This window comes from Streptomyces sp. NPDC099050, assembly GCF_044759865.1.
Classification (GTDB): Bacteria; Actinomycetota; Actinomycetes; order Streptomycetales; family Streptomycetaceae; genus Streptomyces.
Genome location: NZ_JBIWAE010000005.1, coordinates 279132 through 335647 on the forward strand (window position 1 = coordinate 279132; position 56516 = coordinate 335647).

Consider the following 56516-nt stretch of genomic DNA (forward strand, 5'->3'; position numbering starts at 1 on the left):
ACTGACTCGTTCGCTTCCATGAAAGAAACGTACCATGTTCCTTTCACGTTTGAAATCAGTTGTGCAGGCAACTGTTTGGTTTCGAAGTTGAGATCCAAAATGGGACGTAACTGGTCAGTAGGTCAGGTTTTTACGCCTCAGCGTGCACGCAGCGTTACGGAGGTGACAGTTACGAGGGCCTCCCGTAGGCTCCACTCGAAAACACGTTCGAGCCATCTGGACGCGTGATTCCGTCGCCCGAACGGGTGGAAGGGGGAGCCGGGCTATGCTCATTGCCGGTTCTTGACCTGTCCACCTTTCATGCGCGATACATTTCACGCATGACACAAGATCCCGTCGACCACACACCCGAGACCTTCATCGCTTGGTTCCGGGAGATGTTGGACCGTCGCGGCTATTCCGAGCGAGGCGCGCAAAAGCGTTTCGCCAGGGACGCCGACATGAGCGAGCCGACGGTCTCCAGACTCCTGAACGGGAGCGGAACCCCTGACCCCCGCACCCTTGGAGCGCTCTCCAAAGCGCTCAACGTCCCTTTCCCCGAACTCCTCGTACGCGCCTGCGTCGTGTCCCAGAAAGACCTAGACGCACTGCGCCACGTGGCACCCGAAGCCCTCACCACCGAGCAGGCTGCCGCCGAGCTTGGCATCACCAGCCCTGATGGCATCGCGGCATTCGACCGCACCGTCAGGGGCCTACGAGCCACAGAACCAACCCAGCCGCAGCGCCCGAAGTCGCGCGCCCGCAACAGCGGCTAGCAATCCAGGAAGGCACCACCCCGAATGATGATCACCCGCGAACAGATGGCCACCGCTGCCGCATCTGTAACCCTCGCTGGCGGCCTCGTCGCGTTCGTTGCTAACGCCGCCGGCCCCCGCAATCGGCTCGCGTGCAGCGGCCTGCGACTGGCTCTCAGCGCCGTGCCGCTCGTGATCATCACCCGTGCCCGCCGCTCACAGCAGCAGGTCCAGAACTCCGCCACCTCCCACCACCGAGAGGGTTACTGGCTTGGACTCAACCACGCAGCACGCGGACTCCTGCTTACCCCGCCTCCGGACAGCCACGGCCAGGGCGCCCCCGCACAGGACGCCCCCGTCCACCTGTCCGCAGTCCCCTCGCCGAAGAACGCAGAGGGGCCCATCAACGGGAAGCCGCAGTGACCCTGTCCGACATACCCGCAACATTCCACGGTGCCACGGAAGACGAGGACGGCGAGCCATGGCTCGCGTACATCCGCGTCTCGACGTGGAAAGAGGAGAAGATCAGTCCCGAGCTCCAGCGGGACGCAATCACCCAGTGGGCCAAGCGCAGCGGCCGACGCATCATCGGGTGGGTTGAAGACCTCGACGTTTCCGGCCGCCACTTCAAACGCAAGATCATGGCGTGCATCGAGCGCGTCGAGGCCGGCGAGGCCCGAGGCGTCGCAGTCTGGCGGTACTCCCGTTTCGGCCGCGACCGGACCGGCAACGCCATCAACCTCGCCCGGCTCCAGCAGGCCGGCGGGGACCTGGAATCCGCAACCGAACCCATCGACGCCTCCACCGCCATCGGCCGGTTTCAGCGAGGCATGATCCTTGAGTTCTCCGCGTTCGAGTCGGATCGCGCCGGAGAGCAGTGGCGCGAGACCCACGACCACCGCCGCTACAAGCTCCAGCTACCCGCCCAGGGCCGCAAGCGGTTCGGGTACATATGGCACCGCCGCTACGACCCGACCACGGGCACGCTGCAACAGGAGAAGTACGAGCCAGAACCCGGCATCGGCCCCGTAGTCGCCGAGCTTTACCGCGACTACGTCAAGGGGTACGGGTTCACCAAGCTGTGTGGCCAGCTCAACCAGGACGGACACCGCACCACGCAGGGCGCGTTGTGGAGCACCGAAACTCTCACCCGCTACATGGACAGTGGTTTCCCCGCCGGGCTCCTCACTGTGCACAACCCAGAGTGCCGGTGCCGCAAGACCGACGGGACCTGTAAGAACCACGTCTACATCCAGGGCGCCCAAGAGGAACTGATCGACTTCAACCTCTGGGAGCGGTACCTGATACGCCGGAAGGAGGTGAAAGCGACCGCGCCGCGCTCCCGGGACGGGATCTACGAACTCACAGGCTTGGGCAAGTGCGGCGGATGCCGGGGAGGCACCAGCATGAACACGGCCCGCCGCGAAGGCGTCAACGTTCCCGGCCACGCGTTCCGGTGCAGTAAGCGCGCTAAGGCCGGCGCCCTGGCATGCGAGGGCGTTCTCGTCGAGCGCAAGTTCGTCGAGGGCGAGGTGTTCAAGTGGCTTTCAGAGAAGGCCGCCCAGGGAATCGACACCGCCCCGCAGACCCACGCCACCGACGAGAAGAACAAGGCGAACGAGGAGGCCGCCAAGAGGATCACGGCGCGCGCCAAAGCACAGGCTGAGGTCGACAAGCAGCGGCAGGCACTCGCCCGGCTTCGCGCCGAGCGCGCGGCCAACCCGAACGACTACGGCCCGGGAGAGTACGAGGAGGCCGCCGACCTCATCCGTAAGAAGAGGGCCGACGCACAGCAGCTACTCGACAGCATCCCGGAAGAGGCACCGCTACCGGACCGGGCGGAGTTCGTCCCCCTGATACGCGGCACCCTCGCCGAGTGGGGAAGCCTCGACCCTCGGGGAAGAAACCTGATCTTGCGGAAACTCATACGTCGAGTCGCCCTGATCAGGTACGGGCCAGGGGCCGAGAATCACAGGGTGGAGGTTCACGCCCGGTGGGAGCCTGACCCGTGGTCGAACCCCAAGAAAGCTACCGCGAGGTAGTGACATACCGCATGGTACGTGCGCAGAATCTTCCCACCGTCGCGACGGAGCGACAGCGCCCACCGGGAGGACGCCGCGTGTACAGCACCATGCAAGAGGTACCGCTCAACATCAGCCGGATTCTGGAGCATGGCCGGAGGATCCACGGCAAGTCCACTGTGACGACGTGGACCGGTGAGGCAGAGCCCCACCGCCGGACATTCGCCGAGATCGGCGACCGCGCCGCACAGCTCGCGAACGCGCTACGCGATGAACTGGGCGTGGAGCCCGGGAGTGTTTTGGCAACACTGATGTGGAACAACGCCGAGCACGTCGAGGCGTACTTCGCGATCCCCTCCATGGGCGCGGTCCTGCACACGCTGAACCTGCGGCTCCCTCCCGAGCAGCTGGTCTTCATCGTCAACCACGCGGCCGACAAGGTCGTCCTGGTCAACGGCACCCTGCTGCCGCTGCTCGTCCCGCTCCTGCCGCACCTGCCGACGATCGAGCACGTCGTGGTCGCGGGCATCGGCGACCGCTCCGCCCTCGAGGGCCTCGGCGTGCGCGTGCACGAGTACGAGGAGCTCCTGGCGGGCCGCCCGGACACCTACGACTGGCCCGAACTGGACGAGCGCCAAGCCGCGGCCATGTGCTACACCTCCGGCACCACCGGGGACCCCAAGGGCGTCGTCTACTCCCACCGGTCGATCTACCTGCACTCGATGCAGGTCAACATGGCCGAGTCGATGGGCCTGACCGACAAGGACACCTCCCTCGTCGTCGTCCCGCAGTTCCACGTCAACGCCTGGGGCCTGCCCCACGCCACCTTCATGACCGGCATCAGCATGCTGATGCCGGACCGCTTCCTGCAGCCCGCGCCGCTCGCGGACATGATCGAGCGCGAGAAGCCCACGCACGCCGCGGCCGTCCCCACCCTCTGGCAGGGCCTGCTCGCCGAGGTCACCGCCAACCCGCGCGACCTGACCTCGATGAAGCAGGTCACCATCGGCGGCGCCGCCTGTCCGCCGGCCCTGATGGAGGCCTACGACAAGCTGGGCGTGCGCCTCAACCACGCCTGGGGGATGACCGAGACCTCCCCGCTGGGCACCATGGCCCACCCGCCGGCCGGTCTGACTCCCGAGGAGGAGTGGCCGTACCGCATCACCCAGGGCCGTTTCCCGGCGGGCGTCGAGGCCCGCCTGGTCGGCCCCGGCGGCGACCTCCTGCCATGGGACGGCGAGTCGGCGGGCGAGCTGGAGGTCCGCGGCAGCTGGATCGCGGCCGCCTACTACGGGGGCGCGGCCGGCGAACCCTTCCGCCCCGAGGACAAGTTCAGCGAGGACGGCTGGCTCAAGACCGGCGACGTCGGCGTGATCAGCCCCGACGGCTTCCTGACCCTCACCGACCGCGCCAAGGACGTCATCAAGTCCGGCGGGGAGTGGATCTCCAGCGTGGAGCTGGAGAACGCGCTGATGGCCCACCCCGAGGTCGCCGAGGCGGCGGTGGTCGCCGTACCCGACGACAAGTGGGACGAGCGCCCGCTGGCCACCGTCGTCCTGAAGGAGGGCGCCACCGTGGACTACGCGGGACTGCGCGCCTTCCTCGGCGAGTCGATCGCCAGGTGGCAGCTGCCGGAGCGCTGGGCGATCGTCGAGGCGGTGCCGAAGACGAGCGTCGGCAAGTTCGACAAGAAGGTGATCCGCAAGCAGTACGCGGACGGCGTCCTCGACGTCACCAAGCTCGACTGAGTCACCGGTCCCCGCGGGTCCCCGGCTGCCCCCCCCGCGGCCCCCCGCGGGGCTACTGGCCGCGCGTGAGCCAAGGCCGCAGCAGCTTGCTGATCGCGGGCATGGCCACGTAGGTCATCAGGGTGCTGAAGACGACGGCGAACGCGGCCGTCCGCAGCACGAAGTGCAGGTTCACCAGGTACGGCCCGAGCAGCGCGTTGCCCGCGAGCGAGATCGGGAAGATGGCCAGCCCGGAGCTGATGGCCATCTTCCACCGCGGCGGCGCGGGCCGGGCCGTACCCGGCTTCGCGAACCAGGTCTCCATGCCGTGCAGTTCGCGCCGGGCTATCTCGGTGTGGTGGTGCCCGAGGCAGTTGGAGAACCAGGCGGCGCGCTCGGCGGAGTCCTGCCAGCGCTGGAAGGCCGCCTGGTTGCGGAACCGGTGCACCAGGAACCATGGCCCGCCCTCGACGGCCGGGCGGAACAGGCCGTACCCCAGGTGGTCGGGGAAGGCCGCGGCCGTCTCCAGGATCCCGTGGGCCCAGGCCTCGAAGTTCTCTTCGTGGCCCGGATCAACCTGTCGCGCGATGAGCAGGCTGACCTCCCCGTTGTCGGCGGGGACGGTCTGCTCGCTCGTGTCGATGATGGCCATGCGGCCAGAATGACTAGTTGGTGCCGATCTTGGCCAGCAGGTCCACGATGCGACCCTGCACGTCCGCCGTGGTGGACCGCTCGGCGAGGAACAGCACGCTCTCGCCCGAGGCCAGCCGCGGCAGTTCGGCCGGTTCGATCCCGGTGGCCGTGTAGACGACCAGCGGGGTGTGGTTCAACTGCCCGTTGGCGCGCAGCCAGTCCACGATCCCGGCCCGGCGGCGACGCACCTGCATCAGGTCCATCACCACCAGGTTCGGCCGCATCCGGGTCGCCAGTTCCACGGCGTCCGTATCGGCGTCGGCCCGCGCGACCTGCATGCCGCGCCGCTCCAGGGCGGCGGTCAGCGCGGTCGCGATCTCGTCGTGCTCCTCGATCAGCAGCACCCGGGAGGGATGCTGCTCGCTGTCGCGCGGCGCGAGCGCCTTCAGGAGCACGGCCGGATCGGCGCCGTACGCGGCTTCGCGCGTGGCGTGCCCCAGCCCGGCCGTGACCAGCACGGGCACCTCGGCGGCCACCGCGGCCTGACGCAGCGACTGCAGGGCGGTCCGGGTGATCGGCCCGGTCAGCGGGTCCACGAACAGCGCGGCGGGGAACGCGGCGATCTGCGCGTCTACCTCCTCGCGGGAGTGCACGATCACCGGGCGGTAGCCGCGGTCGCTGAGCGCGGCCTGCGTCTGCGCGTCCGGAGCCGGCCACACCAGGAGCCGGCGCGGGTTGTCCAGCGGCTCGGGCGGCAGTTCGTCGTCCACGGGACGCGGCACGGTCCGGTTGACCACCTCGACGGCGCCACCGGGCCCGTCCAGCGGCTCGGGGCCCTCGGCGGAGCCCTCCTCGGGGGCTCCTATGGCGAAGGCACGGCCCTCGGGCGCGGGCTCCGCGAGCCGGCGCCGCCGGCCGGAGCCGTTGGTGTCGGTGGACCCCCCGTCCTGGCCGAGGCTGCCCAGCGCGCGGACGCTGATCGGCGCCCCGGCGGCCTCCGCGGGGGCGTCCTGCGGCTGCCGGGCTCCGGGTACGGCGATCTGCCCGCTGCTGCCGTCGGAGTCCTCGGGCGCGGTACGGGCCGCCGGAACCGGCCAGGCCGGGGTGGCGGGCAGCGCACGCCGCCGCCCGGTGGGATGCGCCTCGGTACCTACGGGGCCTTGCGCGCTCGCGTCAGGCCGCCCGGCGGCGGCTTCGGCACCCTCGGAGTCGGTGACGGGCGGTGCGCCCAGTACCCGGCGCCCGCGCCGCCCGCCCGCGGCGTCGGCTTCGGCAGCGGCGGCGGCAGCGGAGCCGGCCATGGCGGGGGCCTGCGGCGGCTGCGGAGCCGGCGTCGGCCCGGCGGGCAGCGCGAAGCCGCCCTCGGGGGCGATGGGCCGCGCGGGAGCGGGGGAGGACGGAGCCGCGGGCACCGGAGCCGGCATCGGCGCGGGCGTCGGCCCGAGCCCGGTCGCCGGCACCGGGCCGCCCGGCTGCGCCGCTCCGGCCGCGCCCAGGGCACGCCGCCGCCCGGCGGGGTGCTCCGTCAGCGGAACGGGGAGCCCCGGGAACGGGGGCACGGGCACGGGCGGGAGCGCGGGCACCGCGGTCCCCTGCGGGGGCACGGGCCGCCCGGGGCCGCCCGGGCGGTCGTTGACGCCACCGGAGTCGTTGTTGCCGTTGCCGCCGTTGCCGCCGCTGCCGTCGCCGTTCTGGCCGCGCCGCCGTCCCGTGCCGCTTCCGCCCAGACCCGCCGGGTTCACGGGGGACTGGGCGAGCTCCGCGGGAGCGCCGTCGCCGGGCCGGGCGACGGCCGTGGCCTCGCCGCCCCGGCGCCGCCCGGACGGCAGCGCGAGCGCGCTCCCGCCGTCGGGCGCCTGCCCCGCCTTCGCGAGGCCGGTACCGGAGCCGCGGTCGGCCCCCTTCCCGGTGGCCGCGTCGGGGCCGGTGGCGCCGGCTGCCTCATCGGCGTCGTCGGTGAGGAACGCGTCCACGCCGCGCCGGGCCCGCCGGCCGCCGGAGACCTGCCCCGGGCCGCCCTCGGTCCCGGGCTGGGTCCCGGGTTCGGCCGGGGGGGCCTCCTTCGGCTCGGGCAGGGTGACCGTGCCGGCTCCCGCGCCCAGCGGCAGTTCCAGTACGTACGCCCCGCCGGGCGCGCCGGGTACCTCCACCGTCTGCAGCACACCGCCGTGCGCCTCCACGATGCCCCGCACGATCGGCTCGTGCACCGGGTTGCCGCCCTCGTACGGTCCGCGCACCTCGATCCGTACGACCTCGCCGCGCTGCGCGGCGGCCACCACGATCGTCGAGTCGCTGTACCCGCTGCCCTGGCGGGTCTTGCCGGTGGCGTCCACCCCGGCGACGTCCGCGACGAGGTGCGCGAGGGCGGTCGCGATCCGCTCCGCGTCCACCTCGGCCTCGATGGTCGGGGCGTGCACGGCGAACTGCGCCCGCCCGGGGCCGATCAGCTCGACCGCGCCGTCGACACCGGCCGCGACGACCCCGTCGATCAGCACCTTCTTCTTGTCGAGCTTCTCGCCGCCCGCGTCGAGGCGCTGGAAGGAGAGCACGTTGTCGACCAGCGTGGTCATCCGGGAGTAGCCGGCGGCCAGGTGGTGCAGGAGCTGGTTGGCCTCGGGCCACAGCTGTCCCGCGTCGTCGGCGGCCAGCGTGGCCAGCTCGCCGCGCAGCTCCTCCAGCGGTCCCCGCAGGGAGTCGCCGAGGACGGACAGCAACTGGGCGTGGCGCGCGGCCAGCGCGTCGTAGGAACGCCGGTCAGTGAAGGTCATGACGGCGCCGACGAGCTGCTCCCCGTCCCGTACGGGAGAGGTGGTCAGGTCCACGGCGACGGGCTGCCCGGCCTTGTTCCACAGCACCTGGCCGCGGACCCGGTGCTTGCGTCCGCTGCGCAGGGTGTCGGCGAGCGGGGACTCCTCGAAGGGGAACGGCGATCCGTCGGCGCGCGAGTGCTGGACCAGCCCGTGCAGTTCGCGGTTGCCGAGGTCGGTGGCGCGGTAGCCGAGGATCTGGGCGGCGGCCGGATTGACCAGCACGACCCTGCCGTCGGTGTCCGTGCCGACGACGCCCTCGGCGGCGGCGCGCAGGATCATCTCGGTCTGGCGCTGGGAGCGGGCCAGCTCGGCCTCGGTGTCCACCGTCTGGGAGAGGTCCCGGACGACGAGCATCAGCAGCTCGTCACCGGTGTACGAGGGCTGCGGCTCGCGGTAGGCGTCACGGCCGTCGAGGTGGGCCGCGGTGACCTCGACCGGGAACTCGCTGCCGTCGGTACGGCGGGCGACCATCCGTTTCGGGCGGGCACGGCCGCCCTCGTCCTCGCCGGGCCGGCGCATGGAGCCGGGGATCAGCTTGGAGTCGAACTCGGGCAGGAGGTCGAGCACGCCCCGGCCGACGAGCCCGGTTCCGGGGCTCTCCATGACCTCTAGGGCGATCGAATTGGCGTTGACGACCGTGCCGTTGGCGTTGACGAGCAACAGCGCGTCCGGAAGAGCGTCGAGTATTGCTGCGAGGCGAGCAGCGCCTCGGGATGGCCTGCTGCTCACGACGAGCTTCCTCCCTGACCACAACTACCGGCATGTCACGGGAGGAGTCTAAGCGCACGGGCTCCCGGCGAGGGGGCGGATGTCCGGCGCATACCGCCCGAGCGGCGCATCCTCCCAGGTCAGGAACGCCCACGTGGAAGCACAGGTTCCAAGTCGTTCCACCGGCGGATCTCGCAGCCGTCCGTCCGGCGGAACCCGGAATCCACCCTGTGGCCGTGCCACGTTCCGGTGATCCGGGCGGTGGCCCGGCCGCCGTCCTGCATGGTGCACAGCTGGTTCTTGGGCTCGGGGGCGAAGGGGTCCTTCCCCTCGCGCGCGAGGGCTTCGAGGCGGGCACAGGCGTCCTCGGCCTGCGGGTGGTTCCCGCCGGGCGGGTCGCACTCCAGCCGGTACTCGCCGTCCGCCCGCGGGTTGCCCGTGTCGGCCACCACGATGGTGAGCCGGTCGGGGGCGGGCGCGGGGGCGGCCAGGAGCCGGCTCAGGGGTGGCAGCGGGGGCAGGGGGCCGGCCGGGCCCGCCGCCGCTGCGGCCAGAGCGGAGGTGACGGCGAAAGCGGCGAGACGCAGCATGGGGAACTCCAGGTCGTCCGTACGTCGTACGACAGACCAACGACGAGCGGGCGCCGACGTTCCGCATACGGGGGTGCTTAAGGCTTTGCTCTGCGGGCCGCCCTCCTTGTACCGTGGGAGCGGATTGGTGACGGGCCCCTGGCCTGTGTCATCATCTGCACGCACCTTCGTACGCGGGGGTGTGCTGGAGGCGTCGCCTAGTCCGGTCTATGGCGCCGCACTGCTAATGCGGTTTGGGGCTTACCCCCCATCGAGGGTTCAAATCCCTCCGCCTCCGCACTTCACGAAGCCCCGGTCCTTGCGGACCGGGGCTTCGGTGCGTTCGGGGTTCGGCGCGTTCGGGGGATGGCGGGTTCAGGGAGGCGGGATCTGCCCGCGCGGAGCTGCGCCGAGGACGCCCCGGCAACCAACCGGATGATCTTCTTCTAGGCCGTTTTCGCAGGTCAGAGCGGGTGGACCTAATGGATTTCGCGTCCCGGCGAGGTCCATGTATTGTTGTTCTCGCAAGGCCAACGGGGCGCAAAACCCCGGCCGGCCAAGCACTCGTAGCTTAACGGATAGAGCATCTGACTACGGATCAGAAGGTTGCAGGTTCGAATCCTGCCGAGTGCACAGCCCAAGAGGCCCCCCGGTTCACCGGGGGGCCTCTTGCGTTGTGCTTTCTCTTCTCCCCCTCCCCTCCCCTCCCCCCTCTCCTCCTCCTTGGTGATGAGACCTGGCTCCGGGGGGTTACGGGGGGAGATGGCTCTGCCGGGGGACGCGGGGTGCGGACGGGCGAGGCTACGGTTCTTGGAGATCGACTCGCCAGGGATCGGCTCACCGGAGACGGTTCACCGGGAAAGCAGGGGGAACGCACATGGGACTGTTCGGGAACGCGCATGCAGTGGATCCGGCGTCGGCTCACCGCGAGTACGCGCGACTGCTGGGGCAGGGGGAGCAGGTGCACGCCGCTTACCTGCTGATCCGCGACACGATCCTGTTCACCGACCGGCGGCTCGTGCTCATCGACAAGCAGGGGGTGACGGGCAAGAAGGTCGAGTACCACTCGATCCCGTACCGGAGCATCACGCACTTCTCCGTGGAGACCGCCGGCCACTTCGACCTGGACGCGGAGCTGAAGATATGGCTCTCCGGGAGCTCGGCGCCGATAGCGAAGACCTTCACCAAGGGCGTCGACATCTATGAGGTGCAGGCGATCCTGACGCAGTTCGTCGCCCGCTAACCGGGTCGGGGGAGACCAGGGGGGAAGGGACGGCCGAATGCTGTTCGGCCACAAGGGGTGAATTCGGGATCAGGTAGCGTCGCCGCCAGGGTGTGCAGGGGCGGAGGAGGAGTTCGGTGGACGACATCGACCGGGCGCTGATCCAGTGCTGCCAGGAGGACGCGGGCCAGCCGTACGCGGCGCTGGCGGCCTCCGTGGGGCGCTCCGCGGGCGCCACCCATGAGCGCGTGCGCAAGTTGCGCGAGCGGGGGGTCATCCGGCGGACCACGGTCGAGGTGGATCCGGCGGCCGTCGGCAGCGGGGTCCTGGCCTACGTGATGGTCGGCTCCACGGCCTGGATGGGCGACTCGCGGGCCGCCTTCGACGGCATCGCGGAGATTGAGGAGGCGCACATCATCGCCGGCAGTGCCTCGGTGATGGTCAAGGTCCGCCGCACGGCCACCACCGAGCAGCTGCAGGACGTCCCGCGCCGCGTCTACACCACCGACGGTGTCAGCGGGACGCAGGACACCGTCGTCCTGGAAACCTCCTTCGAGCGACCGCTCCCCCTGTGACCTGGTGGTGCACCGGGCTCCGGTGGAACGACGGCCGGCCCGCCATGGGCTGGTACGGGCCGGGACCGGGACGGGGAGAGCGCACCAGCCCCCTCGGGTACGGGCAGTCGCTCGCCTTCGCCGCCCGGGGGGAGCGCCACTGCCTCGGCATCCGGCGGGCCGGACGGCGGACGCCGTGCCCGACGGGGCGGAGCGTGACCGGCCGGGCCGGGAACGCCCAGTGCCCCGAGTGCGCCGGCCTGGACCGTTCCTTCTCGGTGGCGGCCGACACCAACGCCGGTGATCCGCGTACCTACCGGGTGTACCTCGCCTGGTTCGGGACCGGGCTGGTCAAGGTCGGCATCACGGCCGAGGAGCGCGGGTCCGTCCGGCTGCTGGAGCAGGGCGCGGTGGCCTGGGCCTGGCTGGGGCGCGGGCCGCTGATGGCGACCCGTCGGACGGAGGAGCTGCTGCGGGCCGCGCTGGGCGTGCCCGACCGGATCGCCTATGCCCGTAAGCGGTCCGTGCGGGGAGACGTGCCGCCGGCGCCCGAGCGGGCGGCGGAGGTCGCGGCCCTGCACGCGCGGGCGGCCGCGCTGGAAGGGTGGCCGGAGTCGTTGGAGAGGCTGGAGTGCGAGGTGACTGACCACGCGGGGGTGTTCGGGCTCGACGCGCTGCCCGCCCCGGCCCGGGTGATCACCGAGATGGTGTCTGGCGGGAGCGTCGCCGGCCGGCTCGTCGGCGCGGCCGGGCCCGATCTGCACTTTGCCGACGGGCTGGTCGTGGACACCCGGCTGCTCGCGGGGTGGGAGCTGGTGGCGCCCGGGGAGGGCGGTGCCACCGATGTGCCCGTGGCCCCGATCCCGGCCGTCGGGCGGGAAGCCGCGGCCGCGCAGGACGGGCTGTTCTGATCCGACCGGCAGAGGAGGGGGCAAGGTCAAAACTTGGATCCCTTTGGCGCTCCGAGCCATTTTCCGGTGGACATGCCACGTTCCCGCCACAGAGGGTGGTGGGCATGAGCATCCAGCCCGTGCGGGCCTTCGAACCTCCTTATGTCATGAGCGTGTTCACCAGTGTCCGGACCGCCGAGGACGGCGGATATCCCGAGACGCTCGAGCGGATGGCCGAGCTCGTCAGCGGCAACCCGGGCTTCCTCGGCTACGAGTCCGCGCGCACCCCCGGCGGGCTCGGCATCACCGTCGCCTACTTCCGCGACCACGAGTCCATGGCCCTCTGGCGTGGGGAAATGGAGCACCAGGCGGCGATGAAGCAGGGCCGCACCGACTGGTACGAGAGCTACACCCTGCACGTCGCGACGGTCGAGCGGAGCCACGGCTTTGTCCGCGAAGACGGCTGAGGCCGTCCGGGCGTTCCGGGAACGGCTCGGGGTGCCCGGGCTGGTCGACGTACACACGCACTTCATGCCGGAGCGCGTACTGGACAAGGTGTGGGACTACTTCGACGCGGTGGGCCCGCTGACCGGCGTCGAGTGGCCCATCACCTATCGGCACGAGGAGGAGCAGCGGGTCGTGCTGCTGCGGGAGTTCGGGGTCCGGGCCTTCACCGCCATGCTCTACCCGCACAAGCCCGCCATGGCCGCCTGGCTCAACTCCTGGTCCGCAGATTTCGCCGCGCGCACCCCCGACTGCCTGCACACCGCGACCTTCTTCCCCGAGGACGGGGTGCGGGAGTACGTCGGCCAGGCCGTCACCGCGGGGGCCCGCGTCTTCAAGGCCCACCTCCAGGTGGGCGGGTACGACCCCACCGACGACCGGCTCGACCCGGTCTGGGGGCTCCTCGCCGAGGCCGGGATCCCGACGGTCGTGCACTGCGGCTCGGGGCCCGTCCCGGGGAAGCACACCGGCCCCGGTCCGATCGCCCGGCTGCTGGCCCGCCACCCCCGGCTGCCGCTGATCGTCGCGCACATGGGCATGCCGGAGTACGCCGACTTCCTCGACCTCGCCGACCGGTACGCCGAGGTCCGCCTCGACACCACCATGGCCTTCACCGACTTCTCGGAGCAGTTCAGCGGCTTCCCGCCACAGGACCGCGGCCGGCTCGCCGACCTCGGCGACCGGATCCTGCTGGGCACCGACTTCCCGAACATCCCCTACCCCTACGAGCACCAGCTCGACGCCCTGGAACGCCTCGGCCTCGGCGACGCGTGGCTGCGCGCCGTCTGCCACGACAATGCCGCCCGGCTCTTTCGCCTGGCCTGAGGGGCGGGAGGGGTTTCTCAGGGAATTCACAGCTTCAGGCAAGAGCGCTCTCACGGGCGGCGGCCAGCGTGTACGCATGACTGTGACGACCACATCCCACGCGTCCACGTCCACCGGCAACCACGCGGCCCTCGTCCGGCCCGACGGCGGCCCGTGCCGGGTCCTCGTCGTGGACGACGAGGCCGCCCTCTCCGAACTGCTCTCCATGGCCCTGCGCTACGAGGGCTGCGAGGTCCGCAGCGCGGGCGACGGCGCCGGCGCGGTGCGTGCGGCACGGGAGTTCCGGCCCGATGTCGTCCTGCTCGACATCATGCTCCCCGACATGGACGGGCTGGCCGTCCTGGGCCGCCTGCGGCGGGAGCTCCCGCACGTTCCGGTGCTGTTCCTGACCGCGAAGGACTCGGTCGAGGACCGCATCGCGGGTCTGACGGCGGGCGGCGACGACTACGTCACCAAGCCGTTCAGCCTGGAGGAGGTCGTCGCCCGGCTGCGCGGCCTGGTCCGGCGTTCCGGGGCGGCGCAGGCCGCGCGCGGCGGGTCGGTGCTGGAGGTCGGCGACCTCAGGCTCGACGAGGACAGCCACGAGGTGAACCGGGGCGGTCAGGACGTCCACCTGACCGCGACCGAGTTCGAGCTGCTGCGCTACCTGATGCGCAACCCGCGCCGGGTGCTGAGCAAGGTGCAGATCCTGGACCGCGTGTGGTCGTACGACTTCGGCGGCCAGGCCAACGTCGTCGAGCTCTACATCTCTTACCTGCGGCGCAAGCTGGAGGCCGGTACCGGCCTCCAGCCGATGATCCACACCCGTCGCGGCGCCGGCTACCTGATCAAGCCGGCCGACTAGTGACGGCCGGCGAGCCCCGCCGCCCCCGCCGCCCCCGCCGGCCGGGCCGCCCGGCGCGTCCGCCCGGCCCCCGCCGCCCCCGATGGACCCGGCGGCCCTGGTCGCTGCGGACCCGGCTCGTCGTCTCGGCGGTGGCCCTCATCGCCGTCGTCGGCGCGGCCATCAGCACCGTCACCACCGTCGCACTGCGCTCGTACCTGGTCGACAAGGTCGACGAACAGCTGCGCGCCTCCATCCAGATGGTGAGCCACCCGGGCGCGGCCAAGTTCCCCCGGGAGAACAACCTCGGCGTCGTCATGGGACCGGGATCCCCGCTGGGGGCCGTCGGAGTCCGCCTCGACACCGCGGGCAAGGCAGTCGAGAGCGTCCGCAGCCAGCGCAGTGCCGCCATCGGCGGATCCGGGTACGGAGCAGGGTCCGCCGGCCACCCGCGCCTCACCACGGAGCAGGCCTCCGTCCTCGCCGGGGCCGCCCGCAAGGCCACCGACGGCCGCCCCGGCGACCCGGTCGAACTGAACCTGCCCGGCCTCGGCGCCTACCGGGTGCTCACCTCGCCCGACAGCAGCGGCGGCCGCATCGTGATCGGGTTCCCGCTCACCGAGGTCGACTCCACCGTGCACACCCTGATCGCGGTGGAGGTCTTCGTCACCCTCGCCGGGCTGATCGCGGCCTCCCTCGCCGGACAGGCCCTGGTCGGTGTCGCCCTGCGCCCGCTGCGTCGGGTCGCCGCCACCGCCACGCGGGTCTCCGAGCTCCCCCTGGACAGCGGCGAGCCCGCCCTCCACGAGCGGGTCCCCGACGCCGAGGCCGACCCCCGTACCGAGGTCGGGCAGGTCGGCGCCGCCCTCAACCGGATGCTGGGCCACGTCTCCTCGGCCCTGACCGCACGCCAGCAGAGCGAGACCCGGGTCCGGCAGTTCGTCGCCGACGCCAGCCACGAGCTGCGCACACCGCTGGCCTCGATCCGCGGGTACGCCGAACTGACCCGCCGGGGCCGCGAGGAGCCCGGCCCCGACACCCGGCACGCCCTCGGGCGGATCGAGTCCGAAGCCACCCGGATGACCGGTCTGGTGGAGGACCTGCTGCTGCTGGCCCGGCTCGACGCGGGCCGCCCGCTGTCCACCTGCGACACGGATCTGGCCCCGCTGGTCGTGGACGCCGTCAGCGATGCGCGGGCCGCGGGCCACGACCACCACTGGCGCCTGGAACTACCCGAGGATCCCGCCCTGGTCCACGCCGACCCGGCGCGGATCCAGCAGGTGCTGGTGAACCTGCTGGCCAACGCCCGGACGCACACCCCGCCCGGCACCACCGTCACGGCGCATGTTTCACGTGAAACATGCGCCGTCCGGCTCCGGATCGAGGACGACGGCCCCGGCATCCCGCCCGAACTGCTGCCCCACGTCTTCGAGCGCTTCGCCCGCGGCGACGCCTCCCGCTCCCGCTCGGCGGGCTCCACCGGCCTCGGCCTGGCCATCGTGGCCGCCGTGGTCTCGGCCCACGGCGGCCACGTCGACGTCCGCAGCGCCCCCGGCCACACCTCCTTCGAGGTCCTGCTGCCCCTGGCCGACCCCGCCGCCCCCGCTCCGGCCGCGCAACCGCACTCACAGACGGGCCACAGGGTCAGCACACAGCGGTGACAGCCCGCCCCGGGAGGGTCGGGTCATGCCTACCGACACCTCTCCCGGAGCGCTCCCGGTACGGGCGCCCCTCGCGCCCGTACCGGGTGGGCCCGTCCTCGACGTGGTGATCCCGGTCTACAACGAGGAGACGGACCTCGGCCCCTGCGTGCGCAGGCTGCACGAGCACCTCACCCGGACCTTCCCGTACCCCTTCCGCATCACCATCGCCGACAACGCGAGCACCGACCGCACCCCCGAGGTCGCGGCCGCCCTCGCCGCCTCCGTGGCCGGGGTGCGCAGCACCCGGCTGGAGCAGAAGGGCCGTGGCCGGGCCCTGCGCACCGTGTGGGGGGAGTCGGACGCGCCCGTCCTGGCGTACATGGACGTGGACCTCTCCACCGACCTCAATGCCCTGCTGCCGCTGGTCGCCCCGCTGATCTCCGGCCACTCCGACCTCGCCATCGGCACCCGCCTGGCCCGCTCCTCGCGGGTGGTCCGGGGAGCGAAGCGGGAGTTCATCTCCCGCGCCTACAACCTGCTCCTGCGCTCTTCGCTCTCCGCCCGCTTCAGCGACGCCCAGTGCGGCTTCAAGGCGATCCGCCGCGAGGTCGCGACCCGGCTGCTGCCGCTCGTGGAGGACGCCGGCTGGTTCTTCGATACGGAGCTGCTGGTCCTCGCCGAGCGGGCCGGGCTCCGGATCCACGAGGTCCCGGTGGACTGGGTCGACGACCCCGATTCCACCGTGCACATCGCCCGCACCGCCGCCGAGGACCTCAAGGGGGTCTGGCGGGTGGGCCGGGCGCTGGCCGTCGGCGCGCTCCCGCTGGACCGGCTCGCCCGCCCCTTCGGGGACGACCCGCGCGACCGCACCGCCCTGCCCGGGGTCCCGCGCGGGCTGGCCCGCCAGCTCCTGGGCTTCTGCGCGGTCGGCGCCCTGTCCACCCTCCTGTACCTGCTCCTCTACTCCGCGGCACGGACCGCCGCCGGGCCCCAGCTCGCCAACGCCGCCGCGCTGCTGCTCTCCGCCGTCGCCAACACCGCCGCCAACCGCCGCCTCACCTTCGGCGTCCGCGGCCGGGCCCGAGCCGTGCGCCACCAGGCCCAGGGACTCGTGGTGTTCGCCATCGGACTGGCCCTGACCAGCGGTTCGCTCGCCGCCCTCGGGGCCGCCACCTCCACACCGGGGCACAGCACCGAACTGGCCGTCCTGGTCACCGCCAACCTCGCCGCCACGGTGCTGCGGTTCCTGCTCTTCCGCGCCTGGGTCTTCCCCGAACGGCGCGCCACTCCCGCGAAGGACCACTCCTGATGACCACGGCAGCGCTACCGCTCCACCCGCCCTCCCCGGCCGCCCCGTCCCCCACCACGGCCCGGGCGCACGCCGCACGGCCCGGCTGGGAACGCCCCGCCTTCCTCGGGCTGCTCCTCGCCACCGCCGTCCTGCTGCTGTGGGACCTGGGTGCCTCCGGCTACGCCAACTCCTTCTACTCCGCCGCGGTCCAGGCGGGAGGCGAGAGCTGGAAGGCCTTCTTCTTCGGCTCCTCCGACGCCGGGAACTCCATCACCGTGGACAAGCCCCCGGCCGCGCTGTGGCCCATGATGCTGTCCGTCCGGCTCTTCGGGCTTGGTGCCTGGCAGATCCTCGTCCCGCAGGCCCTGATGGGCGTCGGCACGACCGCCGTGCTCTACGCGGCCGTACGCCGCCAGTTCGGCCCGGCGGCGGCCCTCATCAGCGGAGCCGTCTTCGCGCTCACGCCCGTGGCCGCGCTGATGTTCCGCTTCAACAACCCCGACGCTCTGCTGACCCTCCTGATGACCGTCACCGTGTACTGCGTGCTCCGGGCCCTGGACGGCGCGCACACCAAGTGGCTCGTCTGGGCCGGGGTCGCGGTCGGCTTCGCCTTCCTGACCAAGACCCTCCAGGCCTTCGTCATCCTGCCGCCCCTCGCCCTGCTGTACGCGGTCTGCGCGCCGACCCGGCTGCGCAGGCGCCTGGGACAACTGCTTCTCTCCACCCTCGCCATGGTCGCGGCCGGCGGCTGGTGGGTGGCGGTCGTCGAACTGTGGCCCGCCTCCTCCCGCCCGTACATCGGGGGTTCGCAGAGCAACTCCTTCCTGGAACTGACCCTCGGTTACAACGGCCTCGGCCGGATCAACGGCGAGGAGACCGGCAGCGTCGGCGGCGGAGCCCGTACGGCGGCCACCGAGGGCATGACCGGCACCGGCCCCGGAGCCGGTGGCGGGATGAGCTGGGGAGAGACCGGCATCGACCGGCTGTTCTCCTCGAACATCGGCGGTCAGATCGGCTGGCTGCTGCCCGCCGCGCTGATCATGCTCGTCGTGGGCCTCGTGGTCACCTGGCGGGCCCGCCGGGCCACCGACACCCTGGAGGGCATGGCCCGCGCGGCCTTCCTGGCCTGGGGCGGGGCGCTGCTGATCACCGCGGTGGTCTTCAGCTTCATGCAGGGCATCTTCCACGAGTACTACACCGTCGCGCTGGCCCCCTCCATCGCCGCCCTGGTCGGCATGGGCATCGCCGTCCTCTGGGAGGAGCGGGGCAGCCGGGCCGCCTCCCTCACGCTCGCCGGGACCCTCGCTCTCACGTCGTACTGGGCCTTCGTGTTGCTCGGCCGCTCCGCGGAGTACGTGCCGTGGTTGCGCTGGCCGGTCCTCGCTCTCGGACTCGGCACGGCCCTGCTGCTGCCGTTCACCGCGCGGCTGGGCCGCCGCACCGCACTCGGTGTGGCGGCAGTCGGCCTGGGCGTGGCCCTGGCCGGACCCCTCGCGTACTGCCTGACCACGGTGACCACCCCGCACACGGGCTCGATCGTCACCGCGGGCCCCGCGGTCGCGGGCGGCCGGGGCGGCCCCGGCGGCGGGATGCGCGGCTTCGAGATGCCGGGCGGCGGCGGGATGCCCGGCGGCGGAGCCGCACCGCAGGGCACGCCCCCGGGCGGAACCGCCCCGGGCGGCCAGGCCCCCGGCGGCCGGGCACCCGGAGCCGGCAACCGCCCCACCGACGGCGGCCGGGACACCCGGACCGGCGGCGGACCCGGCGGGGGCGAGGGCGGAGGCGGCATGGGCGGCCTGCTCGGCGGGACGCGGACCAGCGCCGAGGCCACGGCCGCGCTGCGCGCCGACGCGGACCGGTACACGTGGGCGGCGGCCGCCATCGGCTCGCAGAACGCGGCGAGTTACCAGCTCGCTTCGCAGCAGCCGGTGATGGCCCTCGGCGGCTTCAACGGCAGCGACCCCTCTCCGACCCTGGAGCGGTTCAAGGCGTACGTGAGCGCCGGGAGGATCCACTACTTCATCGGCCAGAGCAGTGCGGGAGCCGATGGCGGCGAAGCCGGCGCCGCCGCCGAGACCGGCACCGCGACCCGCGGCGGGGGCGGCCCCGGCGGGGGCGTGAGCAGCTCCATCGAGACGTGGGTCAGGGCCAACTTCAAGGCCTCCACGATCGGCGGAGCCACCTTCTACGACCTCACCGCGCCCACGTCACAGGCGTCCTGAAACCCGCCGGACCGGACCGGGAACGGATCACGGCCGCGGCCGTACGGCTGCTGGACGCCACGGGCCTGCCGTACGCCACCCGTGCCGGGGCCCGGATGGCCGTCTCGCAGCTCCTGCACGGCCGTGGAGGCACGGTCCGGCGGCCCCCCGACGGGGAGTTCTGCCTCGCCCTCGACGTCCTGATCGCCGGGATCGAGGCGCACGCCGGGCCCGCGGCGGGCGTAGCGCCGGCCGCCCCGGCCGCGCCCGCCGCCGCCCCGGCCGCCCCGGCCGCGCCCGCCGCCGCCCCGGCCGCCCCGGCCGCGCCCGCAGCCCCGTAGACCGTCCGGCTACTCGGCCGCGGCGGCCGCCGGCTCGTGGGCCGCCGGCTTCGACCTCAGGGCGACCTCCTTGATGAACACCACCAGCACCAGCGCGAGCAGCGCCGTGGGGGCGGCGTAGAGGAAGACGTCGCCGACGCCGTGCCCGTACGCGGACTCGACGACCGTGCGGAAGGGCTCGGGCAGCTTGGCGAGGTCCGGGATCGCGCCCCCGCCGGTGCCGCCGTGGCCCATGGCGGCGGCCTTGGGGCCGAGCTCGGCGAGGCCGTCCTGGACGTAGTGGGTGACCCGGTTGGCCATGACCGCGCCGAGGGCGGAGACGCCCATCGCGCCACCGAGCGAGCGGAAGAAGGTGACGACCGAGCTCGCGGCGCCCAGGTCCTCGGGGGCCACCTGGTTCTGGGAGGCGAGGACCAGGTTCTGCATCATCATGCCGAGGCCGAGGCCGGTCAGCGCCATGAAGATCGCGATGTGCCAGTACGGGGTGTCGTACCGCAGGGTGCCCAGCAGGCCGAGTCCGGCCGTCAGGAGCACACCGCCGGAGACGAGCCAGGTCTTCCACTTACCGGTCTTGGTGATCACCTGACCGGAAACGGTGGAGGAGACGAAGAGCCCGCCGATCATCGGAATCGTGAGGATTCCGGACATCGTGGGGGACTCGCCGCGGGCCAACTGGAAGAACTGGCTGAAAAACACGGTGCCCGAGAACATCGCGATGCCGACGAAGAGCGAGGCGGCCGAGGCGAGACTGATGGTCTTGTTGCGGAAGAGGCGCAGCGGAATGATCGGGTCGCTCGCCTTGGACTCGACCAGGAGGAAGAGCAGGCCGAGGGCGAGGGCGCCGCCGGTCATCGCCGCGGTCTGCCAGGACATCCAGTCGTACGAGGTGCCGGCCTGGGTCACCCAGATCAGCAGGGCCGAGACGGCGCCGCTGATCAGGAGGGCACCGAGCCAGTCGACCTTGACGTCGCGCCGGACGACGGGCAGGTGCAGGGTGCGCTGGAGCACGACCAGGGCGATGACGGCGAAGGGAATGCCGACGTAGAAGCACCAGCGCCAGCCGAGCCAGCTCGTGTCGGTGATGACCCCGCCGAGCAGCGGGCCGCCGACGGTGGCGACGGCGAAGACCGCGCCGAGGTAGCCGCTGTACCGGCCGCGCTCGCGGGGGGAGATCATCGCGGCCATCACGATCTGGGCGAGGGCGGAGAGGCCGCCGACGCCGATGCCCTGGACCACGCGGCAGGCGATGAGCATGCCGGTGTTCTGGGACATGCCGGCGACCATCGAGCCGAGGACGTAGATCACCAGGGATATCTGGACCAGCAGCTTCTTGCTGAAGAGGTCGGACAGCTTGCCCCAGAGCGGGGTGGACGCCGTCATCGAGAGCAGGGCGGCCGTGACCACCCAGGTGTACGAGGACTGGGTGCCGCCGAGGTCGCCGATGATCTGGGGCAGGGCGTTGGAGACGATCGTGGAGGACAGGATCGCCACGAACATGCCGAGCATCAGCCCGGAGAGCGCCTTCATGATCTGCGGGTGGGTCATGGGCGCGCTGTCGGACGTGGTCTCCGGCCGGCCGCCTTCCCGCACACCGGTGGGTGTGGTCGTAGCCATGTGGTTCCTTCGGTCTAGCTGTCTGGAAGCGTGAAGCCCGACCGGAGCCGGGCCAGCAGGATGTTGAGGTGGTCGACGTCCGCGTCGGACCAGTCGGCCAGGGCCTTCTCCAGCGCGGTGGTGTGGCGGGTGCCGAGCTCGGTGAGGAGCGTGCGGCCGGCCGGGGTCAGGCGCAGGATCCGGCAGCGGGCGTCGCCGGGGTCGGTGTCGCGGGTGATCCAGCCGCGGTCGGCGGTGTGCGCGACATGCCGGCTGGTCACGGAGATGTCGATGGCCAGGTGCTCGGACAGGCGGCCGAGCCGCATCTCACCGTGGCGGTCGAGCACGGTGAGCACGGCCGCCGAACCGGGCGGGCAGTCGGAGGGCAGGAGACGGGCGAGGTCGCGCTTGACGGCGCCGATGCCGGTGAGCTGTCGGGCCAATTCGGCGTAGCGCGTGGCGGGTGTGGGCGGTGCGGGCGCTGTGGGCGCCGCGGGTGTTGCGGTCACCGGGACCCCCCTCCGAATGTCGTTGCTTCGGGCAACCATAGAAGCAGATGGTTGTTACAGGCAAATGAATCGGAGGCCCGGGCGGTAAAGGAATCGGAAAACCGGCTAGGGTCCTGCGCATGGCTGCGAATCACGACTCGAACCACAACTCACAGGCTCCCGAGGGTGACTACGACCCCGCGGGCAGCACCCAGATGTTCCGGGCGTTCGTCGACGAGCCGGTACCGGCCCCCGCCGTCCCCGGTTCGCGCATGCAGAACCGCGCCGCGCGCAAGTCGGGCGCCGGCGCGGGCCTGTGGATCGGCGTCGGCCTCGCCGCGGTGGTCCTGATCGCCGTGGTGGCCTGGCTGGCGCTCTGACACCCGGTCCGCGCGGCGGCGGCCGTCAGTTCCAGGTGGCCGTGACCCTCTGGGTCTCCACGTGCATGCCCAGGGGGACGCGCCAGGCCTCGACGCAGATCCGGTAGGTCTGCTTCTTCGTCGTGCCGCCCGCGATCGGGGCGGGCAGCGGCTGGGTCGAGTGGATGGTGTTCCAGTCGACGCCGAGGGCGCCGATGATGTGCGTCGCGAAGCTGACCGTGCCCGAACGGGCCGCCGTGCCTCCGGTGTTGGTGAAGGACACCGTGACCTGCTCGCACCAGCGTTCCGCCGTCGCGGTACGGGTCGGCGCGCCGATGCTCAGCTTCGCCGGCGTGGCCGGAGGCGGCGCCGGGGCGGACGGCCCGGGCTTCGGCGGCGGGCTGGACGGGCTCCCGGGCTTACCGCCCGGGGCGGTCGGGAGCGTGGTGCCGGGTGCGGTGGCGGGCGGGTTCCCGGGGCCGCCGGGGGGCGTGGCCGTGCCTCCGCCCGAGGCGGAGCCGGCCGGGGGCCGCGATCCCGGGCCGCCGGGCGGCGTACCGCCGGGGATCCCGCCCGAGGCTCCGCCCGCGACTCCGCCCGAGGCGCCACCCGGAGTGCCGCCGGGCGTGGCGCCCGGGACCTCGGCCGGAATGTCCGCCGAGGTGCTCCCCGACGTGCCGTCGCCGGCCGCGGAGGATCCGGGCGACCCCTGCGGGAGCGGCTGGAACTCGACCCGGGCCCTGGGGGCGACGTTCTCCCCGGCGCCCCGCTCCGGGCCGGGGGCGGCCGCGCCGACGGCCACGTAGCCCTCGCGCGCCGGTCCGCCGCAGCCGGTCAGGGCGGCGGCGGAAGCCGTGGCGCAAAGGGCGAGGACGGCGGCCTGCCGGGATACCTTTCGCATCCCGGCAGTTTTACTGACGTGCCGTCAATTGTGAAGCGGCTGCGGCGGATTGTCCGAGCGCCACCGCGCCCGTTGCTTGCCAGTCCCCCAGCCACATCCCGGTGGGCGCGGGGCCGGCTACTCGCCGATCAGGCCGACGCGGAGCTGCGCGAGCGTGCGCGTCAGCAGCCGGGAGACGTGCATCTGGGAGATGCCGACCTCCTCGCCGATCTGCGACTGGGTCATGTTCGCGAAGAACCGCAGCATGATGATCTGCCGTTCCCGGGGCGGGAGCTTGGCCAGCAGGGGCTTGAGCGACTCGCGGTACTCGACGCCCTCCAGCGCGGTGTCCTCGTACCCGAGCCGGTCCGCGAGCGAACCCTCGCCGCCCTCGTCCTCGGGGGAGGGCGAGTCGAGCGAGGAGGCGGTGTACGCGTTGCCCACGGCGAGGCCGTCGACGACGTCCTCCTCCGAGACCCCGAGCACGGCCGCCAGCTCCGGCACGGTCGGCGAGCGGTCGAGCTTCTGGGCGAGCTCGTCGCTGGCCTTGGTGAGGGCGAGTCGCAGCTCCTGGAGTCGGCGCGGGACGCGCACGGACCATGAGGTGTCCCGGAAGAACCGTTTGATCTCACCCACGACCGTCGGCATGGCGAAGGTCGGGAACTCCACCCCGCGTTCGCAGTCGAACCGGTCGATGGCCTTGATCAGCCCGATCGTGCCGACCTGGACGATGTCCTCCATGGGCTCGTTGCGGCTCCGGAAGCGGGCCGCCGCGTAGCGCACGAGGGGGAGGTTCAGCTCGATCAGGGTGTCGCGCACGTACGTCCGCTCGGGACTGTCCGCGTCGAGGCCTGCGAGCCGCTTGAAGAGGGAGCGGGAGAGGGTGCGGGTGTCGATCCGGGTGTCGATGGCTTCCGAGCGGTGGGACACTGCCGGCACTTCACGCTGCTTGACGAGCGTGAGCACCTGTGAGCTGCCCTGGTCTACGGACATGCCACCCCCTTGAGGTCGCGGACGGTTCGCGCTTCATCTGCGCGCCCGTCGGAGGAACGCAGCCTCCACCTGAATACCGGAGGCGGGGCTGCGGCAAACGCGGTTCCAGCAGAATGTCACATGTCGGCAACACGCTGTAGCGCCATGTCGACAAGTATCTCCAGCGACAGAACACGTTAGGCCTGCTCTAGGGCGGGAATCTGCTGGTGTGTCAGGAAAAGTGGAGAATGATCTCCACTCGATCCGGTTAGGCCTCGATCCTGTTTGCGGATCTCAGCCGGGCGAAGCTCCGCGCGAGGAGTCGGGAGACGTGCATCTGGGAGACGCCGAGCTCGGCGCTGATCTGCGACTGGGTCAGATTGTTGTAGTACCGCAGGAGCAGGATCCGCTGCTCGCGCTCGGGCAGCTGTACGAGCAGGTGGCGGACCAGGTCGCGGTGTTCCACGCCGGCCAGCTCGGGGTCCTCGTAGCCGAGCCGGTCGAGCAGGCCGGGGAGCCCGTCGCCCTCCTGGGCGGCCTCCAGGGAGGTCGCGTGGTAACTGCGGCCGGCCTCGATGCAGGAGAGCACCTCGTCCTCGCCGATGCGCAGCCGCTCGGCGATCTCGGGGGTGGTCGGGGTGCGGCCGTGCAGGGTGGTGAGGTCCTCGGTGGCTGCGTTGACCTGCACCCACAGCTCGTGGAGCCGGCGCGGGACGTGGACGGTGCGGACGTTGTCGCGGAAGTACCGCTTGATCTCGCCCACGACGGTCGGCATGGCGAAGGTCGGGAACTGCACCCCGCGCTCGGGGTCGAACCGGTCGATCGCGTTGATCAGCCCGATCGTGCCGACCTGGATCACGTCCTCCATCGGCTCGTTGCGGCTGCGGAAGCGGGCGGCCGCGTACCGGACGAGCGGGATGTTGGCCTCGATGAGGGCCCCGCGGACCCGTGAGTGTTCGCTGGTGCCCGGCTGCAGATCCTTCAGCTGCCCGAACAGGACCTGCGTGAGGGCCCGGGTGTCGGCGCCCCGGCTCTGCGGCCTGGGGGCGACCGGAGGCTCCTCGGGAGCCTCCTGCTGGGGCGGTACGTGGGACTCCTGCGGCTGGGGCTGCGGGGACACCTGTGGCTGGCCCTGCGGGGACACCTGCGGGGACACCTGTGGCTGGCCCTGCGGGGACACCTGCGCGGAGGCCCGGTGCGGGGCGGCCTGTGCGGAGTCCCCGTGGGGTTCGCGGGGCTGCTCCTGCTGGGGCGGCACCTCGGGCGCAGTACTGGCCGGCACGGTCACGCCACCCCTTCACTTCACGTCATCAACTCATCCGTCAAAAGCGGTCATAGCATCACAAGACATGTGCACTGTGTGCAAGCACCGCATATCGCCGTGTTGAGGGTGAGTTGGGCGTAACGGTGCATTTTGCCCCGCGTGTGGGAACGCGAAAAGCCCCCCACCCGTCGGAGTGGGGGGCCGGGAAGTCCGGAAACCGCTTCAGCGTACGGGTTTAGCGCACCAGTTCGGTCATGAACTCGCCGATCGCCGTTGCGGCATCCGAGATTCCCTGGAAGCCTATTTGCACCATATCGGCGGCTTTTTTGGGCTGAGTGATGATGACGAAGAGGGCGAAGACGACAAGGGCGCCCGAGATCAGCTTCTTGGTTTCCACGTGCGCTGTCGGCCTCCCCAACCGGTCCTGCAAGGTCCGGAGAGTCTAGCCCGTCGTGTTCGAACACTCACCCGGCCTTTAGGGACCAATGGCCTGGCGACGCAGGCCCTTTGCCGGTGTGCCGGAGGCCCCGGAAGGCGCAGGATTGGAGACAAGCCCACCGGTTCTGGCAGGAAATCGGTGAGCGAGGGACAGGACCTCACTGCGGGGTCCGAGCCGCAAGCTTCCCCCCTGACTGCGGCTTGGACTGGCAGGTTCCGTCCTCATCGGGGGAAGTGGCTTGTCCCCCCGATGCCACTTCCCCCGTCCCAACCGTTGAAGGTCCCGACTCAGGTCGGGGCCTTCCTCGCGTTCTCGGTCTTCTCGGTCTTCTCGGCGTCCTTGGGGACTCCGCGCGGCTACTCCAGCCCGCCGGCCAGGTCGGCGATCGGCTGGACCGGGGCGATCACGGGCGCGAGCTGGTTCGGCAGCTCCATCAGCTGGTTGAGCTGGTTCAGGCCGCCGCTGACCTGTCCGCCGATCTCCTGCACCGAGGACGGGCTCGCCCCCTCGGGCATGCCCTGCGGCGCCGGCAGGTCAGGAAGGGTGAGCGGGGCGACCGGGGCGGCGGAGGCGGCGGGAGCCGCGAGGCCCGCGGCGGCCCCCGCGAGGGCGATGGCGGCGAGGATGCGCTGGGTCTTGGTCATGCCGTGACAACGGCCCAGGGCGCGGGCGGTCACGCGAATGTCCCTCGGACGCCGAAAGCCCCGCACCCTACGGAAGCCACGCACCCGCCGGAAGCCCCCCGGAAGCCACCCCCGGAAGCCACCCACCCCCGGAAGCCCGGGGAACGCCGAAAGCCCCGACCCTTGCGGGGCGGGGCTTTCGATCAGAGCGGTAGCGGTGGGATTTGAACCCACGGATAGCTTGCACCATCACACGCTTTCGAGGCGTGCTCCTTCGGCCGCTCGGACACGCTACCGAGAGAGAGCTTAGCCCAAGGAGACCCGTGCTCTGAAATCGATACGCGCGAAAGCGCTCAGAGGTCGCGGAAGAAGTCCGTGAGCTGCCGCGCGCACTCCCCCGCTAGCACGCCCGCGATCACCTCGGGTCGGTGGTTGAGCCGGCGGTCCCGTACGAGGTCCCACAGTGATCCGGCGGCGCCCGCCTTCTCGTCGGCCGCCCCGTAGACGACCCGGGCCACCCGCGACTGCACGAGGGCGCCCGCGCACATCACGCACGGCTCCAGGGTCACCACGAGGGTGCACCCCGGGAGCCGCCATTCCCCGAGGGCGGTGGCCGCGCGGCGCAGCGCCAGTACCTCGGCGTGTGCCGTCGGGTCTCCGGTCGCCTCCCGCTCGTTGTGCCCGGTGGCGAGGAGCGTGCCGTCCGGGCCGAGCACCACGGCGCCGACCGGCACGTCGCCGGCCGGCACCGCCCGGGCGGCCTCCCGGAGCGCCAGGCGCATGGAGTCCTGCCACGGGTCCCGTACGGGATCGGGCGTGTACGGGGTGGGCCGCGGGGTGTGGTGGTGCGCGGGGATCACTAGCGGACGGCCTCCAGGACCTCGGTGGCGCCGAGCGAATCGGCGATCTCCGAGAGGGCGTCCCCGTCCAGGGTCATCAGTTGTTTGTGGCTCACCCCGAGGTCGTCGAGCAGCCGGGGGTCGCCGAGCGGGCCGGCGGGTGCCGGTTCGGCGCCGGCCCGTACGTCGTGGCCGTCGTCCGCGTCAGCGTCGTCCTCCTCGTTTCTCTCGGCGGATCCGCCGTCCGAATAAGAGGTGATGACCTCGCCCTCGCCGTCCTCGGTGCCGTCGAGGTCCAGCTCGTCGAGTTCGTCGTCCTCGTCGTCCTTGCCCAGCAGCTCGTCGGTCAGCATCGAGCCGTAGGAGCTGCGGGAGGCGGCGGAGGCGTTGGACACGTAGTAGCGCGGGTCCTCCTCGCCGTCCACCCGGACGACCCCGAACCAGGTGTCCTCCTGTTCGATGAGGGCTACCACCGTGTCGTCGTCGACAGAGGCGGAGCGGGCGAGATCGATCAGATCACTCAGAGACTCGACATCGTCGAGTTCCATGTCGCTCGCTTCCCACCCGTCTTCGGTGCGCGCGAGCAGTGCGGCGAAATACACCGTGACTCTCCCACTGGTCATAGGCGTGCCGGTTGGAGTTCCCCCGGCCGGAGGTGGGTGGGGGTGGAACGGTCGCCGTGCTCACCGTTTCGTACCCCGCCCAGTCGGCATCGTGGCAGAAACCGAGCCATTGCGAGAGGTCTTCCGCGCCGTGGCGCTGGCCGCGCGTGTTGTACGGGGCCTCGCGCCGGGGGCGGGACGGCGGCCGGGCGGGGGCCTGGCGGGGGCCTCGCGGCAGCTGGGAGGGACTCCGCCGGGGCCGTGGGGAGGGCGCACGAACGGGAGGTCGGCAGGGCTCACCAGCGGAAGGTGCGCATGCGCATCTGCTGGCGCATGCGGGCGGCGCGGGCGCGCCTGGGCTGGACCCGGTCGCGCAGTTCCCGGGCCTCGTGCAGGTCACGGAGGAACTGCGCGCGCCGTGCTCTGCGCTGCGCCGTCGTCTCCAGTGGCTCGTGATCGTCTTCGGGCATGGGTCACCGCCCCTGGCTGGTCCGGTCCGGTCCGTCCCCCCGAACCCCCACCTTCCCCCGGACCAGCCGTTTGATGCCACCTTCCGCCACGACCCGGCAGGAATTCGGTCGGATTCCGACAAACCCGGCTACGCGGACTCCTCGGTCGACGCGGGAGACGCCGGGGCCGCCGGGGCCGCCGGGGCTTCCGGCGACTCCGGCGACTCCGCCAGCGTCGGGACGATCGCCACCGGCCCGTGCGCGTGCTGCAGCACGGCGTTCGCGACCGAGCCCATCATCAGGGACCGGATGTGCCGGCGCGGGTGGTGGCGGCCCACGACGATCAGCGCCGCCGAGTTCGAGGTGGCGACGAGGCGCCCGGCCGCGTCCCCGGGCACCGCGGCCTGCTCGACGGGCACGTCCGGGTACTTCGCCCGGAACGGGGCCAGCCGCTCCGTCTGGGAGCGGAGCATCTCCCGCTCGGCCGGCACCGCGTTCTCGTCCTCCCCCACCAGCGCCTCCGGCGGGATCACCGCGAACGGGCTGTCGATCACCATCGTCGGCGACGGCGGGATGCTGTACGCCGAGACCACCTGGAGCGTGGTGCCCCGCGCGGCGGCCTCCGTGAACGCGAAGTCCAGTACGTTGTCGGGCGTCTCCGCGGCGTGCAGTCCCAGCACGACCCGCCCGGCCGAGGCCTGGGGGGCCGCGTCCGCTCCGCGCCCCTCGTGCGCGACCACGACCACGGGGCAGCCGGCGCTGGTGGCCACGGCGCGGCTGTTCGAGCCGAGGAGCAGTGCGGCGAAGCCGCCGCGGCCCCGGGAGCCCATCACCAGCATCCGGGCGCCCTCCCCGATGTCCCGCAGGGCCTCCGGGACGGAGCCCTCCAAGGACGCGTAGCGGACTTCGGACGGCAGTTCGCCCCCGGTGGCGAGGTGGGCCCGTATACGCACGCTGACGGGGTCCTCGGCCTCCTCGGGCTCGGTGCGGTCCTGTAGCGAGGAACGGCGTGCCGCGTACAGCTGGACGCTGTCGGGCAGCACGTGGGCGACGACGAGCCCGGTGCCGTGGCGCACTGCCGCAGCCCTTGCCCACTCCAAGGCCTTGAGGCTGTGTTCGGATCCGTCTACGGCGGCGATCACCATTGCGTGGGTCATCAGTCCAGCGTGCTGGGGGTCCGGGCGGGTCGCATCTCCAGCGCTTTCCGGGCGTGGCCGCCGCTTCGGGCGCGAAGGGGCGGGCACAGCGCGTAGCCTTTTGGGTGTGGGTCGCGTGTTTGCGGCCGTTTTCGCAGGTAGCGGCGTCGCGGGTCGCGGCTTTTGCTGCGGCAGTCAAGTCTTGGAGGATGTTGTGCGTTTGCAGGTCGTGGATCACCCCTTGGTGGCGCACAAACTCACCACTCTGCGCGACAAGCGCACCGACTCCGCCACCTTCCGGCGGCTCGCCGACGAGCTGGTGACCCTGCTCGCGTACGAGGCCACCCGGGACGTGCGCACCGAGCAGGCCGACATCGTCACCCCGGTCGGTCCGACCACCGGCGTGAAGCTCTCCCACCCGCGGCCGCTGGTCGTACCGATCCTGCGCGCCGGTCTCGGCATGCTCGACGGCATGGTGCGGCTGCTGCCGACCGCCGAGGTCGGCTTCCTCGGCATGGTCCGCAACGAGGAGACCCTGGAGGCCTCCACGTACGCGACGCGCATGCCGGAGGACCTCTCGGGCCGCCAGGTCTACGTGGTGGACCCGATGCTCGCCACCGGCGGCACGCTCGTCGCGGCGATCAAGGAGCTCATCAAGCGCGGTGCGGACGACGTGACCGCGGTCGTGCTGCTGGCCGCGCCGGAGGGCGTCGAGATCATGGAGCGCGAGCTGGCCGGCACGCCGGTGACGGTGGTGACGGCCGCGGTGGACGAGCGGCTCAACGAGCAGGGCTACATCGTGCCGGGGCTGGGCGACGCGGGCGACCGCATGTACGGCTCGGCGGAGTAGCGGCGCGGCCTCGATGAAGCCCGGCTTCCCCCTGGGGGAAGCCGGGCTTCTTCATGCGGTCAGCAGAGGCAGCGGGTCAGCACTTCTTGGCGGGCGCGGGCTGGGGGTTGGCCAGGGCGGCGAGGGCCTTGTCGGCGTCGGCCTTGGGCGTGAGCGCCTGGAAGGCGTCGCCCAGGATCAGGTCGATGTCCGCGGTCTCGCGGGTGTCGGTCTGCTGGGTGGCGCCGGCGAGGTTGGTGCCGAGGACGGAGAAGGCGGCCTTGTCCGTCTGCGGCGAGCCGACCAGTATCCCGGCGCCCGGGACCTTCTTGTCGAAGTCGGCGGGGGCGTTGCCGACCTTGCCGATGGCGAAGCCGCGGCTCTTGAGCTCATCGCCCACGGCCTTGGCGAGGCCCGCGCGCGGGGTCGCGTTGTAGACGTTGACCGTGATGCCGCCGGGCGGCGGGAGCACGACCCGCGGCGCGGCCGAGGCCGGTGCGGCGGAGGCGGCGGAGCCCGCCTTGGGGGCGGGGGTGGCGCAGTCCTTGGCCGCGGCGGCGGTCTTGCGTTTGTCCGCGTCACCGCCGAACACGTCGATGAGCTGCACGGCCCCGTAAGCGATCAGGGCGAGCCCGATGATCGATCCGAGCACCACGAGGACGATCCGGCGGCGGCGTCGAGGGCGGGTCATGCGGGGGTAAGCCGCTCCCGTGACCTTGTACTTTCCGCCCATGCCAGGGGGAGTGAGCATGCTCATGTGCGCAGCGTAATGCCGACCGCTGCCGATGCCCACCGAATCATCTGTTGATAGGGCAAGGCTGACCCGAAAGGCGCAACCGGGACCTATCCGACACCCGGACGGGGTGGGTCAGCCCAGTTCGAGGACGCGCGCGTGCAGGACCTGGCGCTGCTGGAGCGCGGCGCGGACGGCGCGGTGCAGGCCGTCCTCCAGGTACAGGTCGCCCTGCCACTTCACGACGTGGGCGAAGAGATCCCCGTAGAAGGTCGAATCCTCGGCGAGCAGCGTTTCGAGGTCGAGCTGGCCCTTGGTGGTCACAAGCTGGTCGAGCCGGACCGGGCGCGGGGCGACATCCGCCCACTGACGGGTGGTTTCCCTGCCGTGGTCGGGGTACGGCCGCCTATTTCCGATGCGCTTGAAGATCACACGGAAAGCCTACCGGGCAGGGGCCTGCGGGCGCAGCCTTGCTATGACGGTGCAAAGGTGGCGAACAGTGCTATTTCGGGAGTGATATATGAGCCAGAGCACCGACCCCGCGTCCCCCGCCGCATCCCCCGGCGCATCACCCGCCACGTCCCCCGCCGTGTCCCCCGCCGGCCAGATCGCCGCGGGGTACGCCTTCACCGGACCCGCGCTCGATCTGGGGGCCCTGCTCTGGGACGGGGCCTGCCTGCCGGAGCACCAGATCCGCATCCCGCTGGCGATGCTCAACCGGCACGGACTGGTCGCGGGCGCCACCGGAACCGGCAAGACCAAGACGTTGCAGCTCATCGCCGAGCAGTTGTCGGCCAACGGCGTTCCGGTCTTCCTCGCGGACATCAAGGGCGATGTCTCGGGGATCTCCGCGCCCGGCGCGGCCAACGAGAAGATCGGGGAACGCGCCAAGGACGTGGCCCAGGAATGGGAGGGCGCCGGATTCCCCAGCGAGTTCTATTCGCTGGGCGGGATCGGCCCCGGAATCCCGCTCCGGTCCACCGTGACGAGCTTCGGCCCGGTCCTGATGTCCAAGGTGCTCCAGCTCAACCAGACGCAGGAGCAGTCGCTGGGGCTGATCTTCCACTACGCCGATACCAAGGGCCTGGAGCTGATCGACCTCAAGGACCTGCGGGCCGTCGTGGCCTTCCTCGTCTCGGACCAGGGGAAGGCCGAGCTCAAGGGCATCGGCGGACTCTCCACGGTGACCGCCGGAGTGATCCTGCGGGCGCTCACCGCCTTCGAACAGCAGGGGGCCGCGGAATTCTTCGGCGAACCCGAATTCGACACCAGTGAATTCCTCCGGACGGCGGCGGACGGGCGCGGCCTGGTCTCCGTACTGGAGCTCCCGGCGGTGCAGGACAAACCGCAGCTCTTCTCCACTTTCCTGATGTGGCTGCTGGCGGACCTGTACACCGACCTTCCGGAGGTCGGCGATCTGGAGAAGCCCAAGCTGGTCTTCTTCTTCGACGAGGCGCACCTGCTGTTCAACGGGGCGTCCAAGGCCTTCCTCGAAGCCATCACGCAGACGGTCCGGCTGATCCGTTCCAAGGGCGTCGGCGTCTTCTTCGTCACCCAGACCCCCAAGGACGTGCCGGCCGACGTGCTGGCGCAGCTCGGCAACCGGGTGCAGCACGCGCTGCGCGCCTTCACCCCGGACGACGCGAAGGCGCTGAAGGCGACGGTGAAGACCTTCCCGAACTCCGCCTACGACCTGGAGGAGCTGCTGACCCAGCTGGGGACGGGCGAGGCGGTGATCACGGTGCTCAGCGAGAACGGCGCGCCGACCCCGGTGGCGGCGACCCGGCTGCGCGCCCCCCAGTCGCTGATGGGGCCGATCGACGCGGCCGCGCTGGACCGGGCGGTGAAGTCCTCGCTGCTCTACTCGCGCTACGCGGAGCCCGTCGACCGGGAATCGGCGTACGAGAAGATCAGCGCCGAGCAGGCGGCGGCGGAGGCGCAAGCCGAGGCGGCGGCGGCCGCGGCGGAGGCCGAGAAGCAGGCGAAGGCGGCCGCGAAGGCCGCTCCGAAGCCGGATCCCTCGCTGGCGGAACAGGTGGTGGGCAGCGGGCTCTTCCGCTCCCTGGCCAGGTCGATCGGTACGCAACTGGGCCGCGAGATCTCCCGGTCCATCTTCGGCACGGCCAGGCGGCGTCGCTGACACCGCACGCGGGAACGCGTACCTGAGGCCCCGTCCGGCCTGCGAGACTCGGAGCATGCGGACCGAACTCACCGATACGACATCCAGCAAGGTCAACCGGGCCCTGCTCGACGCGCGACGGGCCGTCGGGAGTCCCACGATGGGGCTCGTGCTCAACCTCCTCGTCGCCACGGACGAGGAGAACGCCTACGACGCCGTCCGCGCGGCCTCCGAGGCCTCGCGCGAGCACCCCTGCCGGATCATCGCGGTGATCCGGCGCACCGCGCGCGGCTCGCACCGGCTGCGGCAGAACCGGCTCGACGCCGAGCTGCGGGTCGGCGCCGACGCCGGGTCCGGGGAGATCGTGCTGCTCCGGCTGCACGGGACGCTCACCGAGCACGCGGGCTCCGTGGTGCTCCCGCTGCTGGTGCCGGACGCGCCCGTGGTGGCCTGGTGGCCCGCCGACGCCCCGGACGCGCCCGCCCGGGACCCGCTGGGCGCGCTCGCGCAGCGCCGGATCACGGACGCCGAGGCGGCCCCCGACCCGGTCGCCGCCCTCGACGCCCGGTCCGGCACCTACGCGCCCGGGGACACCGATCTGGCCTGGACCCGGCTCACCCCCTGGCGCTCGCTCCTGGCCGCCGCCCTGGACCAGAAGCCGCTCCCGGTGACGGGCGCGGCGGTGGAGAGCGAGCCCGGCAACGCGAGCTCCGAGCTGCTGGCCCGCTGGCTCGAGGACCGGCTCAGCGTGCCCGTGGAGCGGGTGGCGACCGGGGGCCCGGTCATCACCCGGGTCCGGCTGACGACCTCCGCCGGGGAGATCCGCGTGGACCGCCCGGACGGGGTCCTGGCCACCCTGCTCCTGCCGGGCAGCCCCGACCGCAAGGTCGCGCTGAAGATCCGCAGCAGCGCCGAGCTGATAGCGGAGGAACTGCGAAGGCTCGACGCCGACGAGATCTACGCTTCGGCGCTGCGCTTCAGGCGGCCGGCCCAGGCGTCGCTCTCCGCGTAGTGGTTGTCGTAGACGGGCTGGCTGTCGGTGATGTCCTGCACCGTGGCCTCGCCCGCCCGGACCCGGCCGAGCAGCCGGTAGTAGTCGAAGCGGCCCATGCCGGGGGTGAAGCCGACGAAGACCTCGGCGGTGGCGCCCGCGGCCGGGGCGAAGGCGTGCTTCACGCCGGGGGGCACGGTGAGGAAGTCGCCCTTGGTCAGGGTGTGTATCTCGTCGCCGAGCAGGACGTCGAGGGTGCCGTCCGTGACGTGGAAGAACTCGGTCGCCTTGGTGTGGAAGTGCACCGGGGCACCCGCGGCGCCGACCTCGAAGGTGGCCGTGTTGCAGGTGAGTTCGGCCGTGTCCGTGAGCAGCGTGATCAGGCTGCCGGGTCCGTCGGAGATGATCTCGGCAGTGGCGGCGCGGGTCAGGTTCTCAGTCATGGTCACGAGCTTAGGGGCGGGGTCTGACAACGGCCGGGGTACTCGTCCGAACGGTCAATTCCGCTTGCCGGCACCGCTGGTGGCCGCTTTCCCGGTCGTCGTGGCGGCCGTCGTGGCCGCCGTGGCCGTCGTAGTGGCCGCCGCCGTGGCGGCCTTCGCAGCAGCCTTCGCCTCCTGCTTGTGCGCCCGTACCTTGGCCAGCGATTCCGGGCCGGTGATGTCGGCCGCCGACCGGTAGACGTTCGCCGGCCCGTACCCACCGGCCGCCTCGCGCCAGCCGCGCGGCCGCACCCCGAACCGCTTGCCGAGCAGCGCCAGGAAGATCTGCGCCTTCTGCTCCCCGAAGCCGGGCAGCGCCCGCAGCCGGGCCAGCAGCTCGGCGCCGGTCCCCGCGTCGGCCCACACCGCCGCCGCGTCCCCTCCGTAGTGCTCCACCAGGTACGCGCACAGCTGCTGCACCCGCTTCGCCATCGCGCCCGGGTAGCGGTGCACGGCCGGCTTCTCGGAGAGCAGCGCGGCGAAGGCCTCCGGGTCGTGGGCGGCGATCGCGTGCGCGTCCAGGTCGTCGGAGCCCAGGCGCCGGGCGATCGTGTAGGGCCCCGAGAACGCCCATTCCATGGGCACCTGCTGGTCCAGCAGCATCCCGACCAGCGCGGCGAGCGGGCTGCGCCCGAGCAGCTCGTCGGCCTCCGGCTGCTGGGCGAGACGGATGGTGACGCTCTTGTTCTTGTCGTCCTTGTTCTTGTCGTCCATGGCTCCAGGGTCCCGCGCGGAGGCGCTCCCCGCGCGATTGTCGGACCCCCCGCCTAGCGTGAGTACCGAGACGGGTCACGTCGTACACGACACGGGAGTCGATCGATCATGGCTGAGTTCACGGAAGGCGCGCCCTGCTGGCTGGACGCGATGTTCTCCGACCTGGAGGGCGCGAAGGCCTTCTACGGCGATGTGCTGGGCTGGACCTTCGGGGAGTCCAGCAGCGAGTACGGGAACTACACGCAGGCCTACTCCGACGGCAAGGCCGTCGCGGCCGTGGTGCCGCCGATGCCGGGGGCGGAGGGCCAGTCGCAGTGGTGTCTCTACCTCGCCTCGCCCGACGCGACGGCCACGGCGGCGAAGATCAAGGAGGCCGGCGGCGAGGTCCTGATGGAGCCGATGCAGGTCGGCTCCTTCGGCACGATGGCCATCGCGAAGGAGCCCAGCGGCGCCGTCTTCGGCGTCTGGCAGCCGGGTGACCACAAGGGCTTCGAGAAGACCGGCGAGCCGGGCGCGTACTGCTGGGCCGAGTTCTTCTCGCGCGACGTGGCCAAGCCGGACGCGTTCCTCCCGCGGGTCTTTCCGTACGGGACCCAGCAGATGGACCTCGGTGACGACCCCGAGGCGGCCGGCATGGACTTCAAGGTCTTCAGCCTGGGCGGCCCCGAGAACCCGGTGCTGGGCCGGATGAACATGGGCACCGACTTCCCGCCGGAGATCCCCTCGTACATCCAGGTCTACTTCGCCGTCCCGGACTGCGACGAGGCGGTCGCGAAGACCCGGGCCCACGGCGGCAAGCTGCACTTCGGCCCGATGGACAGCCCCTTTGGGCGCTTCGCGGCGGTGGCGGACCCGCAGGGCGCGGCGTTCGCCGTGATCGACGTGGCGAAGACGGTCGGCGAGATGCCGAAGTTCGGCTGACCCTACGGGCCCAGGATCGGCGGCGACAGCGCGCCGAACCACACGTGCGTGACCGCGCTGACGTAGCGCGCCCCGCACCGGTCCGAGGGGACCACCAGCTGCGCACCCGTCCCGTCGAGGTCCTCGCCGTCGAGCCGGGTAGCCAGCAGCACCGGGCTCGCGCCGAAGTCGGCGTCCAACTCGGCCCAGGACAGCATCGAATGGTGTCCGTCCCCGCCGGTCACGGCGAGCAGGAACCGCGAACGGTCCTTGCGGCGGCGGGCGTCGAAGGCCGGGCCGGCGTCCGAGACGACCTCGCGGAGCAACGGGCCCTCGAACACGTGGTGCTGCGGCCCGTTCGTCGCGCAGTCGAACGTGACCGCGGCGCGGTGCTGTGCCCAGTCCCGAAGGTCCGCGACGCTGAGCTTCGCCGGGTGGTCCAGGTCTCCGTGCAGCATGAGTGTGGCCATGGCTCAGTCATGCCCGGCGCGATGCTGCCCGGAACCTCATCTGCAAGGTTGGTGCCATGATATGAGCCGCAACTGTGTAAGTGTTGGTCGTATCTGCCTGGCAGATCGCGTGAACTTCAGGATCGGCCCCCGCCCCCCGCTTCGTGGATCCTCTGCCAGACCACGTCCCGGGTTACCGGGAGCTCCGTGAAGCGGATTCCCGTCGCGTCGCGCAGCGCGTTGGCGAAGGCGGGGGCCACCGGGTTGAAGGGGCTCTCGGACATGGACTTGGCGCCGAGGGGGCCGATCGCGTCGGAGGTCTCCATGAAGTGGACCTCGGTGCGCGGGACATCGGCGTACTGCGGGAGGCGGTAGCGGCGGAAGGCGGCCGTGGTGACCTCCCCGCGCTCGTCCACCCGTACGGTCTCGAAGAGGGTGGCGCCGAGGGCCTGGGCGACGCCGCCCTCGACCTGGCCGCGGCACTGCATCGGGTTCATGACCTTGCCCGCGTCGGCGGCGTGGACGCTGCGCAGGATCTTCATCTCGCCGGTGTCCGGGTCGACGGCGATCCGGAACCACTGGGCGTTGAAGGCCACTGATCGCGGGGAGCCGCCCCAGTGGCCGTCGGCCGTGATCTCCTCCAGCCGGCCCTTGTCGTACGCGGCCTCGTAGAGCTCCTTGAGGGTGACGACCCGGCCCGCGCAGTCGAAGGACTCCGCGGACAGCCTGCACAGGTGCCGGGCCACGCCCGTGTGCCGGGCGGCGAAGGTTTTGAGGCGCTCCGCGAGGGAGTCGGCGGCCAGCATGACCGCCTTGCCCGCCACCACCGTGCCGGCCGAGCCGAAGGCGCCGGTGTCGTGGCGGACCACGTCCGTGTCCGACTGACGGACGGTGATCCGGTCGACCGTGGTGTTCAGCGCACCGGCGGTGATCTGCTGGTGGACGGTGGTGGTGCCGTTGCCGAACTCGGCCGTGCCCACGGCGATGTCGTACGTCCCGTCCCGCAGCAGGCTGATCCGGGCGTCGGCGTAGTGGCCGCCGGGCGGGCCGGTCGCGATCATCGCGACGGCCGTGCCCGTGCCGGTGAGCCAGCCTTCGGGGACGTCCTCGTGGCTGCGGTCCTCGGCGATGGCCTTGCGGACGACGTCCATGCACTGCTTCATGCCGTACGAGGCGATGAAGAGGTCCTCCTCGTGGCCGATGGGTGTCACCATGGGGTCGCCGGGGCCGATGACGTTCTTCTCGCGCAGTTCGAGCGGGTCCATGCCGAGCCGGATGGCGAGCTCGTCCATGACCGATTCGAGGGCGAAGAGGACCTGGCCCAGGCCGTAGCCGCGGAAGGCGCCCGCGGGTACGCCGTTGGTGTAGACGGAGTACGCCTCCACCTCCTTGTTCGGCGCCTTGTACACCGCGAAGGACTCGCCGACGCTGTGGAACATGACGGCCGGGCCGTGGTTCCCGTAGGCGCCGGTGTTCGAGACGACCCGGATGCGCAGTGCGGTGAGGGTGCCGTCCTTCTTGGCGCCGATCTTGATGGTGATCTTGAAGGGGTGGCGGGTGGTGGCACCGTAGAACTGCTCGGCCCGGGTGAATTCGAGTTTCACTGGGCGCCGCAGTTTGAGGGCGGCGAGGACCACGATGTCCTCGGTCAGCATTTCCTGCTTGCCGCCGAACCCGCCGCCCACGCGGCCCGCGACGACGCGGACCTCGTCCTCGTTCAGGCCGTAGAGGGCGCACAGCGCCCGCCGGGTCAGGAACGGCGCCTGGGTGGAGGAACGGACGGTGATGCGTTCGCCCGGGGAACCGTCCTCCTTGGGCTCGAAGTACGCGACGCTGCCGTGGGTCTCCAGGCTGGCGTGCTGCACGCGCTGGGTCTGGAAGGTTTCCTCGTGGACGACGTCCGCCTCCGCGTAGCCCTTCTCCATGTCGCCGAGGGTGTGGTGGACCTCGCCGCACACGTTGTTCTCGGCGCGGAAGATTCCCGACTCGGGCCCCTTGGGGTGGATGACGGGCGCGCCGGGCAGCATCGCCTCCTCCGGGTCGATGACGTACGGGAGTTCCTCGTAGGTGACCACCACGCGGCGGCAGCCCTCCTCGGCGGCCTGTTCGGAGTCGGCGACGACGGCCGCGACGCGCTGGCCGACGAAGCGGACCACGTCGTCCAGGACCCGGGTGTCCATCGGGTCCTCGGTCGGGTGCTCGTGGCGGGCGCTCGAGTACAGGTGGTCGGGGGCGTCGTGGTGGGTGAGGACCGCGTGCACGCCGGGGACCTGGAGGGCGTCGGTGGTGTCGATGGAGACGATCCGGGCGTGCGGGTGCGGGGAGCGCAGCAGCTTCATGTGGAGCAGCCCGGGGACGGTGACGTCGAAGGTGTAGCGAGCCGTGCCCGTGACCACCTGCGGGCCGGCCGGAGCGCCGAGGGACTTGCCGACGGCCTGGCCCGCCTCGGGGGTTTCGGCATGCTGCACGCCGCGTACGGCGTCCTCGATGGCGCGATAGCCCGTACAGCGGCAGATGTTGCCCTTGAAGGCGCGCGGGAGGTCCTCCAGCTTGCCGTCGTCGTGGGCGGTGCCCCGTTCGGCCTGGAGGGCGGCGGTGGTCATCAGGAACCCGGCGGTGCAGAAGCCGCACTGGAAGCCCTGGGCGTCGAGGAACTGCTGCTGGACGGGGTGGAGCTCGCCGCCGGGCGAGCACAGTCCCTCGACGGTGGTGACCGAGCGCCCCTCGGCGCGGACGGCCGGGTAGAGGCAGCTGTGGACGGGCTGCCCGTCGACGTGGACCGTGCAGGCGCCGCAGTCGCCCTGGTCGCAGCCCTTCTTCACGCCGAACCAGCCGCGCTCGCGGAGGTAGGTGCGCAGGCACTGGCCGGCGCGGGGCTCCTCGGTGAAACGCTGCTCGTTGATGTCGATCTCGTAGCTGCTGCTACTGCTGCTGCTACTACTGCTACTACTGCTACTACTACTGCTCATCGCGGTTCCTCCGGAGCGTCTGCGCCCGTCAGTTCTCGGCGGACCTCCTCGGCCAGGCGCAGGCCCATGTGGCGCCGCCAGGCGGGCAGGCCGTGGATGTCGTCGTACCACTCGTCGGGCCGGACGGTGTCGTCGATCGCCCGGCGCAGCTCGGCCGCCGTGGGCGGCAGCGCGAACCAGAAGCGGAAGGGGCGGGTGGTCGCGGCCGACACCGTGACGGCGAGCGAGCCGTCCTGGGGGTCGTGGGCGCCGATGACGAGGGCGCCGGAGCGGCCGAGACCGTAGAGGGAGGCCTGCCGGAAGGCCGTACGGGAGTCCAGGGCGCGGGCGGGCAGCCGCACCGAGCGCAGCAGCTCGCCGTCGCGCAGGTCCTTGACGCCGGCTCCGCGGACGAAGTCGGTGACGGGCAGGCGCCGGGTGGCGCCGTCTTGGCCCTGGAGGAGGACGGTGCCGTCGAGGGCGGCGGTGAGGGAGATCATCGGGCCGGCGGGGAGGCCGTTGCAGAGGTTGCCGCCGAAGGTCGCCATGTTCCAGATCTTGAAGCTGGCGAGGGAGGCCCGGCAGCACTGTTCGAAGAGCGGCGCGGCCGTGGCGGGCAGGGTCCGGCCGAAGCGGGACAGCTCGGTGATGGTGCAGGTGGCGGCGATGTCGAGGGAGCCGTCGGGCTGCCGGGACAGCGGGGGCCAGCCCATCCGGGAGAGGTCGACGAGACGGCGGATGTGGGGCTGGGGCTCGGAGAAGAGGTACGTTCCGCCGCCGAGCCAGGCGTCACCCGGACGCCAGGGTTCGCGGCGGCGTGCGTCCCGTACGTCGAGCACCGTGTTGAGGTCCATTTCCCGCCATCCTTTCCGTCGTCGGCTCGGCTCCCTCAGTGAAACAACGGGCCAGGCGCCGGGACGACTGGTCCCCGGCACGGAAAAGCACCAGGACCGACGGGGTCTCCCTGGTGAATCATCCAAGAGGCTATTCGCAGACTTGCCCTTGCATTTACCATGGCCACCCTCATATTCGCCTCGCGATTGTGGGCTGCCGCCCGCCGCAAGGAGTCCCCGCCATGCACGTCCTCGACCTACTCCAGTCCGACAATCTCGGCCTCACCCTGCTGTGGGGCGAGCAGTCCCTTCTCGGCCAGGAGGTCAGCGGGGTGACCGCCACCGACCTGGAGGACCCGGGCCGGTTCCTGGGTCCCGGAGAGCTCGTGCTCAGCGGCCTCGTGTGGTGGCGTCCGGGGGCGTCGGCCGCCGCCAGGACCGACCGCTTCGTCGCCGCCCTCGCCGACGCCGGGGCCCGGGCCCTGCTGGCCGGCGAGGAGACCCACGGAGGGGTGCCGGAGGAGCTCGTCGCCGCCTGCCGGGCCCACCGGATGCCGCTGGTGGCGGTCCCCGCGCAGACCAGCTTCCGGGCCGTCACCGAAGCGGTGTACCTGCGCCAGTGGGGCGACCTCAGCAGGCGCCCCACCCGGCACTTCGCGCTGCCCGAGAACGTGCGCGGCGAGCTCAGCCGGCTCCTGGAGGGCGGGGCCGGGCCGGCGGAGCTGCTGGACCGGGCGTGCGCGCACCTGGGCCGGCTGCCCTGCTACCTGCTGACCGCGAGCGGCCGCACGGTGGCCCGTACCCCGTCGGCGCCCGCGATCCCGGCGCGGCGGGCCGCCTCCGCCGCGAAGGGCGGGGTCTCGTTGGGGATCGAGAGCGAGAGCTCCCCGTACGACGCCTGGCTGCTGCACGTCCCGGACGCGGACGCGGCGCCGCCCCGGGTGCTCCACGAGATCGCCGAGGTGTTCGCGCAGTACCGCGACGGGACGGCCCGCCGGGCGGCCGCGCGCCGGGCCGCCGCGGGGGACCTGCTCGCCCTGGTGGCGGCCGAGGCCGAGCCGGACCTCCTCGTCGCCGCCCTCCAGACGGCCGGACTGCCCGCGGGTGGCCCGTACCGCGTGGTGACGGCGACCGACGGGGACGCGCTGGCGGAGGCGCTGGGGCACCTGGAGGGCGCCCGGTGGGCGGCGGGCCCGGGCGGGGCGGTGCTGTACGAGGGCCCGGCCGATGCGGCGGCCGCGGGCGGTGCGGGCGGCGTGGGCGGCGCGGGCGGCGCGGGCGGTGCGGGCGACGCGCGCGACGCCGCCGGGTCGGCCGCTGCCGGTCTCGCCGACCGGCTGCGCGCGGTATGGCCGCTGCTCCAGGCGTGCGCCGAACCGGGGACCGACCTGCGGCTCGGCGTGGGCGCGCGGACGGCTTCGGCCGAGGGGCTACGCGCGTCACTGTGCCAGGCGCGCTTCGCGCTGACGGCGGCGGACGCGGAGGTCGCGGTCCGCGGGGTCGAGCAGCTGGACACCCTGGCCGAACTGCTGTCGGGGGTGCCGCCGGAGGTCCGGGGGGTGTTCGGGGCGCGAACGCTGGGCGCGCTCGGCGACGGGATGCTGAGGGAGACCCTGGAGGTGTTCCTCGCGAACAACTGCTCGTGGACGCGTACGGCGGAGGCACTGCACCTGCACGTGAACACGGTCCACTACCGGATCGAGCGCGTGGAGTCCCTGACCGGCCGCGACCTGTCCCGCCTCGACCACAAGCTGGACCTGTACGCGGCGCTGCGCTGCTAGCCCGCGCCCGCGCCCTCTGCCCGCCCCCGGACCCGGGTGCGGGCAGAAGAGGTGGTCCGAACAGGAGCAAAACTCTCCTCACGGGACGAAGAGGTCAATGGGCGTAGCGTCGTAGGAGCGACCGGAAAAGCGAAGGAAGGGTGCCGCCGATGTCCGTCCCGTCCGTCCCGTCCGCCCAGCCCGAACCGCTCACGCCTCCCACCCCGCCCGCGCTCCCCCTCCTCGTCGGGTTCGACGGTTCGCCCCGGAGCATCACCGCCGCGCGGTGGGCCGCCCGCGAGGCCCTGGCCGCCGGGGCGCCGCTCCGGCTGCTCCACGTGGGCCGGGCCTGGCCGGCCGTCCAGCCGATCTCCGTGGAGTTCCAGCCCGTGCTCGGCGCGAGCGAGCACGTGGCGAGGACCGCGCTGGCGGCCCTCGCCGAGGAACTCCGGACCAACCACCGGGGCCTGACCGTAGAGACGGCCACCGCCGAGGGCGGGCCCGGCAACGAGATCCCGCGGGCGGCCGCCCAGGCGGACGCCGGGCTGATCGTGCTCGGTGCGAGCGGCGAGGACCGCCACCCGCTGCCGCAGCTCGGCTCCACCGCGCTGCACGTCGCGGGGCGCGCCGGGATCCCGGTCGTCCTGGTACGGGAGCCCGCCGTGCGCGCACCGCACGGAGGCGGGGTCGTCGTCGGGGTGGACCCGGCGGGCGACCACGGCGCGGTGCTCGACTTCGCGTACGCCTGGGCGGCGCGGCACGCCCTCCCGCTGCGCGCGGTGCGCGCGGCGGGGAGCGGCCCGGTGGACCCGGAGCCGCTCGAAGCGGCGGTGGCCGCGGCCGGCGCGCGCTACCCGCGGGTCCGGGCCGAGTGCGTGACCCTCCCCGGCGACCCCGCGGAGCTCCTGCTCGCCGAGGCCGCCGAGGCCGACCTCCTGGTCGTGGGCCGCCGCCACCACCGCCCCCTCCACGGCATGGGCCCCACGGACCACGCGGTGGCCCACCACGCCCACTGCCCGGTGGCCCTGATCCCCCACGACTAGCCGGCGGTTCGCGCCCCGTCGAGGCGGTCCGCCGTCCTACCGCACCTGCCGGGCCCGGTCGGGGGCACGGTCGTCGAAGGTGTCCTCCGGGAATCCTCGCGGGATGCGCTCACCGCTCATCGCTCACCGCCGCAGCAGCACGATCACCGACCCCCACATCGTCAGCAGTACGTTGCCCAGGGCGTACGGGACCGTCGTCCCCAGGGCCGGGATCTGGCTGCGCGCGCGTTCCGTCAGGGCGCCCAGCGCGGCCGTCGTGGTCTGGGCCCCGGCCAGGGCGCCGAGCAGGATCGGGAGGGGGAGGCGCTGCACGAAGTGCCCGTAGGCGAATCCGGCCAGCAGCGGCACGGTCGTCACGGCCGCCCCCCAGAGCAGCAGCGGCCAGCCGGCTTCGCGCAGGCCCGGGACGAAGCTCGGACCGGCGTTGAGGCCGACGACCGTGACGAACACGCACAGCCCGAGCGTGCCCATCAGCCACTGCGCGGCCGACGGCAGGTTCCCGTACGTGGGGTACTTGCTGCGGATCCAGCCGAAGACCAGCCCCATCAGCAGCGCCCCGGTGGAGGTGGACAGCGACAGCGGAGCGCCGGCCGCGTGCAGCGCCGGGATGCCGAGGCAGCCGCCGAGGAAGAGCCCGAGCGCGATCCACACCATGTCCGTCGCGAAGCTGGTCGGCACCGGCTTGCCCAGCGCCGCCGCGGCCGCCTCCACCCGGCTGCGCGGCCCGGTCAGGACCAGGGTGTCGCCGCGCTCCACGGTGCTGTCGAGGCGGACCCGCAGGTCGGCGCCGGCCCGCCAGTGCCCGTCGACGAAGACGCCCGGCATGAACTCCTCGTGGCGCAAGGTGCGGATGGTGCGGCCGCTGAGGTTCCGGTCGGTGATGACCACGTGCAGGGACTCGGTGCGGTAGGCGAGCAGCTCGAAGTCGTCCGTCTCCATCCCGATGTGCGTGCGCGCGTCGTACGCGACCAGGTCGCCGCGGACCGCGCTGACGGCCAGGACGTCCCCGATCTCGACGCGGGTGTCCGCGGTGTGCTCCAGGATCTCCCCACCGCGGCGCAGCCGGGTGATGTAGAGCCGCCGTCCCGCGGCCTTTTGCTCCGCCTCGAAGTCCCCGATCGTGCGCCCGGCGAAGGCGGCCACGTCGACGGCGTAGGCGCGCAGCACGTGCTTGTAGTAGCCCTCCCCGGCGTCGGGGTCGTCCTCGGCGGCCTCCAGGTCGGCGGCGAGCACGGCGCTCTCCTCGGCGAGGTCCCGGCGCAGCAGGCGCGGCAGGATCCCGGCGAGGAGCAGCGCGGGCAGGACCGTACCGAGGGGGTACGTGACCGCGTAGGCGACGGCGATCAGATGCGACTGGTCCCGGGCCTCGGCGGCGCTGACACCGGGCAGGTGGGCGATGGCGTCGGAGCCCACGCCGATGACGGCGGACTGGGTGAGGCCGCCGCCGAGCAGACCGGCGGAGAGGCCGGGCCCGTAACCGGCGAGGGTGGCGAAGGCCCAGGCGGAGGCGAGTCCGGTGACGCAGACGATGAGGGCGAGGACGACCTGGGGGAGGCCGTCCTTGCGCAGGGCGCGGAAGAACTGCGGGCCGACGTCGTAGCCGAGGGCGAAGAGGAACATGAGGAAGAAGACGGACTTGATCGGACCGTCGATCTCGACCTTGGCCTGGGAGCCGATGACCAGTCCGGCGACGAGGCATCCGGTGACGGCGCCCAGCGCGATGGACTTGTACCGGACGCGGCCGAGCAGGAAGCCGACGGCGATGGTCAGGAAGATCAGCAGCTCGGGGTAGGGCTGGAAGATCTCCGTCCTGAGCCAGTCCATCCACGCCACCCGCACTCCCCCGCTTCCCGCCCGCTCGCCCGCCGGTGCCGCCCGCACGGCCTCCTGGGCAGGCCTCCTGGGCCGACCTGCTGGCCCGACCTCCTGGGCCGACCTCCTGGGCCGGCCGTCCCGGGAAACGTTATGTGCCGGTATGTCCGCCAGCATGTCCACGCTCGGCGAGGTACTGCTCCCAGGTGCGCCGGCCGAGCGCGTGGCCGGGGGCGGTCAGGTGACCGGCGCGCCAGGCGGCCCCGATCCCGCCGGGGATCCGGACGGGGAGGACCGGGCGGCGCTTGCCGGTGGCGCGCAGCCAGTCCCTGGCGAGGCCGGCGGCCGGGTACACGGCCGGGCCGGCGAAGTCGGGCACCCGGCCGGCCGGATCGCCGAGGGCCAGCTCGACCAGCCGGTCCGCCACTTCGCCCGCGTCGGCCGGCTGGCAGTCGGTGCCCACAGTCCCAGCCTTCCCGGCCGAAGCCACGGCCAAAGCCGCGGCCGCCGTCACCGACGTGGCCGGTGGGTCTCGAACTCCTGTGCCGTGTCCGTGGCCCCACGCTAGGCGCGGGCCTCCGGCAGGCCCCCGGCAGGCCGGTCCGTCGGCTCCGCGAGCAGGCCGAGCACCTGTCGCGGTGTCCAGTGGCCGGCCGCGCCGGGGCAGGCGGACAGGTAGTCGGCGATCTCCTGCTCCGCCCACGGTCCCGACTCCAGCAGACCGGACGCGAGGTACCGCAGGTACGCGGCGGACGGCACGATCGGCTCGACGTCCCCGACGGACCACGGGGCGGTGAACGTCAGCACGGGGATGCCTTCGACCGTCCCCGGGCAGACCAAGGTCTCGTACCGGCCGCTGCCCGACTCGTCGCGGCCTTCGCGCAGCACCCTGGAGAGGTCGAGATCCGCTCCCGGGTCCCGGTACATCTCCTGCGCGGCGATGTCCGACAGCTGGCTCACGGTCACGAGGTGGGCCCGCCCCAGCAGGCGGCCCGGCGCCGACGGGTCGTAGAAGCCCCTCCCTCCCGTCCACACCGGGGACTCGGTGGCGAAGTAGAGGCACCCGGCGAGCTGGACGGCGATCGACCGCTCCGGCGTCCGGCGGTCCCGGCAGCCGGGATGGGAGCGCGCCGCGCCGGGCGGAGTTCCGCCGGCGATGTAGGCGGCGAGCCGGTTCATGTGCATGTTGGAGCCGTACGAGGCGTACCAGACCCGGCGGTGGACGGGGGGAGCCTCGGCGCCGAGCGGGACCGCGGTGTGGACGACCATGCTGTTCCTCGCCTGTGGGAAGGGGCGCGGCATCGGTTTCGTCGGCAAACGAAGAAGAGCCCCGCTGCAAGCAGCGGGGCTCTTCGACGTATTGCCCGGTGAGAGCAATGGCGGAGGATACGAGATTCGAACTCGTGAGGGGTTGCCCCCAACACGCTTTCCAAGCGTGCGCCCTAGGCCACTAGGCGAATCCTCCGCGGCAAACAATACAAGACGTTGAGGGGTGCTCGCGAACGTGATCGCCGGGCGGGGTCGGGCCGGGGTGCGGGTCGGGATGCGGGTCGGGGTCCGGCTCGATTCCAGGGCCCTCCATCCGCTAGGGTGGGGCCAGCCCCTCACGTGGCGCTATCTCACCCAACTCCCCCAGGGCCGGAAGGCAGCAAGGGTAAGTGGGCTCTGGCGGGTGCGTGGGGGGCGCTTTGCGTTCCGGGACGGGTCGGGCCGGCCGGGCCGCTCAGCGATGGGAACAGGACCAGTGCGGTCCGCGGGTCCCGCCGCGGACCTGGCGCACCCACTGCGGACCTGGCGTCCCCGCCGCGGAACGGACGTCCCCGCCGCGGACCTGGCGGGTCTGCGGGCCACCGTTGTCGGTGGGCCCGGATAACCTCGTATACGTGTCGTCCCTTGCGCTGTACCGCCGCTACCGCCCCGAGTCGTTCGCCGAGGTCATCGGGCAGGAGCATGTCACTGACCCGCTGATGCAGGCCCTGCGCAACAACCGGGTCAATCACGCGTACCTGTTCAGCGGGCCGCGAGGCTGTGGCAAGACCACCAGCGCGCGCATCCTCGCCCGCTGTCTGAACTGTGAGCAGGGCCCCACGCCCACGCCCTGCGGCGCATGCCAGTCCTGCAAGGACCTCGCGCGCAACGGGCCGGGGTCCATCGACGTCATCGAGATCGACGCCGCCTCGCACGGTGGTGTGGACGACGCCCGTGACCTGCGCGAGAAGGCCTTCTTCGGGCCCGCCTCCAGCCGGTACAAGATCTACATCATCGACGAGGCGCACATGGTCACCCCGGCGGGCTTCAACGCCCTGCTGAAGGTGGTCGAGGAGCCGCCGGAGCACCTCAAGTTCATCTTCGCCACGACCGAGCCCGAGAAGGTCATCGGGACCATCCGGTCCCGGACCCACCACTACCCCTTCCGGCTCGTGCCCCCCGGCACCCTGCGGGACTACCTCGGCGAGGTCTGCGGCCGCGAGGGCGCCCACGTCGAGGAGGGCGTGCTGCCGCTCGTCGTGCGCGCCGGCGCCGGATCCGTCCGTGACTCCATGTCCGTCATGGACCAGCTCCTGGCCGGCGCCGCGGAGCAGGGTGTGACGTACGCCATGGCCACCTCGCTCCTCGGCTACACCGACGGGACCCTCCTGGACGCCGTCGTGGACGCGTTCGCCGCCGGGGACGGGGCCGCGGCCTTCGAGATCGTGGACCGGGTGGTGGAGGGCGGCAACGACCCGCGCCGCTTCGTCGCCGACCTGCTGGAGCGGCTGCGCGACCTGGTGATCCTGGCCGCCGTGCCCGACGCCCGGGAGAAGGGGCTCATCGACGCCCCGAACGACGTGGTCGAGCGGATGCAGGCCCAGGCCTCCGTGTTCGGGGCCGCCGAGCTGTCCCGGGCCGCCGACCTGGTCAACACGGGGCTCACGGAGATGCGCGGAGCCACCTCGCCGCGGCTGCAGCTGGAGCTGATCTGCGCCCGCGTGCTGCTGCCCGCCGCCTTCGACGACGAGCGTTCCGTGCAGGCGCGGCTCGACCGGCTGGAGCGCGGCGGTGCGGCCCAGGCCGCCGCCGCCTTCGCCGCCGCCCCCGGCCCGGCCCCCGCCATGGGCTACGTACCCGGGCCGGAGGCCCACGCCATGGCCCCCGCGACGGTACGGCCCCCCGCGCAGCCGGCTCCGGTGCACCAGGCCGCCCCGGCCCCCGTGCACCAGGCCCCCGCCCCGGTCGCGGCCCCGGTGGCTCCGCCCGAGCCGGTGGCCCCGGCCGCCGCCGCTCCCGGCGCCTGGCCCGGCGCCGCGCAGCCCGGCGGCGGCGCTCCCGGCGCCTGGCCCGGCGCCGCCACCCCGGGCGCCCCCGCGGCCCCGGCCCCGGCTTCCGCCCCGGCCCCGGCTTCCGCCCCGGCCCCGGCTTCCGCCCCGGCCCCGGCTCCCGCCGCGGCCCCGGCCGCCGCCCCCGCCGCGGGGGCCTGGCCCGGCGCGGCCACCCCCGGCGCCCCGGCCGCCCCCGCGGCTCCCCCGGCGGCTCCGGCGCAGGCCCCCCGGGCCCCCGCTCCGGCGGAGCCCGCAGCCCCGGCGCCCGGCATGGCCGCCGGCGCCGGGCAGATCCAGGCGATGTGGCCGGCCGTGCTGGACGCCGTCAAGAACCGCCGCCGCTTCACGTGGATCCTGCTGAGCCAGAACGCCCAGGTCGCCGGTTTCGACGGCACGACCCTCCAGCTCGGCTTCCCCAACGCCGGAGCCCGCGACAACTTCGCGAGCAGCGGCAGCGAGGACGTCCTCAAGGCGGTGCTGGCCGAGCAGTTCCAGGTCACCTGGAAGATCGAGGCCGTCGTCGGCGGGGGAGCCCAGCCCATGGCCCCCGTGTCCGCGTCCTCCTACGGGGCTCCGCCCGCGCCCGCCTACCACCAGCCGCCGACCCAGCAGGCACCGCAGCAGCAGCCCCAGCAGACGTACCAGCAGCAGCCGCCGCCGCCGCAGCAGCCGCAGTCCCAGCAGCCGCAGCAGTCGTACCAGCAGCACCAGTCCCAGCAGCAGCACCAGCCGCCCACCCACCAGGCGCCCCCGCCGGTCGCCCCCGAGGACGACATCGCGGAGGCCGACGACCCGGACCTGGTCGACACCGCGCTGAGCGGACACGACCTGATCGTGCGCGAGCTCGGAGCCACCGTTGTAGAGGAATATACGAACGACTAGGGGGTCCGACTTGGGTGCCCGCACGAAGGGCATCCGGGAACGCGGGCTAGTCTTCATCGCGTGAAGGTCCTCGTCATCGGCGGCGGCGCCCGCGAACATGCCCTGTGCCGCTCTCTGTCCCTCGATTCCGACGTCAACGCGCTGTACTGCGCTCCCGGCAACGCCGGCATCGCCGAGGTGGCCGAGCTCCGCCCCGTCGACCCCCTCGACGGCGAAGCCGTCGCCCGTCTCGCCACCGAGCTCCGCGCCGACCTGGTCGTCGTCGGCCCGGAGGCCCCGCTCGTCGCCGGGGTCGCCGACGCCGTGCGCGCGGTGGGCATCCCCGTCTTCGGCCCGTCCGGCGAGGCCGCGCAGCTGGAGGGTTCCAAGGCCTTCGCCAAGGACGTGATGGCCGCCGCGGGCGTCCCGACGGCCCGCAGCTACGTCTGCACCACCCCGGAAGAGGTGGACGAGGCCCTCGACGCCTTCGGCGCCCCGTACGTGGTCAAGGACGACGGCCTCGCCGCCGGCAAGGGCGTCGTGGTCACCGACGACCGGGCCGCCGCCCGCGCCCACGCGCTGGGCTGCGACCGCGTGGTCATCGAGGAGTTCCTCGACGGCCCCGAGGTCTCCCTCTTCGCCATCACCGACGGCGTCACCGTGCTGCCGCTCCAGCCCGCGCAGGACTTCAAGCGCGCGCTCGACGGGGACGCGGGTCCCAACACCGGCGGCATGGGCGCGTACTCCCCGCTCCCCTGGGCGGACCCGAAGCTCGTCGACGAGGTCATGGCCTCCGTCCTGCAGCCGACCGTGGACGAGCTGCGCCACCGCGGCACCCCCTTCTCCGGGCTGCTCTATGCGGGCCTCGCGATCACCTCGCGCGGGACGCGGGTCATCGAGTTCAACGCCCGCTTCGGCGACCCCGAGACCCAGGTGGTCCTGGCCCGGCTGCGCACCCCGCTCGCGAGCGTGCTGCTGGGCTCCGCCAACGGCACCCTGGACGCGCTGCCCCCGCTCAGCTGGCGCGAGGACGCGGCCGTCACCGTGGTCATCGCCTCCCACAACTACCCGGAGACCCCCCGCACCGGGGACCCCATCACGGGCCTGGCCGACGTGGCCGAACAGGACGCCCCGTACGCGTACGTCCTGCACGCCGGGACCCGCACCGAGGGCGACGAGGTCGTCAGCGCGGGCGGACGCGTGCTGTCGGTGACGGCGACCGGTTCCGATCTGGCGCAGGCCCGGGACAGGGCGTATAAGGCGGTAGCGCGGATCGGGCTCGACGGCTCGCAGTACCGCACGGACATCGCGGCGAAGGCGGCGGAACGCCGCTGATCAGCGGGATTCCACGGAAGCGGGCCCGGTACGCACTCGGTGCGGCCGGGCCCGCGCGCATGCTCGCGTGCGAGTGCATCCAGCCGCGTTCGAACGCACCCAGCTTTACCCAAAGCCATTCCATCGGGTGATCGTCGCCCCGTCTGCCTGACGTCCGCCCGCGCCCCAACTATGGTGCGGCGCAAGCATTCCGGCTCTCATTCCGGCACATGGCCCACCGGCATTGCGATGTCAGTGGCTGGTGTCACAGTGGGGGAGTGAGCAACGCCGCCGCATGGCAGAGGGGGTGAGGTCCGGCCGTGTCCGGAACAGGTTCGATCGCTGAAGTGGGTACGCCGTCCGCGCGTTCCCGTGCCTTGGCCGTGCTGCGTGTGCGCAGCAGGGCACTGGCCGTCGGGCTGCTGCCCGCCGCCGTGGCCGTGGTGCTGGTGAGCGCCCGCATGACGGGCCGGCTCGCCGGTGACCCCTGGCCGACCGTGATCCTGGCCGTGTGCGCCGTCGCCGCGTTCGTCCTGCTCGTCGGCGGGATCTTCGCCGCCGTCGTGCTGCGGGCCGGCCCCGCCATGACCCCGACCGTGCCGCTGTCGGAGTCCGCCGCCCCCGATCTCTACCGGCTCGTGCGGGACCTGGCGGACCGGATGGACGTTCCCGCGCCCTCCGCCATAGCCCTGACCCCCGACTGCGACAGCTGGCTGGAGGACCGCACGCACCCGGCGCACCGCCGGGCCCGCGGCCGCACGCTCATATCGGGCGGGGCCGCCGGAGCGGGCGGCCCGGAGTGCGAGCCCGGCGCCGCCCCGGTGCTGGTGATCGGCTCGCCGTTCCTGTGGTGGATGAGGGTCGCCGAGCTCCGCGCCGTCCTCGCGCCCGTCGTCGCCGGTACGGGACCCTCCGGGCACCCGGACATAGCCGACGCGCGCGGATTCGTACGGGGCCTGGACGCCGCGGTGGACGTGGGCGGCCGGCGCTTCCTCGGCTGGATCGCCGCCTCCGCCCGGCTGCTGCTGCGGCTGTGCAGGGTGGACGCCGCCGAGATGGAGCGCGGGGTCGCCGCCGCCGCCTCGGACCGTGCACAGGGTGTGGACTACGCCCTGCGGATCGTCGCCCAGGAGCAGGTCGGGCTGGCGTACGCCGGCTGGGACCGGCTGCTGACCCGCGTCGCGCTCCCCGCCTGGCGGATGGGCCGCTGGCCCGCGCACCTGGACGCGGGTGTCGTCTCCGCGCTGACCGAGCTGTCCCGCCGCGACCGGCTGGCCGACGGGTTCACCTCCCGCCTGGGCGAGCGCCCGGCGTGCGATCTGCTGGACCAGCCGGGTGCGGTGGACGAGGCCGCCTCGCTGCTGGCCGCGCGGCTGTTCCACGGAGGTCCCGCCGAGGCCGGTCCGGACTGGTCGCCGGTGGACTGGGCGGCTTATCCGGAGGAGGTCGTCGACCGCAAGTGGCGCACGGAGGCGGCCCGTCTGCTGGCCGCCCTGGACGCGCTGTCCGCTGCGCCGGGCCCCGCCGCCTCCACGGTGGAGCGGGTGCTGATCCACCTCGCCGAAGCCGATGCCGACGCCCTGGCGGGCCGGCTGAGCGGTGACCTGGCGCGGGAGGCCGTACCCGCCCTGGCGGCCGCCGCCGCCGCGGGACGCGGGGCCGACGCGCTGCCGCTGTTCCCGCTGGAGGCCCCGCGCAGCGGGCGTGACCTGCTGGCGGACCACGTCGTGGCGCTGGTGTGCTGCGCCGCGGTCGACTCCGCGGGAGGCGAGCCCGGGCTGGACTGGCTGGACGGGCCGGTCCTGCTGGTCGCCGGGGTGCGGCGGGCCGATCTCGCCGGACCCGTGCTCTCGCTCGTGGAGGACCGGGACCCCGGCCCGCTCCGGGACTGGCTCGCGGAGGTCGGCGTACGCCCCGAGAAGCCGGTCCGCCTGGTCTAGGCCGGAGACGGGCCCGGCCCTCCGGCCCCGCAGGCCCCGCGGGCCCCGCCGGCCCCTCTGGTCCCGGGGCCGGGCCCCGCCGGGATCCCCTTTGAAATTTTCGCGACGAACGGTGACGGACTGCGTGCGTTATGTGATGTGCTGGGGACCGGTCGCGGCGTTCGGGGGAGCGAGGGAGGGGAGCAGCGGTATGGGTGCGGAGCAGATCAGGCGTTGGGAGTCGGGTGCGCTCGCGCACGCGGTGACCGATCCCTTCGGCCAGGGCCCCCTGCCGTGGTTCCGGGGGAGCGAGCTCTACTACGACGACAACGGCCAGGTCGTGCCCTGGTACGTGGACCCGGCCGTGGCCGCCGGGCCGGGCCAGCAGATCCCCCGTGCCCGTGGCGCGGGCGGCCCCCGCACCGCCGACGACGTGCACCGGCAGATCAAGGGGTTCGCCTCCACCGGAGCCGTCGCGCCCGGTGAGGCCATCGACTTCCACATCACCGTGGACCCGCCCCAGCAGTTCTCCGTGGACGTCTACCGCATCGGGCACTACGGCGGCGACGGCGCCTCCAAGATCACCACCAGCCCCCGGCTCTCCGGCATCGTCCAGCCCGCACCCCTGGCCGCCGACCGCACCGTCTCCTGCCACCACTGGTGGCTGTCCTGGCGGCTCCAGGTCCCCTCGTACTGGAGCGTCGGCGCCTACGTGGCGGTCCTGACGACCGCCGACGGATACCGCTCGCACATCCCCTTCACGGTGCGCGACGACCACCCGGCCGATCTGCTGCTCCTGCTGCCCGACATCACCTGGCAGGCGTACAACCTCTACCCGGAGGACGGCAGAACGGGCGCGAGCCTCTACCACGCCTGGGACGAGGAGGGCCGGCTGCTCGGCGAGCGCGACGCCGCCATCACCGTCTCCTTCGACCGCCCCTACGCGGGCGCGGGCCTGCCCCTGCACGTGGGCCACGCCTACGACTTCATCCGCTGGGCCGAGCGCTACGGCTACGACCTCGCCTATGCCGACGCCCGCGATCTGCACGCCGGCCGCGTCGACCCCACCCGTTACCGCGGGCTGGTCTTCCCCGGCCACGACGAGTACTGGTCCGGCCCCATGCGCCGCACCGTCGAGCGCGCCCGCGACCACGGGACCTCGCTCGTCTTCCTCTCCGCCAACACCATGTACTGGCAGGTCGAGCTCTCCCCCTCGCCCTCCGGAGTCGACGACCGGCTCCTCACCTGCCGAAAACGCCGCGGCCCGGGCCGCCCCAGCCTCTGGCGCGAGGTGGACCGCCCGGAGCAGCAGCTGCTCGGCATCCAGTACGCGGGACGGGTCCCCGAGCCCGCGCCGCTCATCGTGCGCAACGCCACGCACTGGCTCTGGGACTCCACCGGAGCCGTCGAGAACGACGAACTCCCCGGCCTGGTCGCGGGCGAGGCCGACCGGTACTTCCCGCGCACCCAGCTCCCCGAGCACCAGAGCCGGATCCTGCTCGCGCACTCCCCGTACGAGGACGGCGACGGCCACCGCCGCCACCAGGAGACCTCGCTCTACCGGGCCCCCAGCGGCGCGCTCGTCTTCGCCTCCGGAACCTTCGCCTGGTCCCCGGCCCTCGACCGCCCCGGGCACGTGGACGAGCGGGTGCAGCGGGCCACCGCCAACCTCCTCGACCGCATCTGCAAGAGGGACTGACCGCCGGACCCGCCGGACCGGCGGACCCGTTGTCCAGGGTCGTGGCCGGGTGCGGGAGAATGGGCCGCGCGCTCGTACAGAACCACAGGGAGACTCCGTGCCCGGATTCGTCGAAAAGCCCGAGCCGGTCCAGGTGCCCGGCCTCGTCCACCTCCACACCGGCAAGGTCCGCGACCTCTACCGCGACGAGGACGGCAACCTCGTGATGGTCGCCAGCGACCGCATCTCCGCGGCCGACTGGGTGCTGCCCACGGAGATCCCGGACAAGGGCCGGATCCTGACCCAGCTCTCCCTGTGGTGGTTCGACCAGCTCGCGGACCTCGTCCCCCACCACGTCATCAGCACCGAGCTGCCCGCCGGCGCCCCCGCCGACTGGGCCGGCCGCGCGCTGGTCTGCCGGAACCTCGAGATGGTCCCCGTGGAGTGCGTGGCCCGCGGCTACCTGACCGGCTCGGGCCTCGCCGAGTACGAGAAGACCCGTACGGTCTGCGGACTGGGCCTGCCCGAGGGCCTGGTCGACGGCTCCGAGCTGCCCGGCCCGATCTTCACCCCGGCCGCCAAGGCCGAGGTCGGCGAGCACGACGAGAACGTCTCCTACGAGGAGGTCGCCCGCACCCAGGGCGCCGAGACGGCCGCCCTGCTGCGCCAGACCACCCTCGCCGTCTACGGCCGGGCCCGGGACATCGCCCGCGACCGCGGGATCATCCTGGCGGACACCAAGTTCGAGTTCGGCTTCGACCAGGACGGCAACCTGGTCGCCGCCGACGAGGTGCTGACCCCGGACTCCTCCCGCTTCTGGCCGGCCGACCTGTGGGAGCCGGGCCACAGCCAGCCGTCCTTCGACAAGCAGTACGTCCGCGACTGGCTGTCCTCCCCCGCCTCCGGCTGGGACTCCAAGGGCGAACTCCCGCCGCCCGCCCTCCCGCAGGAGATCGTGGAGCAGACCCGCTCCCGCTACGTCGAGGCGTACGAGCGCCTCACCGGCCAGACCTGGGCCTGAGCCCACACACGGCGGAGAACGGCGAAGGGGCCCCGGAAACGGGCCCCTTCCCCGGGGCGGCGCCCCCGGGAACGAAAGAAGCCCCGGTCCGAGGACCGGGGCTTCTTCACTGCTGAGCGGACAACGCGACTCGAACGCGCGACATCCACCTTGGCAAGGTGGTGCTCTACCAACTGAGCTATGTCCGCAGGTGCGCCGTAGCGCGAGAACCACTATACCCAACCCCGGGCCCGTGCGAGACGCACCGCGGTGTGCCGGTTCTCGGCCCCCAGCTTGGTGGCCGCCGAGGACAGGTAGTTCCTTACCGTCCCGGGGGACAGCGAGGCCCGCTCCGCGATCTCCGCGATCGGCGCCCCGTCCCCGGCCAGTTCCAGCACCTCGGCCTCGCGGGCGGTCAGCGGGGAGTCGCCCGCGCTGATCGCGTCGGCCGCCAACTCCGGGTCCACGTAGCGGCCTCCGGCGTGCACGGTCCGGATCAGCTCGGCCAGCCGCTGCGCCGAGACGGTCTTCGGCGCGAAGGCCCGTACGCCCGCGGCCAGGGCCCGCTTCAGGTGCCCGGGCCGGCCGTGGCTGGTCACGATCATGGTCTTGCAGTGGGGGAGTTCGGCCCGCAGGGATGTGGCCACGCTCACACCGTCGGCCCCCGGCATCTGCAGGTCCAGCACCGCCACGTCCGGCCGGTGGGCCCGCGCCATCGCGAGCGCCTCCGGCCCCGAGGCGGCCTCGGCGACGACCAGCAGGTCGTCCTCCAGTCCCAGCAGCGCGGCGAGCGCGCCCCGGATCAGGTGCTCGTCGTCGGCCAGCAGTACGCGTACGGGGGTCATGCCCGCGCCTCCAGTTCTCGGATCGGACCGGCCGCCGGGCCGGGGATCCGCGCCCGCAGCCGGAACCGGCCGCCGTCCACCGGGCCGGCCTCCAGCGTGCCGTCCAGCACCGCGAGCCGTTCCCGCAGGCCCGCGAGCCCCGAGCCCGGCGGCCCGGCCGGGGCCTTGGGGACCCCGTCGTTCTCCACCACCAGCGTGAGCGCGCCCGAGGGGCCCGCCGTCAGCCGGATCACGCAGCTGCGGGCGTCGCCGTGCCGCAGTACGTTCGTCGTCGCCTCGCGCACCACCCAGCCGAGCGCCGACTGGGCCTCGGCGGGCAGCTCGCGGCCCTGTTCGTACTCGACCAGGCAGTCCATCCCGGCCGCGTGCAGGACCCCGCGGGCGCCCTCCAGCTCCACCGCGAGGTTCGCCTCGCGGTAGCCGCGGACCACGTCGCGGACCTCCTTCTGGGACTCCCGGGCGATCCGCTGCACCTCGATCATCTGGTCGACGGCCTCGGGGCGTTCGCGCCGCGCGAGCTGCACGGCCAGCTCGCTCTTGAGGGCGATCACCGCCAGATTGCGGCCCATCACGTCGTGCAGGTCCCGGCCGAACCGCAGCCGTTCCTCGGCCACCGCGAGCTGCGCCTGGACCTCGCGGGCCCGGTCCAGCTCGTAGACGGTGTCGAGCAGCCAGCCGGAGAACCCGCAGGCGAAGCAGAGGAAGGCGCTGCTCAGCAGCACCCCGACGGCCATCCCGGCGGACCCGCCCGGCGAGATGCCGAAGGCGAGGGACGCCAGGCCGACGAAGGCGGCCGTGGCCGGAGCCACGTAGCGCATCTGCCGGACCTCGCGCATGCACAGGACGA

General features: G+C 72.6%; 49 protein-coding genes, 5 tRNA genes, 1 other RNA gene and 1 pseudogene (1 of these 56 only partly in view). 27 read left to right on the forward strand and 29 right to left on the reverse strand.

The genetic code is table 11. The features are described from left to right. Positions 1 to 320 precede the first annotated feature (320 nt). The 3 genes from ACIQV3_RS11555 (at position 321) to ACIQV3_RS11565 (ending at position 4503) form a co-directional block, all read left to right on the forward strand. Positions 321 to 755 (forward strand): helix-turn-helix domain-containing protein, encoded by a 435-nt coding sequence (locus ACIQV3_RS11555; protein WP_403712120.1) that lies wholly within the window; start codon positions 321 to 323, stop codon positions 753 to 755. A gap of 398 nt (positions 756 to 1153) precedes the next feature. Next, complete coding sequence (locus tag ACIQV3_RS11560) at positions 1154 to 2776, forward strand: recombinase family protein (RefSeq protein WP_403712122.1); 1623 nt, start codon at positions 1154 to 1156, stop codon at positions 2774 to 2776. Between the two features lie 77 nt (positions 2777 to 2853). Beyond that, positions 2854 to 4503 carry a long-chain fatty acid--CoA ligase gene (locus tag ACIQV3_RS11565; RefSeq protein ID WP_403712124.1) on the forward strand — a complete coding sequence of 550 codons (1650 nt, stop codon included), beginning with the start codon at positions 2854 to 2856 and terminating at the stop codon, positions 4501 to 4503. Between the two features lie 52 nt (positions 4504 to 4555). Here ACIQV3_RS11565 and ACIQV3_RS11570 read toward each other — a convergent pair whose 3' ends face one another. The 3 genes from ACIQV3_RS11570 to ACIQV3_RS11580 all read right to left on the reverse strand — a co-directional run bounded on the left by ACIQV3_RS11570 (position 4556) and on the right by ACIQV3_RS11580 (position 9223). After that, complete coding sequence (locus ACIQV3_RS11570; RefSeq protein ID WP_266956816.1) at positions 4556 to 5134, reverse strand: antibiotic biosynthesis monooxygenase; 579 nt, start codon at positions 5132 to 5134, stop codon at positions 4556 to 4558. A 13-nt stretch (positions 5135 to 5147) separates the two neighbouring features. Then, complete coding sequence (locus ACIQV3_RS11575; protein ID WP_403712126.1) at positions 5148 to 8654, reverse strand: PAS domain-containing protein; 3507 nt, start codon at positions 8652 to 8654, stop codon at positions 5148 to 5150. Between the two features lie 119 nt (positions 8655 to 8773). Continuing rightward, the gene (locus ACIQV3_RS11580; RefSeq protein ID WP_403712128.1) at positions 8774 to 9223 is read right to left on the reverse strand and encodes an SSI family serine proteinase inhibitor; all 450 of its coding nucleotides are present in this window, start codon (positions 9221 to 9223) and stop codon (positions 8774 to 8776) included. 186 nt (positions 9224 to 9409) lie between these two features. Here ACIQV3_RS11580 and ACIQV3_RS11585 point away from each other — a divergent pair. The 11 genes from ACIQV3_RS11585 (at position 9410) to ACIQV3_RS11635 (ending at position 19176) form a co-directional block, all read left to right on the forward strand. Further along, positions 9410 to 9500, forward strand: a tRNA-Ser gene (locus ACIQV3_RS11585). 262 nt (positions 9501 to 9762) lie between these two features. Continuing rightward, positions 9763 to 9835: transfer RNA gene (locus tag ACIQV3_RS11590), tRNA-Arg, on the forward strand. A 244-nt stretch (positions 9836 to 10079) separates the two neighbouring features. Beyond that, the gene (locus ACIQV3_RS11595; protein ID WP_403712130.1) at positions 10080 to 10445 is read left to right on the forward strand and encodes a PH domain-containing protein; all 366 of its coding nucleotides are present in this window, start codon (positions 10080 to 10082) and stop codon (positions 10443 to 10445) included. A gap of 116 nt (positions 10446 to 10561) precedes the next feature. Next, a complete protein-coding gene (locus tag ACIQV3_RS11600) occupies positions 10562 to 10999 on the forward strand; it encodes an Lrp/AsnC family transcriptional regulator (protein WP_403712132.1) in 438 nt (145 codons plus the stop codon). Then, a complete protein-coding gene (locus ACIQV3_RS11605) occupies positions 10996 to 11889 on the forward strand; it encodes a DUF2797 domain-containing protein (protein ID WP_403712134.1) in 894 nt (297 codons plus the stop codon). Before ACIQV3_RS11600 ends, ACIQV3_RS11605 begins: the two co-directional genes overlap by 4 nt. A gap of 104 nt (positions 11890 to 11993) precedes the next feature. After that, positions 11994 to 12335 (forward strand): antibiotic biosynthesis monooxygenase family protein, encoded by a 342-nt coding sequence (locus tag ACIQV3_RS11610; protein ID WP_403712136.1) that lies wholly within the window; start codon positions 11994 to 11996, stop codon positions 12333 to 12335. Further along, entirely contained in the window at positions 12316 to 13197 is an 882-nt protein-coding gene (locus ACIQV3_RS11615; protein ID WP_403712138.1) for an amidohydrolase family protein, read from the forward strand. The genes ACIQV3_RS11610 and ACIQV3_RS11615 overlap by 20 nt, the downstream gene beginning before the upstream one ends. A 76-nt stretch (positions 13198 to 13273) precedes the next feature. Next, positions 13274 to 14041, forward strand: a complete 768-nt coding sequence (locus ACIQV3_RS11620; RefSeq protein ID WP_403712140.1) for a response regulator transcription factor — start codon at positions 13274 to 13276, stop codon at positions 14039 to 14041. A gap of 131 nt (positions 14042 to 14172) precedes the next feature. Then, a complete protein-coding gene (locus ACIQV3_RS11625) occupies positions 14173 to 15681 on the forward strand; it encodes a sensor histidine kinase (protein ID WP_403712142.1) in 1509 nt (502 codons plus the stop codon). 25 nt (positions 15682 to 15706) lie between these two features. Continuing rightward, a complete protein-coding gene (locus ACIQV3_RS11630; protein WP_403712144.1) occupies positions 15707 to 16972 on the forward strand; it encodes a glycosyltransferase in 1266 nt (421 codons plus the stop codon). After that, positions 16972 to 19176, forward strand: a complete 2205-nt coding sequence (locus ACIQV3_RS11635; RefSeq protein WP_403712146.1) for an ArnT family glycosyltransferase — start codon at positions 16972 to 16974, stop codon at positions 19174 to 19176. Before ACIQV3_RS11630 ends, ACIQV3_RS11635 begins: the two co-directional genes overlap by 1 nt. Here the strand turns inward: ACIQV3_RS11635 and ACIQV3_RS11640 are convergent. Both ACIQV3_RS11640 and ACIQV3_RS11645 read right to left on the reverse strand, forming a co-directional pair. After that, positions 19148 to 21110 (reverse strand): annotated as a pseudogene (locus tag ACIQV3_RS11640) (MDR family MFS transporter). The gene ACIQV3_RS11635 and the pseudogene ACIQV3_RS11640 overlap by 29 nt on opposite strands. 14 nt (positions 21111 to 21124) lie before the next feature. Next, positions 21125 to 21598, reverse strand: a complete 474-nt coding sequence (locus ACIQV3_RS11645; RefSeq protein WP_403712148.1) for a MarR family winged helix-turn-helix transcriptional regulator — start codon at positions 21596 to 21598, stop codon at positions 21125 to 21127. Positions 21599 to 21717: 119 nt separating this feature from the next. On the opposite strand from ACIQV3_RS11645, the gene ACIQV3_RS11650 reads away from it, so the two are divergent. Further along, a complete protein-coding gene (locus tag ACIQV3_RS11650; RefSeq protein ID WP_403712150.1) occupies positions 21718 to 21957 on the forward strand; it encodes a hypothetical protein in 240 nt (79 codons plus the stop codon). Between the two features lie 25 nt (positions 21958 to 21982). Here the strand turns inward: ACIQV3_RS11650 and ACIQV3_RS11655 are convergent, their stop codons facing one another. The 10 genes from ACIQV3_RS11655 to ACIQV3_RS11700 all read right to left on the reverse strand — a co-directional run bounded on the left by ACIQV3_RS11655 (position 21983) and on the right by ACIQV3_RS11700 (position 29161). Further along, positions 21983 to 22837 (reverse strand): hypothetical protein, encoded by an 855-nt coding sequence (locus ACIQV3_RS11655; RefSeq protein ID WP_403712152.1) that lies wholly within the window; start codon positions 22835 to 22837, stop codon positions 21983 to 21985. Positions 22838 to 22954: 117 nt separating this feature from the next. Then, a complete protein-coding gene (locus ACIQV3_RS11660; protein ID WP_243341827.1) occupies positions 22955 to 23809 on the reverse strand; it encodes an RNA polymerase sigma factor SigF in 855 nt (284 codons plus the stop codon). A gap of 247 nt (positions 23810 to 24056) precedes the next feature. Then, a complete protein-coding gene (locus ACIQV3_RS11665) occupies positions 24057 to 24908 on the reverse strand; it encodes an RNA polymerase sigma factor SigF (protein ID WP_403712311.1) in 852 nt (283 codons plus the stop codon). Positions 24909 to 25287: 379 nt separating this feature from the next. After that, the gene (locus tag ACIQV3_RS11670; protein WP_403712154.1) at positions 25288 to 25449 is read right to left on the reverse strand and encodes a hypothetical protein; all 162 of its coding nucleotides are present in this window, start codon (positions 25447 to 25449) and stop codon (positions 25288 to 25290) included. 398 nt (positions 25450 to 25847) lie between these two features. Then, positions 25848 to 26168, reverse strand: a complete 321-nt coding sequence (locus tag ACIQV3_RS11675; protein ID WP_403712156.1) for a hypothetical protein — start codon at positions 26166 to 26168, stop codon at positions 25848 to 25850. A 155-nt stretch (positions 26169 to 26323) separates the two neighbouring features. After that, positions 26324 to 26410, reverse strand: a tRNA-Ser gene (locus tag ACIQV3_RS11680). Between the two features lie 57 nt (positions 26411 to 26467). Further along, entirely contained in the window at positions 26468 to 26896 is a 429-nt protein-coding gene (gene tadA, locus ACIQV3_RS11685) for a tRNA adenosine(34) deaminase TadA (RefSeq protein ID WP_327309360.1), read from the reverse strand. 77 nt (positions 26897 to 26973) lie between these two features. After that, entirely contained in the window at positions 26974 to 27555 is a 582-nt protein-coding gene (locus ACIQV3_RS11690; protein WP_403712312.1) for a hypothetical protein, read from the reverse strand. A 296-nt stretch (positions 27556 to 27851) separates the two neighbouring features. After that, the gene (locus tag ACIQV3_RS11695; protein WP_254381952.1) at positions 27852 to 28025 is read right to left on the reverse strand and encodes a hypothetical protein; all 174 of its coding nucleotides are present in this window, start codon (positions 28023 to 28025) and stop codon (positions 27852 to 27854) included. 128 nt (positions 28026 to 28153) lie between these two features. Beyond that, the gene (locus ACIQV3_RS11700) at positions 28154 to 29161 is read right to left on the reverse strand and encodes a universal stress protein (RefSeq protein ID WP_403712158.1); all 1008 of its coding nucleotides are present in this window, start codon (positions 29159 to 29161) and stop codon (positions 28154 to 28156) included. Between the two features lie 193 nt (positions 29162 to 29354). Here ACIQV3_RS11700 and upp point away from each other — a divergent pair, with 193 nt between their 5' ends. Continuing rightward, positions 29355 to 29990 (forward strand): uracil phosphoribosyltransferase, encoded by a 636-nt coding sequence (gene upp / locus ACIQV3_RS11705; RefSeq protein WP_403712160.1) that lies wholly within the window; start codon positions 29355 to 29357, stop codon positions 29988 to 29990. Positions 29991 to 30066: 76 nt separating this feature from the next. Here the strand turns inward: upp and ACIQV3_RS11710 are convergent, their stop codons facing one another. Both ACIQV3_RS11710 and ACIQV3_RS11715 read right to left on the reverse strand, forming a co-directional pair. Then, positions 30067 to 30726: a LytR C-terminal domain-containing protein gene (locus tag ACIQV3_RS11710; RefSeq protein WP_403712162.1), complete on the reverse strand. Its 660-nt coding sequence runs from the start codon at positions 30724 to 30726 to the stop codon at positions 30067 to 30069. 111 nt (positions 30727 to 30837) lie between these two features. Continuing rightward, positions 30838 to 31134: a type II toxin-antitoxin system VapB family antitoxin gene (locus ACIQV3_RS11715; RefSeq protein ID WP_112446725.1), complete on the reverse strand. Its 297-nt coding sequence runs from the start codon at positions 31132 to 31134 to the stop codon at positions 30838 to 30840. 88 nt (positions 31135 to 31222) lie between these two features. Here ACIQV3_RS11715 and ACIQV3_RS11720 point away from each other — a divergent pair, with 88 nt between their 5' ends. Both ACIQV3_RS11720 and opcA read left to right on the forward strand, forming a co-directional pair. Beyond that, complete coding sequence (locus ACIQV3_RS11720; protein WP_403712164.1) at positions 31223 to 32842, forward strand: helicase HerA-like domain-containing protein; 1620 nt, start codon at positions 31223 to 31225, stop codon at positions 32840 to 32842. 55 nt (positions 32843 to 32897) lie between these two features. After that, positions 32898 to 33833, forward strand: coding sequence for a glucose-6-phosphate dehydrogenase assembly protein OpcA (gene opcA, locus ACIQV3_RS11725; RefSeq protein ID WP_403712166.1), 936 nt, complete (start codon positions 32898 to 32900; stop codon positions 33831 to 33833). On the opposite strand, the gene ACIQV3_RS11730 is transcribed toward opcA, so the two are convergent. Both ACIQV3_RS11730 and ACIQV3_RS11735 read right to left on the reverse strand, forming a co-directional pair. Then, a complete protein-coding gene (locus ACIQV3_RS11730) occupies positions 33779 to 34255 on the reverse strand; it encodes a cupin domain-containing protein (protein WP_403712168.1) in 477 nt (158 codons plus the stop codon). The genes opcA and ACIQV3_RS11730 overlap by 55 nt on opposite strands. 54 nt (positions 34256 to 34309) lie before the next feature. After that, the gene (locus tag ACIQV3_RS11735) at positions 34310 to 35008 is read right to left on the reverse strand and encodes an HhH-GPD-type base excision DNA repair protein (RefSeq protein WP_403712170.1); all 699 of its coding nucleotides are present in this window, start codon (positions 35006 to 35008) and stop codon (positions 34310 to 34312) included. 108 nt (positions 35009 to 35116) lie between these two features. Between ACIQV3_RS11735 and ACIQV3_RS11740 the strand changes: the two genes are divergently transcribed. Then, positions 35117 to 35929, forward strand: coding sequence for a VOC family protein (locus ACIQV3_RS11740; protein WP_403712172.1), 813 nt, complete (start codon positions 35117 to 35119; stop codon positions 35927 to 35929). Positions 35930 to 35931: 2 nt separating this feature from the next. On the opposite strand, the gene ACIQV3_RS11745 is transcribed toward ACIQV3_RS11740, so the two are convergent. From ACIQV3_RS11745 to ACIQV3_RS11755, 3 genes are all read right to left on the reverse strand, one after another. Beyond that, positions 35932 to 36378, reverse strand: a complete 447-nt coding sequence (locus ACIQV3_RS11745) for a molybdopterin-dependent oxidoreductase (RefSeq protein ID WP_403712174.1) — start codon at positions 36376 to 36378, stop codon at positions 35932 to 35934. Between the two features lie 116 nt (positions 36379 to 36494). After that, positions 36495 to 39326, reverse strand: a complete 2832-nt coding sequence (locus ACIQV3_RS11750) for a molybdopterin-dependent oxidoreductase (RefSeq protein ID WP_403712176.1) — start codon at positions 39324 to 39326, stop codon at positions 36495 to 36497. Next, positions 39323 to 40159 carry an FAD binding domain-containing protein gene (locus ACIQV3_RS11755; protein WP_403712178.1) on the reverse strand — a complete coding sequence of 279 codons (837 nt, stop codon included), beginning with the start codon at positions 40157 to 40159 and terminating at the stop codon, positions 39323 to 39325. The genes ACIQV3_RS11750 and ACIQV3_RS11755 overlap by 4 nt, the downstream gene beginning before the upstream one ends. Before the next feature lie 221 nt (positions 40160 to 40380). Between ACIQV3_RS11755 and ACIQV3_RS11760 the strand changes: the two genes are divergently transcribed. Further along, the gene (locus ACIQV3_RS11760; protein ID WP_403712180.1) at positions 40381 to 41919 is read left to right on the forward strand and encodes a helix-turn-helix domain-containing protein; all 1539 of its coding nucleotides are present in this window, start codon (positions 40381 to 40383) and stop codon (positions 41917 to 41919) included. 149 nt (positions 41920 to 42068) lie between these two features. Beyond that, positions 42069 to 42941, forward strand: a complete 873-nt coding sequence (locus tag ACIQV3_RS11765; RefSeq protein WP_403712182.1) for a universal stress protein — start codon at positions 42069 to 42071, stop codon at positions 42939 to 42941. 123 nt (positions 42942 to 43064) lie between these two features. Here ACIQV3_RS11765 and ACIQV3_RS11770 read toward each other — a convergent pair whose 3' ends face one another. From ACIQV3_RS11770 to ACIQV3_RS11785, 4 genes are all read right to left on the reverse strand, one after another. Beyond that, complete coding sequence (locus tag ACIQV3_RS11770) at positions 43065 to 44765, reverse strand: aspartate:alanine exchanger family transporter (RefSeq protein ID WP_403712184.1); 1701 nt, start codon at positions 44763 to 44765, stop codon at positions 43065 to 43067. 139 nt (positions 44766 to 44904) lie between these two features. Further along, positions 44905 to 45216, reverse strand: coding sequence for a hypothetical protein (locus tag ACIQV3_RS11775; RefSeq protein WP_403712186.1), 312 nt, complete (start codon positions 45214 to 45216; stop codon positions 44905 to 44907). A gap of 101 nt (positions 45217 to 45317) precedes the next feature. Then, the gene (locus ACIQV3_RS11780) at positions 45318 to 46022 is read right to left on the reverse strand and encodes a histone deacetylase (RefSeq protein WP_403712188.1); all 705 of its coding nucleotides are present in this window, start codon (positions 46020 to 46022) and stop codon (positions 45318 to 45320) included. Between the two features lie 108 nt (positions 46023 to 46130). Then, positions 46131 to 46218 (reverse strand) — tRNA-Ser (locus ACIQV3_RS11785). A 130-nt stretch (positions 46219 to 46348) separates the two neighbouring features. On the opposite strand from ACIQV3_RS11785, the gene ffs reads away from it, so the two are divergent. From ffs to ACIQV3_RS11815, 6 genes are all read left to right on the forward strand, one after another. Beyond that, positions 46349 to 46447: signal recognition particle sRNA small type (gene ffs, locus ACIQV3_RS11790), an RNA gene on the forward strand. Between the two features lie 189 nt (positions 46448 to 46636). After that, the gene (locus ACIQV3_RS11795; protein ID WP_403712190.1) at positions 46637 to 48934 is read left to right on the forward strand and encodes a DNA polymerase III subunit gamma and tau; all 2298 of its coding nucleotides are present in this window, start codon (positions 46637 to 46639) and stop codon (positions 48932 to 48934) included. A 60-nt stretch (positions 48935 to 48994) separates the two neighbouring features. Then, positions 48995 to 50248, forward strand: coding sequence for a phosphoribosylamine--glycine ligase (purD, locus tag ACIQV3_RS11800; protein WP_403712192.1), 1254 nt, complete (start codon positions 48995 to 48997; stop codon positions 50246 to 50248). 299 nt (positions 50249 to 50547) lie between these two features. Continuing rightward, positions 50548 to 52167, forward strand: a complete 1620-nt coding sequence (locus ACIQV3_RS11805; protein ID WP_403712194.1) for a hypothetical protein — start codon at positions 50548 to 50550, stop codon at positions 52165 to 52167. Between the two features lie 190 nt (positions 52168 to 52357). Beyond that, entirely contained in the window at positions 52358 to 53845 is a 1488-nt protein-coding gene (locus tag ACIQV3_RS11810) for a N,N-dimethylformamidase beta subunit family domain-containing protein (RefSeq protein WP_403712196.1), read from the forward strand. 97 nt (positions 53846 to 53942) lie between these two features. Further along, the gene (locus ACIQV3_RS11815; protein WP_403712198.1) at positions 53943 to 54845 is read left to right on the forward strand and encodes a phosphoribosylaminoimidazolesuccinocarboxamide synthase; all 903 of its coding nucleotides are present in this window, start codon (positions 53943 to 53945) and stop codon (positions 54843 to 54845) included. A gap of 115 nt (positions 54846 to 54960) precedes the next feature. On the opposite strand, the gene ACIQV3_RS11820 is transcribed toward ACIQV3_RS11815, so the two are convergent. The 3 genes from ACIQV3_RS11820 to ACIQV3_RS11830 form a co-directional block, all read right to left on the reverse strand. Next, positions 54961 to 55033 (reverse strand) — tRNA-Gly (locus ACIQV3_RS11820). Between the two features lie 24 nt (positions 55034 to 55057). After that, positions 55058 to 55669, reverse strand: coding sequence for a response regulator (locus ACIQV3_RS11825; RefSeq protein WP_403712200.1), 612 nt, complete (start codon positions 55667 to 55669; stop codon positions 55058 to 55060). Then, positions 55666 to 56516: the 3' portion of a sensor histidine kinase gene (locus ACIQV3_RS11830; protein ID WP_403712202.1), read on the reverse strand. 394 nt of this gene lie beyond the right edge of the window; the window shows 851 of its 1245 coding nt (coding positions 395-1245); its start codon lies beyond the right edge, outside the window — the gene reads right to left on this strand; it ends in the stop codon at positions 55666 to 55668. Before ACIQV3_RS11830 ends, ACIQV3_RS11825 begins: the two co-directional genes overlap by 4 nt.

Coding starts and splice junctions, on each gene's coding strand:
- ACIQV3_RS11555 (WP_403712120.1), top strand. CDS start 321: ATGACACAAGATCCCGTCGACCACACACCCGAGACCTTCATCGCTTGG.
- ACIQV3_RS11620 (WP_403712140.1), top strand. CDS start 13,274: ATGACTGTGACGACCACATCCCACGCGTCCACGTCCACCGGCAACCAC.
- ACIQV3_RS11810 (WP_403712196.1), top strand. CDS start 52,358: ATGGGTGCGGAGCAGATCAGGCGTTGGGAGTCGGGTGCGCTCGCGCAC.
- ACIQV3_RS11700 (WP_403712158.1), bottom strand. CDS start 29,161: ATGACCCACGCAATGGTGATCGCCGCCGTAGACGGATCCGAACACAGC.
- ACIQV3_RS11760 (WP_403712180.1), top strand. CDS start 40,381: ATGCACGTCCTCGACCTACTCCAGTCCGACAATCTCGGCCTCACCCTG.
- ACIQV3_RS11570 (WP_266956816.1), bottom strand. CDS start 5,134: ATGGCCATCATCGACACGAGCGAGCAGACCGTCCCCGCCGACAACGGG.
- ACIQV3_RS11750 (WP_403712176.1), bottom strand. CDS start 39,326: ATGAGCAGTAGTAGTAGCAGTAGTAGCAGTAGTAGCAGCAGCAGTAGC.
- ACIQV3_RS11595 (WP_403712130.1), top strand. CDS start 10,080: ATGGGACTGTTCGGGAACGCGCATGCAGTGGATCCGGCGTCGGCTCAC.
- opcA (WP_403712166.1), top strand. CDS start 32,898: ATGCGGACCGAACTCACCGATACGACATCCAGCAAGGTCAACCGGGCC.
- ACIQV3_RS11770 (WP_403712184.1), bottom strand. CDS start 44,765: ATGGACTGGCTCAGGACGGAGATCTTCCAGCCCTACCCCGAGCTGCTG.
- tadA (WP_327309360.1), bottom strand. CDS start 26,896: ATGCGCCTGGCGCTCCGGGAGGCCGCCCGGGCGGTGCCGGCCGGCGAC.
- ACIQV3_RS11695 (WP_254381952.1), bottom strand. CDS start 28,025: ATGCCCGAAGACGATCACGAGCCACTGGAGACGACGGCGCAGCGCAGA.
- ACIQV3_RS11655 (WP_403712152.1), bottom strand. CDS start 22,837: ATGCGAAAGGTATCCCGGCAGGCCGCCGTCCTCGCCCTTTGCGCCACG.
- ACIQV3_RS11740 (WP_403712172.1), top strand. CDS start 35,117: ATGGCTGAGTTCACGGAAGGCGCGCCCTGCTGGCTGGACGCGATGTTC.
- ACIQV3_RS11650 (WP_403712150.1), top strand. CDS start 21,718: ATGGCTGCGAATCACGACTCGAACCACAACTCACAGGCTCCCGAGGGT.
- ACIQV3_RS11660 (WP_243341827.1), bottom strand. CDS start 23,809: ATGTCCGTAGACCAGGGCAGCTCACAGGTGCTCACGCTCGTCAAGCAG.
- ACIQV3_RS11735 (WP_403712170.1), bottom strand. CDS start 35,008: ATGGACGACAAGAACAAGGACGACAAGAACAAGAGCGTCACCATCCGT.
- ACIQV3_RS11580 (WP_403712128.1), bottom strand. CDS start 9,223: ATGCTGCGTCTCGCCGCTTTCGCCGTCACCTCCGCTCTGGCCGCAGCG.
- ACIQV3_RS11825 (WP_403712200.1), bottom strand. CDS start 55,669: ATGACCCCCGTACGCGTACTGCTGGCCGACGACGAGCACCTGATCCGG.
- ACIQV3_RS11635 (WP_403712146.1), top strand. CDS start 16,972: ATGACCACGGCAGCGCTACCGCTCCACCCGCCCTCCCCGGCCGCCCCG.
- ACIQV3_RS11720 (WP_403712164.1), top strand. CDS start 31,223: ATGAGCCAGAGCACCGACCCCGCGTCCCCCGCCGCATCCCCCGGCGCA.
- ACIQV3_RS11630 (WP_403712144.1), top strand. CDS start 15,707: ATGCCTACCGACACCTCTCCCGGAGCGCTCCCGGTACGGGCGCCCCTC.
- ACIQV3_RS11730 (WP_403712168.1), bottom strand. CDS start 34,255: ATGACTGAGAACCTGACCCGCGCCGCCACTGCCGAGATCATCTCCGAC.
- ACIQV3_RS11755 (WP_403712178.1), bottom strand. CDS start 40,159: ATGGACCTCAACACGGTGCTCGACGTACGGGACGCACGCCGCCGCGAA.
- ACIQV3_RS11610 (WP_403712136.1), top strand. CDS start 11,994: ATGAGCATCCAGCCCGTGCGGGCCTTCGAACCTCCTTATGTCATGAGC.
- ACIQV3_RS11780 (WP_403712188.1), bottom strand. CDS start 46,022: ATGGTCGTCCACACCGCGGTCCCGCTCGGCGCCGAGGCTCCCCCCGTC.
- ACIQV3_RS11710 (WP_403712162.1), bottom strand. CDS start 30,726: ATGAGCATGCTCACTCCCCCTGGCATGGGCGGAAAGTACAAGGTCACG.
- ACIQV3_RS11765 (WP_403712182.1), top strand. CDS start 42,069: ATGTCCGTCCCGTCCGTCCCGTCCGCCCAGCCCGAACCGCTCACGCCT.
- ACIQV3_RS11745 (WP_403712174.1), bottom strand. CDS start 36,378: ATGGCCACACTCATGCTGCACGGAGACCTGGACCACCCGGCGAAGCTC.